The 45031-nt window shown below is 66.5% G+C and carries 58 protein-coding genes and 2 pseudogenes (1 of these 60 cut by a window edge); 39 read left to right on the top strand and 21 right to left on the bottom strand.

From position 1 onward, the window contains the following. A pseudogene (locus tag IEZ07_RS28640) lies at nt 1-719 on the bottom strand (hypothetical protein); the annotation flags it as partial. A gap of 215 nt (nt 720-934) precedes the next feature. Here IEZ07_RS28640 and IEZ07_RS28635 point away from each other — a divergent pair. From IEZ07_RS28635 to IEZ07_RS28620, 4 genes are all read left to right on the top strand, one after another. Continuing rightward, on the top strand, nt 935-3778 hold the full coding sequence (locus tag IEZ07_RS28635) for a fibronectin type III domain-containing protein (RefSeq protein WP_191897625.1): 2844 nt from the start codon (nt 935-937) through the stop codon (nt 3776-3778). A gap of 59 nt (nt 3779-3837) precedes the next feature. Further along, nucleotides 3838-4329: a hypothetical protein gene (locus tag IEZ07_RS28630; protein WP_191897624.1), complete on the top strand. Its 492-nt coding sequence runs from the start codon at nt 3838-3840 to the stop codon at nt 4327-4329. Next, entirely contained in the window at nt 4329-4670 is a 342-nt protein-coding gene (locus IEZ07_RS28625) for a hypothetical protein (RefSeq protein ID WP_191897623.1), read from the top strand. Before IEZ07_RS28630 ends, IEZ07_RS28625 begins: the two co-directional genes overlap by 1 nt. A gap of 90 nt (nt 4671-4760) precedes the next feature. Continuing rightward, nucleotides 4761-5480, top strand: a complete 720-nt coding sequence (locus tag IEZ07_RS28620; RefSeq protein WP_191897622.1) for a peptidoglycan recognition protein family protein — start codon at nt 4761-4763, stop codon at nt 5478-5480. 98 nt (nt 5481-5578) lie between these two features. Here the strand turns inward: IEZ07_RS28620 and IEZ07_RS28615 are convergent, their stop codons facing one another. Further along, nucleotides 5579-5845 carry a hypothetical protein gene (locus IEZ07_RS28615; protein WP_191897621.1) on the bottom strand — a complete coding sequence of 89 codons (267 nt, stop codon included), beginning with the start codon at nt 5843-5845 and terminating at the stop codon, nt 5579-5581. A gap of 94 nt (nt 5846-5939) precedes the next feature. Between IEZ07_RS28615 and IEZ07_RS28610 the strand changes: the two genes are divergently transcribed. Continuing rightward, nucleotides 5940-6326 carry a hypothetical protein gene (locus IEZ07_RS28610; protein ID WP_191897620.1) on the top strand — a complete coding sequence of 129 codons (387 nt, stop codon included), beginning with the start codon at nt 5940-5942 and terminating at the stop codon, nt 6324-6326. Here the strand turns inward: IEZ07_RS28610 and IEZ07_RS28605 are convergent. Then, a complete protein-coding gene (locus IEZ07_RS28605) occupies nt 6317-6520 on the bottom strand; it encodes a hypothetical protein (RefSeq protein WP_191897619.1) in 204 nt (67 codons plus the stop codon). The genes IEZ07_RS28610 and IEZ07_RS28605 overlap by 10 nt on opposite strands. Before the next feature lie 112 nt (nt 6521-6632). Beyond that, nucleotides 6633-9926: a type ISP restriction/modification enzyme gene (locus IEZ07_RS28600; RefSeq protein WP_239320867.1), complete on the bottom strand. Its 3294-nt coding sequence runs from the start codon at nt 9924-9926 to the stop codon at nt 6633-6635. A gap of 258 nt (nt 9927-10184) precedes the next feature. Between IEZ07_RS28600 and IEZ07_RS28595 the strand changes: the two genes are divergently transcribed. After that, nucleotides 10185-10529 (top strand): hypothetical protein, encoded by a 345-nt coding sequence (locus IEZ07_RS28595; protein WP_191897617.1) that lies wholly within the window; start codon nt 10185-10187, stop codon nt 10527-10529. Nucleotides 10530-10688: 159 nt separating this feature from the next. Here the strand turns inward: IEZ07_RS28595 and IEZ07_RS28590 are convergent, their stop codons facing one another. The 7 genes from IEZ07_RS28590 to IEZ07_RS28560 form a co-directional block, all read right to left on the bottom strand. Further along, nucleotides 10689-11141 carry a lamin tail domain-containing protein gene (locus IEZ07_RS28590; protein ID WP_191897616.1) on the bottom strand — a complete coding sequence of 151 codons (453 nt, stop codon included), beginning with the start codon at nt 11139-11141 and terminating at the stop codon, nt 10689-10691. A gap of 179 nt (nt 11142-11320) precedes the next feature. After that, on the bottom strand, nt 11321-11518 hold the full coding sequence (locus IEZ07_RS28585) for a hypothetical protein (RefSeq protein WP_191897615.1): 198 nt from the start codon (nt 11516-11518) through the stop codon (nt 11321-11323). 238 nt (nt 11519-11756) lie between these two features. After that, on the bottom strand, nt 11757-12890 hold the full coding sequence (locus IEZ07_RS28580) for a methyltransferase domain-containing protein (protein ID WP_191897614.1): 1134 nt from the start codon (nt 12888-12890) through the stop codon (nt 11757-11759). Then, a complete protein-coding gene (locus IEZ07_RS28575) occupies nt 12890-13879 on the bottom strand; it encodes a radical SAM/SPASM domain-containing protein (RefSeq protein ID WP_191897613.1) in 990 nt (329 codons plus the stop codon). The genes IEZ07_RS28580 and IEZ07_RS28575 overlap by 1 nt, the downstream gene beginning before the upstream one ends. Before the next feature lie 269 nt (nt 13880-14148). Further along, entirely contained in the window at nt 14149-14370 is a 222-nt protein-coding gene (locus IEZ07_RS28570; protein ID WP_191897612.1) for a hypothetical protein, read from the bottom strand. Further along, the gene (locus tag IEZ07_RS28565) at nt 14367-14525 is read right to left on the bottom strand and encodes a hypothetical protein (protein ID WP_191897611.1); all 159 of its coding nucleotides are present in this window, start codon (nt 14523-14525) and stop codon (nt 14367-14369) included. Before IEZ07_RS28565 ends, IEZ07_RS28570 begins: the two co-directional genes overlap by 4 nt. 82 nt (nt 14526-14607) lie before the next feature. Then, nucleotides 14608-15540, bottom strand: coding sequence for an SAM-dependent methyltransferase (locus tag IEZ07_RS28560; RefSeq protein WP_191897610.1), 933 nt, complete (start codon nt 15538-15540; stop codon nt 14608-14610). A gap of 177 nt (nt 15541-15717) precedes the next feature. Here IEZ07_RS28560 and IEZ07_RS28555 point away from each other — a divergent pair, with 177 nt between their 5' ends. Genes IEZ07_RS28555 through IEZ07_RS28545 form a run of 3 tightly spaced genes read left to right on the top strand, consistent with a single transcriptional unit; the run spans nt 15718 to nt 17323 of the window. Continuing rightward, nucleotides 15718-15930 (top strand): hypothetical protein, encoded by a 213-nt coding sequence (locus IEZ07_RS28555; protein ID WP_191897609.1) that lies wholly within the window; start codon nt 15718-15720, stop codon nt 15928-15930. Then, nucleotides 15927-16460 (top strand): DUF6879 family protein, encoded by a 534-nt coding sequence (locus IEZ07_RS28550; RefSeq protein ID WP_239320860.1) that lies wholly within the window; start codon nt 15927-15929, stop codon nt 16458-16460. The genes IEZ07_RS28555 and IEZ07_RS28550 overlap by 4 nt, the downstream gene beginning before the upstream one ends. Nucleotides 16461-16471: 11 nt before the next feature. Next, nucleotides 16472-17323, top strand: a complete 852-nt coding sequence (locus tag IEZ07_RS28545; protein WP_191897608.1) for a helix-turn-helix domain-containing protein — start codon at nt 16472-16474, stop codon at nt 17321-17323. A gap of 107 nt (nt 17324-17430) precedes the next feature. Here IEZ07_RS28545 and IEZ07_RS28540 read toward each other — a convergent pair whose 3' ends face one another. Beyond that, nucleotides 17431-17793, bottom strand: a complete 363-nt coding sequence (locus IEZ07_RS28540) for a UTRA domain-containing protein (RefSeq protein WP_191897607.1) — start codon at nt 17791-17793, stop codon at nt 17431-17433. Between the two features lie 136 nt (nt 17794-17929). On the opposite strand from IEZ07_RS28540, the gene IEZ07_RS28535 reads away from it, so the two are divergent. The 6 genes and pseudogenes from IEZ07_RS28535 (at nt 17930) to IEZ07_RS28515 (ending at nt 27081) form a co-directional block, all read left to right on the top strand. Beyond that, nucleotides 17930-22807 carry a DNRLRE domain-containing protein gene (locus IEZ07_RS28535; RefSeq protein WP_191897606.1) on the top strand — a complete coding sequence of 1626 codons (4878 nt, stop codon included), beginning with the start codon at nt 17930-17932 and terminating at the stop codon, nt 22805-22807. Nucleotides 22808-22879: 72 nt separating this feature from the next. Further along, entirely contained in the window at nt 22880-23968 is a 1089-nt protein-coding gene (locus IEZ07_RS28530; protein ID WP_191897605.1) for a DUF6461 domain-containing protein, read from the top strand. Nucleotides 23969-24189: 221 nt separating this feature from the next. Beyond that, nucleotides 24190-24838: pseudogene (locus IEZ07_RS28525) on the top strand (transposase family protein); the annotation flags it as partial. A gap of 68 nt (nt 24839-24906) precedes the next feature. Further along, nucleotides 24907-25038 carry a hypothetical protein gene (locus IEZ07_RS36010; RefSeq protein ID WP_275413871.1) on the top strand — a complete coding sequence of 44 codons (132 nt, stop codon included), beginning with the start codon at nt 24907-24909 and terminating at the stop codon, nt 25036-25038. Between the two features lie 324 nt (nt 25039-25362). After that, entirely contained in the window at nt 25363-25593 is a 231-nt protein-coding gene (locus IEZ07_RS28520) for a hypothetical protein (RefSeq protein WP_191897604.1), read from the top strand. Nucleotides 25594-25929: 336 nt separating this feature from the next. After that, entirely contained in the window at nt 25930-27081 is a 1152-nt protein-coding gene (locus IEZ07_RS28515; protein WP_191897603.1) for a hypothetical protein, read from the top strand. 50 nt (nt 27082-27131) lie between these two features. Here IEZ07_RS28515 and IEZ07_RS28510 read toward each other — a convergent pair whose 3' ends face one another. The 4 genes from IEZ07_RS28510 to IEZ07_RS28495 all read right to left on the bottom strand — a co-directional run bounded on the left by IEZ07_RS28510 (nt 27132) and on the right by IEZ07_RS28495 (nt 30070). After that, nucleotides 27132-27653: a hypothetical protein gene (locus tag IEZ07_RS28510; protein ID WP_191897602.1), complete on the bottom strand. Its 522-nt coding sequence runs from the start codon at nt 27651-27653 to the stop codon at nt 27132-27134. A 436-nt stretch (nt 27654-28089) separates the two neighbouring features. Then, nucleotides 28090-28749 (bottom strand): hypothetical protein, encoded by a 660-nt coding sequence (locus tag IEZ07_RS28505; protein WP_191897601.1) that lies wholly within the window; start codon nt 28747-28749, stop codon nt 28090-28092. A 77-nt stretch (nt 28750-28826) separates the two neighbouring features. Continuing rightward, nucleotides 28827-29255 (bottom strand): hypothetical protein, encoded by a 429-nt coding sequence (locus IEZ07_RS28500; RefSeq protein WP_191897600.1) that lies wholly within the window; start codon nt 29253-29255, stop codon nt 28827-28829. Further along, the gene (locus IEZ07_RS28495; RefSeq protein ID WP_191897599.1) at nt 29252-30070 is read right to left on the bottom strand and encodes a hypothetical protein; all 819 of its coding nucleotides are present in this window, start codon (nt 30068-30070) and stop codon (nt 29252-29254) included. The genes IEZ07_RS28500 and IEZ07_RS28495 overlap by 4 nt, the downstream gene beginning before the upstream one ends. Nucleotides 30071-30423: 353 nt before the next feature. Between IEZ07_RS28495 and IEZ07_RS28490 the strand changes: the two genes are divergently transcribed. The 15 genes from IEZ07_RS28490 (at nt 30424) to IEZ07_RS28420 (ending at nt 37591) form a co-directional block, all read left to right on the top strand. Next, nucleotides 30424-31017: a hypothetical protein gene (locus tag IEZ07_RS28490; protein ID WP_191897598.1), complete on the top strand. Its 594-nt coding sequence runs from the start codon at nt 30424-30426 to the stop codon at nt 31015-31017. A gap of 132 nt (nt 31018-31149) precedes the next feature. Next, a complete protein-coding gene (locus tag IEZ07_RS28485; RefSeq protein WP_191897597.1) occupies nt 31150-31431 on the top strand; it encodes a hypothetical protein in 282 nt (93 codons plus the stop codon). Between the two features lie 69 nt (nt 31432-31500). Beyond that, nucleotides 31501-32172 carry a hypothetical protein gene (locus IEZ07_RS28480; RefSeq protein ID WP_191897596.1) on the top strand — a complete coding sequence of 224 codons (672 nt, stop codon included), beginning with the start codon at nt 31501-31503 and terminating at the stop codon, nt 32170-32172. Further along, a complete protein-coding gene (locus IEZ07_RS28475) occupies nt 32169-32459 on the top strand; it encodes a hypothetical protein (RefSeq protein ID WP_191897595.1) in 291 nt (96 codons plus the stop codon). The genes IEZ07_RS28480 and IEZ07_RS28475 overlap by 4 nt, the downstream gene beginning before the upstream one ends. Before the next feature lie 35 nt (nt 32460-32494). Then, nucleotides 32495-32776 (top strand): hypothetical protein, encoded by a 282-nt coding sequence (locus IEZ07_RS28470; protein ID WP_191897594.1) that lies wholly within the window; start codon nt 32495-32497, stop codon nt 32774-32776. 56 nt (nt 32777-32832) lie between these two features. Continuing rightward, nucleotides 32833-34125, top strand: coding sequence for a hypothetical protein (locus IEZ07_RS28465; protein WP_191897593.1), 1293 nt, complete (start codon nt 32833-32835; stop codon nt 34123-34125). Continuing rightward, a complete protein-coding gene (locus tag IEZ07_RS28460; RefSeq protein WP_191897592.1) occupies nt 34122-34733 on the top strand; it encodes a hypothetical protein in 612 nt (203 codons plus the stop codon). The genes IEZ07_RS28465 and IEZ07_RS28460 overlap by 4 nt, the downstream gene beginning before the upstream one ends. 152 nt (nt 34734-34885) lie before the next feature. Next, the gene (locus tag IEZ07_RS28455; protein WP_191897591.1) at nt 34886-35182 is read left to right on the top strand and encodes a hypothetical protein; all 297 of its coding nucleotides are present in this window, start codon (nt 34886-34888) and stop codon (nt 35180-35182) included. Beyond that, entirely contained in the window at nt 35179-35502 is a 324-nt protein-coding gene (locus IEZ07_RS28450) for a hypothetical protein (RefSeq protein ID WP_191897590.1), read from the top strand. The genes IEZ07_RS28455 and IEZ07_RS28450 overlap by 4 nt, the downstream gene beginning before the upstream one ends. Continuing rightward, nucleotides 35486-35671: a hypothetical protein gene (locus IEZ07_RS28445; RefSeq protein WP_191897589.1), complete on the top strand. Its 186-nt coding sequence runs from the start codon at nt 35486-35488 to the stop codon at nt 35669-35671. Before IEZ07_RS28450 ends, IEZ07_RS28445 begins: the two co-directional genes overlap by 17 nt. An 11-nt stretch (nt 35672-35682) precedes the next feature. After that, complete coding sequence (locus IEZ07_RS28440; RefSeq protein ID WP_191897588.1) at nt 35683-35970, top strand: hypothetical protein; 288 nt, start codon at nt 35683-35685, stop codon at nt 35968-35970. Next, the gene (locus IEZ07_RS28435) at nt 35967-36548 is read left to right on the top strand and encodes a DUF6349 family protein (protein ID WP_191897587.1); all 582 of its coding nucleotides are present in this window, start codon (nt 35967-35969) and stop codon (nt 36546-36548) included. Before IEZ07_RS28440 ends, IEZ07_RS28435 begins: the two co-directional genes overlap by 4 nt. Before the next feature lie 57 nt (nt 36549-36605). Then, nucleotides 36606-36899, top strand: coding sequence for an HU family DNA-binding protein (locus IEZ07_RS28430; RefSeq protein WP_191897586.1), 294 nt, complete (start codon nt 36606-36608; stop codon nt 36897-36899). Between the two features lie 109 nt (nt 36900-37008). Then, entirely contained in the window at nt 37009-37272 is a 264-nt protein-coding gene (locus IEZ07_RS28425) for a hypothetical protein (protein ID WP_191897585.1), read from the top strand. After that, a complete protein-coding gene (locus IEZ07_RS28420; protein ID WP_191897584.1) occupies nt 37262-37591 on the top strand; it encodes a hypothetical protein in 330 nt (109 codons plus the stop codon). Before IEZ07_RS28425 ends, IEZ07_RS28420 begins: the two co-directional genes overlap by 11 nt. 185 nt (nt 37592-37776) lie before the next feature. Here IEZ07_RS28420 and IEZ07_RS28415 read toward each other — a convergent pair whose 3' ends face one another. The 4 genes from IEZ07_RS28415 to IEZ07_RS28400 form a co-directional block, all read right to left on the bottom strand. Next, nucleotides 37777-38421 (bottom strand): hypothetical protein, encoded by a 645-nt coding sequence (locus IEZ07_RS28415; protein WP_191897583.1) that lies wholly within the window; start codon nt 38419-38421, stop codon nt 37777-37779. A 134-nt stretch (nt 38422-38555) separates the two neighbouring features. Next, the gene (locus IEZ07_RS28410; RefSeq protein WP_191897582.1) at nt 38556-39560 is read right to left on the bottom strand and encodes a ParB/RepB/Spo0J family partition protein; all 1005 of its coding nucleotides are present in this window, start codon (nt 39558-39560) and stop codon (nt 38556-38558) included. Beyond that, nucleotides 39557-40249, bottom strand: coding sequence for a ParA family protein (locus IEZ07_RS28405; protein ID WP_191897581.1), 693 nt, complete (start codon nt 40247-40249; stop codon nt 39557-39559). The genes IEZ07_RS28410 and IEZ07_RS28405 overlap by 4 nt, the downstream gene beginning before the upstream one ends. A gap of 210 nt (nt 40250-40459) precedes the next feature. Then, the gene (locus IEZ07_RS28400; protein ID WP_191897580.1) at nt 40460-40981 is read right to left on the bottom strand and encodes a hypothetical protein; all 522 of its coding nucleotides are present in this window, start codon (nt 40979-40981) and stop codon (nt 40460-40462) included. A gap of 248 nt (nt 40982-41229) precedes the next feature. Here IEZ07_RS28400 and IEZ07_RS28395 point away from each other — a divergent pair, with 248 nt between their 5' ends. The 9 genes from IEZ07_RS28395 (at nt 41230) to IEZ07_RS28355 (ending at nt 44970) form a co-directional block, all read left to right on the top strand. Further along, nucleotides 41230-41556 (top strand): hypothetical protein, encoded by a 327-nt coding sequence (locus IEZ07_RS28395; protein ID WP_191897579.1) that lies wholly within the window; start codon nt 41230-41232, stop codon nt 41554-41556. After that, nucleotides 41553-41825 carry a hypothetical protein gene (locus IEZ07_RS28390; RefSeq protein WP_191897578.1) on the top strand — a complete coding sequence of 91 codons (273 nt, stop codon included), beginning with the start codon at nt 41553-41555 and terminating at the stop codon, nt 41823-41825. Before IEZ07_RS28395 ends, IEZ07_RS28390 begins: the two co-directional genes overlap by 4 nt. 58 nt (nt 41826-41883) lie before the next feature. Next, a complete protein-coding gene (locus tag IEZ07_RS28385; protein WP_191897577.1) occupies nt 41884-42159 on the top strand; it encodes a hypothetical protein in 276 nt (91 codons plus the stop codon). Then, nucleotides 42156-42404, top strand: coding sequence for a hypothetical protein (locus tag IEZ07_RS28380; protein ID WP_191897576.1), 249 nt, complete (start codon nt 42156-42158; stop codon nt 42402-42404). The genes IEZ07_RS28385 and IEZ07_RS28380 overlap by 4 nt, the downstream gene beginning before the upstream one ends. After that, nucleotides 42404-42541, top strand: a complete 138-nt coding sequence (locus tag IEZ07_RS28375) for a hypothetical protein (RefSeq protein ID WP_191897575.1) — start codon at nt 42404-42406, stop codon at nt 42539-42541. The genes IEZ07_RS28380 and IEZ07_RS28375 overlap by 1 nt, the downstream gene beginning before the upstream one ends. An 82-nt stretch (nt 42542-42623) precedes the next feature. Continuing rightward, nucleotides 42624-43292, top strand: coding sequence for a hypothetical protein (locus IEZ07_RS28370; RefSeq protein ID WP_191897574.1), 669 nt, complete (start codon nt 42624-42626; stop codon nt 43290-43292). A 27-nt stretch (nt 43293-43319) separates the two neighbouring features. Then, nucleotides 43320-43718 carry a hypothetical protein gene (locus IEZ07_RS28365; protein WP_191897573.1) on the top strand — a complete coding sequence of 133 codons (399 nt, stop codon included), beginning with the start codon at nt 43320-43322 and terminating at the stop codon, nt 43716-43718. Nucleotides 43719-43916: 198 nt separating this feature from the next. Next, nucleotides 43917-44783, top strand: a complete 867-nt coding sequence (locus tag IEZ07_RS28360) for a helix-turn-helix domain-containing protein (protein ID WP_191897572.1) — start codon at nt 43917-43919, stop codon at nt 44781-44783. Further along, complete coding sequence (locus tag IEZ07_RS28355) at nt 44752-44970, top strand: DUF397 domain-containing protein (RefSeq protein ID WP_191897571.1); 219 nt, start codon at nt 44752-44754, stop codon at nt 44968-44970. Before IEZ07_RS28360 ends, IEZ07_RS28355 begins: the two co-directional genes overlap by 32 nt. A gap of 35 nt (nt 44971-45005) precedes the next feature. Here the strand turns inward: IEZ07_RS28355 and IEZ07_RS28350 are convergent, their stop codons facing one another. After that, a protein-coding gene (locus IEZ07_RS28350; protein ID WP_191897570.1) for a hypothetical protein crosses the window boundary here: on the bottom strand, nt 45006-45031 show its 3' portion. It continues 226 nt past the right edge of the window; 26 of the gene's 252 nt are visible here — the last part of the coding sequence; its start codon lies off the right edge, out of view; the stop codon is at nt 45006-45008.

Below are 45031 nucleotides of genomic sequence, written 5' to 3'. Positions count from 1 at the left end.
TCATCATCGGTTATGGATAGTAGATCTAGATACTTGCCGTTCCCGTCGAGGACTTTTTTTGCTAGGAGCGCCGAATCCGCTTCTTGAACGCGGAGTGCATACGCTTCCAGGTCAGCAACGCGTTGAACCGTCGCCGCGACCGACCGGCCTAGAGCCTCTTCCTGTGGGGCAAGGGCCTCTTCCAATTCAGGCGTGGCAACGCTTTGACGGAATTCAGCATGTTCGGAAATAAGGTCCGATTGGATTTTTAGGAGCCGTGCAATCTCCCAGAGTCGCTGAGGGAGAATTATGGAATTCGCCGCACCATCCAGCACGCCAATTTTATTCACCTCCGACTCTTCAATGGCGCTGATGGCTCTCCTTGCTCGGCGCACCAGTAGGACCGCCCTCTCATCTAGAGATGAGACAAACACCACCCCTTTGACATCGCCTCCCTTTGGATCGGCCTTATAGCGGATGAGCAATCGATGTAGCGCCCCTTCCCTCGACTCCTTCGAAAGGGCGGGATCAAAAATGGGATCAGCCTTCTCTATTGCAAAATTATCCATCATCTTTTTCTTTGCCGCCACTGCGGCCACCCTCTGTCGCTCCACATTTTTCTCGCGCATCTCTCTCTCTGTCGAATTGATCAGTGCCACAATTATACAAAAAATAGCCACGACGATTAACACGCCAAAGCCGACGAAAAAATTGGGTGGCAAATCGGGGAAATCCTGCATTTTACACCTCTCTTGATCTGCGACTTCTGGGGTTGTGTACCGAGAGGATACCTGAAGGAAAATGCGATCTTCGCAGCCCTTTGCAAGCAGTGGGAAGGGGTAATGTGATCGTCATACCGGGTGTTCCAATCCGTTATGGCCTACGCCTGGTTGCCTATAGCCCGAACGGACCTCGACTCGGGATACTTGCACAGCTCCTCGGGTTCGAGGCCGGGATGCCGCTCAATGACGTTCCGAGCCTGCGGATCTCGTATTCAGCGCACGCGGCCGGCGCGCAGTACCTCACCGAGCCGTGCGAGGTCGCGCTGGAATACAGCGTGGACGGCGGGCCCTGGGCCGAGGCGCCGGACGGGCGGTTCCTGCGGATCAAGCGGACGAGTGACCAAACTGACATCACCGGCGTGCGGACCTACACCTGCCCGGGGTGGGCGTGGCAGCTCCACAAGCTCGTGCTGTACCCGGGCGGGGTCATGGCGGACGGCAAGCGGATCTTCTCCGCCGCGACGCCGGGCGCGATCCTGCGGACCTTCATCACCGAAGGCAAGGCCCGCGGGACGCTGCCGGGCCTGGCCACCGACTTCACCACGACCCACGACAGCGCGGGCACCCCGTGGGGGACGAAGCTGACGCTGTCGGTGGAGCCCGGTATGCCGCTGCTGACCCTGCTGATCAACCTCGCTGAGCAGGGCATCGTGGACTGGCAGATGCAGGGCCGGACGCTGCGGGTGTTCCGGGAGGGCACCGCGCTGGCGCGGAACCTCGCGGCCGGGCCGGACCCGGTGGACCTGCGGCTCGGCCGCGACATCATCGAAGCGCCGGACGACGCCACCTTGGAGGATGCCGCTTCGGCGATCCTGGTGACGGGCGAGCCGGGTCTACGGGTCGAGGTGACCAACCCCGCCGCGACCGTGCCGTGGGGCCGCTGGGAGACCTACCAGCAGCAGGGCGGCGTCACCGACCACGGGACCGCGACGCTGCTCGGTCAAGCGGCGCTGGCGCGAGCCTCCGGCGAGCGGGTACAGATCACCCGCGGCATCATCCCGCACCTTGCCCGGTGGCTGCCCTGGGCCGATTACCGGCCGGGTGATCGGGTGCTCGCGCCGGGCGACGGCGCGGTGATGCAGCCGTTGCGGGTCCGGCAGATCACGCTGACCGTCGATGTCGACGGGCAGGTGTCGGGCAACCTCGTGCTCAACGACCGGTTCGTGGAAGGCGACATCAAGCGGGCCCGCCAGGCGGCGGGCATCCTCGCCGGGGGAGTGTCGACGGGCGGGTCCGGTCGGCCACCCGCTCCGGAGGCCGGCGGCCGGGCCCCGGCCGCGCCTGCTGATCTGCTGATCGAACCGGTGGCCTACATCGGGCCGGGCGGGATCGCGGCCGGGCAGATCACCGCGACGTGGACGCCGACCCTCACGGACACGGCCGGGGTCGCGCTCGACATCGACGGCTATGAGCTGTTCGCCCGCCGCAACGAGGTCGGCGAGCTGTGGCACCTGATCGCGATGACCGGCGGCGGCGACACCACGGCGACCTACTCGCCGCTGGAAGTCGGCTGGGAGTACGCGTTCAAGGTCCGGGCCACGTCCCGGGGCGTGAAGGGCGTGTTCTCCGAACCGGTCGCGGTGGAGATCCCGGACGATGCGGAACCGCCTCCGGTGCCGTCCGCGCCGCTCCTGTCGACGCGGCTCGGGGTCATCACCGTCGCGTGGGACGGCCTGACGGCGGACGGGCAGGTGATGCCCGCCGACTTCGCCAGGGTTCGCATCTGGATGCGGGACCCCCTGGCCGAGGACCCGGCGGCCGCGGTCGACTACCTGGACGCGGCCGGGGCCGTGGTGGTCACCGGCCAGCCGTACGAGGCCGACCGCGAGTTCTTCCTCACGGCGGTCGACCGCTCCGGCAACGAGTCCGCGGCCTCGGCGACGGCGGTCATCGCGACGGCGCCGCTCGTGGACACCGACATGATCGGCGCGGTCATCGACGGCGCGGACATCCTCGACGGCACGATCGTCGCCTCCGACAAGGTCGTCGCCAACTCCATCACGGGCTCCCTGATCCAGGCGCGCGCGGTCCAGACGGGCCACCTGGCGGCGAACGCCGTCAGCGCGGACAAGATAGAAGCCGGAGCGATCACGGCGGGCAAGCTCGCCGCGGTGCTCACCGTCTCCACGCGGATCGTCGCGGGCGACCCGGGCAGCGCGCGGGTGGAGCTCAACTCGACCGGCGTGCGCGGCTACGACTCGGGCGGCAGCGAGCTGGTGTCGCTGCCGAACACCGGAGCGTTCACGCTGCGGTCGGCCGCGTCGGGCCCTCGGGTGCAGCTGGACACCACGGGGTTGCGGGCGTTCAACAGCTCCGGCGTGACGACCGTCAACATCTCCTCGGCGGGCGCGTTCACACTGCGGTCGAGTGCGTCGGGCGCACGGATCGAGGTGGACACCTCGGGAGTGCGGGCGTTCAACGCCAGCGGCACGCGGACGTTCACCGTGGACGCGGCCAACGGCGAGGTGGACATCCTGGGGCGGCTCTCATCAGGTCCGTCCGGCAAACGCCTGGTGATCAATCCGCTGCTCGGCGCGGACCCGGAGATCCGCTTCTACGAGGACAACACGAACTACCACTACATCACCAGCTTCGTGGAGTCAGCGAACACTCTGCAGATCGGCACGGCCATCCACGGTGACCGCAAGGGCCTCATCCAGCTCACCCCGAACTCGGCTCATATCGGCGTGGTCGACGGAGCGGGTAACGCGTTCCAGTACGGCATGCAGGTCACCAACGACGGCTTCTTGGAGTTCTCCGGCCGGTTGGGTACGGCCGGCAGTCGCAGCACCTTCGCGCGAGGCAACGCGTCGTTCCCGGCGAACAGCTGGGGGACGGTCGGGTTCGGGTTCACCTTCACCGGCGGCACCGCGTTCGTGGTCGCCACGATGTTCAACATCCACGGCCCGCACGGAGTCTGCCTCAACAACCGCAACGAAAGCGGGTTCGGCTTCTCGACCACCGAAGGTGTGCCCGGCGCAGGTTACGACATCCAATACTTCGCGTGGAAGCAGTGATCACTATGGCACCGATCGAACGACACATCGTGGACGCGTACGCTTCGGACCATTCCGGCGTGGAGATGTGGACGATCCGCACCCGCGACCCGGCCAACCCGGACGCCCCGGACTTCTGCTATCTGCTGCCGAGCATCACCTTCGAGAACCTCGCCGTCGAATACGGGATCGACCCGGACGACATCGACGAGCTGCTGCGGGTGGCGATCCTGCAACTGCACATCCCCGGCGGCACCTGGCCGGACGACCCGACGGCGGCAGCGCTCCGCAAGGGCCGGCCGGTCCGGCTCGACAACGCCGATACCACCGATCAGGCCCGCGAGGCGCATTTGGAGCGGTGCTCGTGGGTCGAGGAGAACGTGGTGCGGATCGTGGAGCCCGCCCCGGGCGGGACCGCGCGGGTTCAGGTCGCGGCCCTGGCCGGAGCCCGCGGGGCGGTGGTGGACGCGGGGCAGCGTCTGCAGGCGCTGAAAGCGACCTACCGGCCGGACCCTGACCGGATGGAGCAGCGCCGCCTGGAGCTGCAGCAGGCGCTGGGCCGGGAGGTGTGATGAACGAGCAGCCCCCTGCGGATGTCGCGCTCGCGCTGGCCGAGCTACGCCGCCTGGTCGAGGTCGGATTCGAGAAGACGTCCGGGCAGACCGCGTTGATCCTGCAACGCCTGGACCACGTTGATGGCCGTCACGCCGAGCTGGCCGAGCAGGTGAAGAAGGACCGGGACGCGGCCGAGGCCCGCCACATGGTGCTGGAGAACCGGCTGGACGCGGTGGAGCGGGAAGCGGTGACGAGCGCGCAGCTCGCGGACCGGACCCGGCAGATCATCGCGATCGTCGGCCTGATGGTGACCATCGCCGGGGCGGTCATTGCGTTGATCAGCTTGACCAAGGGGTGAGGAGGAACATCAGTGAAGATAATCTCTCGGAAGGGCTGGGGGGCGAAGGCTCCATCCGGCCGCTACACGCGCATCACCCGCACGCGCGGTGTGAAGGTCCACTACACGGGCGGGTACGTCCCGCCGGGCATCGTGGACGATCACCGGATCTGCATCGAGCTGGTGCTCGCCTTCCAGCGGATGCACATGTCCGGCGGCCGGGGCGAGACGTACATCGACCTAGGCTACAGCCTGGTGGCGTGTCCGCATCAGCGGGTGTTCATGGGCCGCGGGCCCGGCGTCGTTCCGGCGGCGAACGGGGCGGGCCTCAACAGCGGCCATTACGCGGTGCTCGCCCTGGTCGGATCGAGCGGGTTCACCGAGCCGAACGACGGCATGCTGCACGCCGTGGTCGACGCGATCGAGTACCTCCGCCGAGAGGGCGGCGCCGGCCGGGAGGTGAAGGGTCACCGGGACGGCTACGCCACCTCCTGCCCCGGCGGGCCGCTGTACGCATGGGTGCGCGCAGGCGCTCGACGGCCGAAGACCGCCCCAGCCAAGCCGGTGCCCGCCCCGAAACCGGAGATCACATGGACGGAGACCCTGATCGTGAAGAACCTGCCCGGCCTGAAGCCGGGCGACGAGCACCGGCACGTCAAGACCATGCGGGCCGTGCTGTTCGCCCGCGGTGTCGAGCCGAAGAACCTCCACTCGATGGTCTACGAGCCCGGCGGCGACCTTCAGGAGAAGGTCCTCGCGTTCAAGGCCGCGAAGAAGCTGGGCGACGGCCCGGCCTGGACGCGCGCGTGCTGGATCGCCGCGCTGTCGTAGACGACGAGCGGCCCGGCCGGAGCTCGGGCTTGATCGACTCCAGCAACTAAGCACTTTTCATCCGAAACCTCAGAGGCATCGCCCCCTGTGTCACAGAATCAAGACCGCCCAAGAGCGGAGAGCTGCCTGAGGGCCACGTACAGGCCTGGTCCGAAGACGACGACAACCAGCAGGGTCCACAGTTCATTGGACCCCACAGCGATCAGGTATCCGGCGAAGACGAACACCGCTAGCACGTAGATCGACAGGTAGCCGCGGGCTACCGATCGGTTCCAGGTCCAAGGAACCCGAGCTAGCCCTACGAACAAACGAATCCCGATCATCACGCCCGCGATAGCGGCGAGAGTCCACATGATCATGATCATAGCTAGCAGAGAAACGATCTCTCTGCGCAATCCGCGTCGAACCAGCCCATCCCGGCTGGTTTTTCGCATTTCTGGACCCCTTTTGGAGGTGGCCATGAGCAAGTCCCGCAGTCTCATCTTCGGCACCGAGCCCGCCGTCATCCTGTACGTCATCAACGCCGTGGTCGCGTTCTTCGTGACCATCCCGGCTGTCGGCCTGACCGAGGAGTCCGCCGGGTGGGTGATGACGATCGCCAACGGCGCCATCGCGCTCCTGGTGGCGATCAACACCCGCCCGTGGGTGGTCTCGGCGCTGACCGGCGCGCTGTCCACGATCCTGACCGGTCTCGCCTCGTTCAGCCTGCCGTTCACCGAGGCCCAGTCGGGTGCGTTCGTCGTGCTCGTGTCCGCCGTCCTCGGTCTGGTCCTGCGCGGCCAGGTCACACCCGCGGCCGGCCCGGTCACGGCGTCGAAGGTCGTGACCGAGAACCGCTACTCCTGATCGTCTGTGGCTGCGGCCCCGCTCGTCTCTTCGGAGGCGGGCGGGGCCGCTTCGGCGTGTCCGAAGGTTGGTGGGTCGCCGCCCCACATGCGTTTCAGTTCGGCGATCTCATGTCGCCGCTTGGCCAGCGCGGGCCGCAGAGCAGCCATCACGTACTCGTGGAGCCACGGTGGCGGCTCCTCGGGAAGGCTCATACCGTTCATCGTGACGGGTCGAGTCAGCCATCCGCCCCGGAATGTGCGAATGTCCTGCTCCTCCCTCGGGAGAAGCAGGACTGTTTCGTTCTTGCCATACCGGCTGATCCGGTCAGAGTAGCGTCGGCGCATCCGGCGATTCGGCAGCGGGTGCTTTCCGCATCGCGGGCGCGACCGGGAAGACCTTCGCCTCTTCCAGATCTGCCACGGTGATCAACGGTCCGGAGCAGATCCGGTCGAGCAGGTCGGCCTGCTCGGGCTCCAACTCCACGCAGAGCGTGAGCACGTGGAGGAGCTGGAGGAGTTCCGTGGTGAACTCCGCGGGCCACTCCTCAGCATGGATCTCATCCAGCGGCGAGGACTTACGGCCGGCGGGGTTCTTCTTGCGGTAGTCGCACCAGCGTTTGACGACACGCCACCCCGCTACCTCGTACGCCCATACGTCGGGCCGAACGGGAGTGATGCACCCTGCACCGACGTGCAGGGTGGCTGTCTCCGGATCGTAGGAGACTTCGTCCGGCATGTCCTCGATGGCGACCTCAAGCTTGGCCCGCTGGTCGGCCGGAGGCTTGGGTGGGCCAGCGGGGCGGCCCTGGGCAAGATCAGTGAAACGCTCGCCATAGGTGTGCAGCCACAGCACCCGCTCGCCGAGCCGGACGGCTTCCCGCCACAGCTCTGCATCGGCGGTGAGCGGTACCCGGACACCGGGGGTGCGTAGCTCTTCACGGAAATGCGCCGTGTAGCCACTGTGCGCAGTCACTGCGGCAATGTAGGCGAGTACGTTGGCGGCGGTAACTGCGGAGCCGAACCTGTCGGAGAGCAGCCTGGTTAGGCTAGGAGCAAGGTTTGCGGCTCCGGCCGCTCGGTCCCGATACAGCGGCAGTACCCGCCCACCCCGACCATTGAAGTGATCTACGTTTGGGATATGGGCGGTGAAGGTGAGCGCGGGTCCGTTTTCGATGGGGTGAGCGTGCTGCTCGGTCGTGAAGACCTGATCGTCATGGAGGACACGCCATAGATCAGGGCTGGGACGGTGGTGGACTCGGCTATCCGGAATCGTCCATTGACGGTCGAAAGACCGGTATGCCACCCGTTCGAGGGCGGGGCAGGGACCAGTCTCCTCCTGGATCGTCCCCTTCTGGGGACCGTATCCGGGAATGGGCCGGACGATGGAGGAGATCTTTCTGGAGTCGCTCTCCTTGAAGAACCTCGCCTTGTCCGCAATGGGCGTCTTGATCAGGCGGTCCCACCGGGTAAGAAGCGAACGGGCATCGGGCGCGTAGACCCAGGTGCGGTTCGAGTTGATCCCCGTCTGCGCCCAAGGCAGAAGGTCGATGAGCGGGATGTAGCTGAGCCAGGCGTCTCCGGCGGCGGGCTGGAGGCGGTCTTGCCAACCTGTCGCGCAGTCGGTCCACGCCGTCTTCTCAAGGGTGACAGCGGTGAGCGCAGCGAACTTGTCGGAGCGATGCCCGGACAGGCTCAGGTAGTGAATTCGGGCAGGGGTCTCCCGGTCGCCCTTGCCGTACCGGGCGAAGATTCCGATGCACAGCGGCTGCTGCACGCCGGGGAAGACTCGGGTGGACACGGTGGGCTGGTGGCCTTCAGGGGACAGGTCGATGATCCAGCCTTCGTCGGCGGTGCGGCGCAGATACTCTCGCATCCCGGCGAATCCGGGGCCGGTGGTGTAGCCGGAGGTGGTGATGAACGCGACGATGCCCGCAGGCTGGTCGGGGTGGGCGTCGAACACTTTCCACGTGGCCCAGCGCCAGAAGTACACGTAGAGGTTGGCGAGGTTGAACTCGTACTTGCCCATCCCCTCTGCCTTGAAGCCCTTCAACGGGATGTCGTATCCGGAGTTCTTCGCGCCCTGCTCGATCCAGCCGCCCATGCCCTTGGCGCGTTCACGGTAGGGCGGGTTGCCGATCACGACCTGGACCGGTGTCTCCCGCTTGACCTTGTTGGCCTCCCGCCGGGAGCGCACGATCGGTTCATACATCGAGCCCAAGTCGAGCTGTGTTTTGTCGAACGGGTTGTCGAGGGTATCGGCGACGAAAAGTTTCTGGTCTTTCTCGGCGATCTCCGCGCCGTGCTCGGCCTTGAGCGCCTGGTTGATCCGGAGCTCGGCCACGGCGAACGGCCCAGCCTGCTTCTCCAGGCCGATCAGGCGGCCGAACAGTTTCTTGAGCTGCTGGCGGACGGCGCCCTTGCCTTCCTCTTTCTCGATGGTCTTCGCGACGCGGTTGACGATGTTGAGCAGGTAGGTGCCGGTGCCCATCGCCGGGTCCACCACGACCACCTCGTCGGAGGCGAAACCACCCTCCTTGCCGAACCGGGCACGCAGGATGTCCTCGGTGAAGTGAACCATGAACGAGACGACCTCGTTCGGCGTGTAATACGAGCCGCTCTGCTTGCGCAGGTCGGAGTCGTAGACCTCCAGGAAGTGCTCGTACAGGTGCAGGTAGGAGTCGGCGGACCCATCACTGATCTTGCCCCAGTCGACGGCGCCGATGACCCGCTTGAGCGTCTCGACGACGACGCTTCGGCCATCGACCGTCTCGTGGGTCAGCACGGCCAGCGCCTTGCCCATGAGGGAGTGGTTCTTGCCGAGATGAGCGGCGATCTGACCGAGGCTGCGGCCGTCGAAGGCGATGCCGTCCACACGGGCCAGGAGCAGGGCGAAGGTGACCGTCTGGGCGTATGCGTCGGCGAACTCCTCGTGGGTGAGCCCCGGGAATAGGAGCTTGCGCCAGTCGGTGGCCAGCTCGGTGAAGACCTTCGTCTTCTCCTCGCCACGCTGCTCGCGGCCGATGGCCTCGATGACCTCGGTCCGCAGAAGCTTGCACAATCCGGCCACCGCGCGTACGAGCTGGCGGATGTTGCGCGGCGGGGTTGGTTTCCACAGGAGGAACTCGGAGACGACCCGGGCGAACTCCCCATCGGCGGGAGCGAGTTTCGCGCCGACCTTGCGGATGTCACCGTCCAGGCGAGCGACCTGGCCAACGAGCTCACCGTCGCGGTACAGCGCCCACTGGGCGCCGTCGGTGTAGAGCACGTTCGGTAGCAGCCGCAGTTTCTCCCACTGCGTTTTCTCGTGCTTGTTCGGTGTCCACGTGCTTGGCACGCCGCGGCCCGGGGCTTTGAGCTCGATGTAGCCGACACGGGCGCCAGCCACCTCCACGCCGTAGTCCGGACGGACGCCGAGCGTGGCCAGCGACGTCTCGCCGATCATGGTGACGGAGACCCCAAGGGCTTTAGCGAAGTCCTCGAACAATCGTTCCAGCGGGGCGCGGAGCTGGTCTTCGGGCTGGCCGTCGCCGCGGAGTTTAGGCGTGGCGGATTTACCGAAGCGAGAGACGGCCTCGGCGGCTTTGTCCAACAACGACGGAGGGGGATTCGTCGCAGGCATCGGCACCTATCGCATGTTGAGTTGTCCGTTGGTACGGCTAGTTGTGTATCGCGTTTTCCGGCCTGTCAGTTTCACACGTTCCATACGCCCATGGCAGGGCTTTTGGGGCATTCCGCTCTTCATGAGAAACATATGGTCATCCAAGTGCCCGTTTGCGAATATTTTATTTTTCCGGTCATGCTGCCCCAGGAGCCGTATGCTCTCCCTCGGCCGTCCTGTCGGAGGACGGCGTCACCCTGTTCCTGTCGGAGGAACCCCATGGCTCTCAGCCGTCTCGCTCAAGAGTTCGCCGCCGAAATCAACCTGCACGACTGGTCGGACGCCCCCTATCGGCGCGACCGCGCAGGCCATCGACGCGAGAACGACAGCCCGTCCAAACTCACCGATACCCTCAGCGAAACGGAGACCGACAGCGTCCGCATGAACGCCATGTGGGTGGTCGCCCAGGTCCTCGCGCACCGCGACCCGAACTTCGACGTCTACGAATTCGCCGAGGCATGCGGGGTCGACACCCGAACCAACACTGGCCGGCGGGACGGCGGGATCGAGGCCGGACTTCGTAAGAGGGGAGACCACTACCAGCAGCCGGGGATGCTGGAGTAAATGGTGGACGGTGGGGCCTTACAGGGGTGTAGCGTGCGGTCGTGATCGTCCCGTGTCCGCCCTCGGGTGGGCAGACCCCACGGGACCTCAGTAAGGAAGAACGCCCCCGTGCCCATGGAAGACGCGGGGGCGTTCTTTGTAGGTCCAGTCTTCGCCGGACTACTGGCAGTTCTTGTAGTCGTACCGGGTGCTGTTGTAGGAGCAGGAGTCGATCAGGCGGCCGGAAGCGTTACGCACGTGGGCGGTGTCCCTGTCGTTGTTCCACACGTACCAACGCCTCTGCCAGTAGACGGTGCTGGCGCCGTCGCTGCCCTGGCCGGAGCGGATGGTCAGCGTCTTGCCCGCGCGCAGGGTGACGTCGCCGAAGGTGTAGCGGAAGTTCGGGTCCCGCAGGGTCCAGTCGGCCAGGTCGATCGTCCGGCGCGTGGTGTTCTTGATGACGACGTACTCGCCGTTGATGCTGGTGTTGCCGCCGCGGTCAGAGCCGGGGCTGTCGTAGTAGATCTTGATGATCTGGATGCTCGGCGTGGCCGCGGCCGCGGGCTGGGCAGCGGAGGGAAGGGCCACCGCAGAGGCGGCGAGGGCGGCGGAGACGAGGAGCCGTTTGCGCACGAAGGCACTCCAGATTCAGGGGGAACGGACGGTGTAAGACGCCGCCTGAACTGGATGGGTTGCCTGGTGAGTGCCGTTCTGTTGGGGCTCCAGGATGTGAACGAACCTTGTGACCTGCCAACCCAGGTCCCGGCGAGCGGTGGCGGTGCTCGGTCTGGGAAAGTTCTGGTCGAGAGCCGCTACTCCTGATCATCTGCGGTTCGGCTCGCTTCTTCGGAGGCGGGCGGGGCCGCTTCGGCGTGGCCGAAGGTCGGCGGGTCGTCGCCCCACATGCGTTTCAGGTCGGCGATCTCCCGTCGCCGCTTGGCCAGCACAGGCCGCAGCGCCTCCATCACGCGCTCGTGCAGCCACGGCGGCGGCTCCTCGGGCAGCTCCATGCGGTTCATCGTGGCGGATGCGGGCGGTCGGCCGCCCGGGAAATCCGCACGAGCGCACCATTAAGATCATGACTGTCTCGTGCCCTTCAACGTGGGGCAGACCCCACGAGACCCCAGCACGTAGCTGCTGGTCTCACAGGTGGCCGGACCGGGACTCCCTGCCACCTGCGAACATAGAGCGCCCCGCACCTCCTCAAGGGAGGCGCGGGGCGCTTTTCCGCGTTGTGCCGACCGTTCTTCAGCCGATGGTTGCTTCCCACGCACCGCGCTTGAGGCGGATCACCCCGTCCGGACTGATGGTGGCCTTCGCCCCGTAGACGGGCAGGCCCCCGGCCATGCTCTGGCGGTGGCGGATCTGCTCCAGCACGTCCCACAGGCGGCGGGGACCGCCCTGGTGGACGGTCGGCGGGTCACCGCGCAGCGCGGTGGCCCGCGCCCATGAGCCGTCCGCGTGCAGCATCCACGCGGTGCGGCGGCCGTCGTCGCGGCGCTCGAAGTGGTGCTCGATCCCCGGGCAGAGCACCTCCAGCATCGAGTTCACCTCCCATGACTCCTGAACATCGATCACGCCGTACCGGCCTCGGGAGACCTCCTCGCCCTCCCGGTCGCGGACCTGCTCCAGCAGCTCACCGAGCCCCGGAGGGTAGTCGGCGCCGGTACGGGTGCTCATGAACATCGCCCAGTCGCGTTCGACCTGCCCGACCGCGCTGCCGTCCTCGGTCTTCCACGCCGTCACGATCATCGAGGTGTTCGCGACGACCGTGACCAGACGGCCGCCCGGACGCAGCGCGGCCAGCCAGGACGCTGGGATCGGCCGGACCGCGACCATCGACACGATCCGGTCGTACTCGCCCGGGACGGGACCGGTCGCGTCCACGGTGAGGACCTTCGGGTGCAGCCCGATCTCATCCAGGCGGCCGGCTGCTGCCCCGGTGAGGTACGGGTCCACGTCGATGCTCGTGACGCGTTCCTCGCCCAGGAGCCGCGACAGCAGCGCGGCGCTGTAGCCCGAACCGGTCGCCACGTCCAGCACCTCGGAGTCGTCGTGGACGCGCAGATGCCGCAGCATCTGCACGACCAGGCTCGGCAGCGTGGACGAGGACGTGGGGCGCCCGGCCGGTGCGGCATCGGGGACGGCGTGGTCGGCGTGGAGCTCGCCCACCTTGGTCACCAGCGTCCGGTCGCTGTAGGCCGCCGTCGCCCATGCGGTCTCGTCCTCGTGGCCGTCGCGCAGTTCCCATCCTCCGTTGACGCCGGCCCACCAGCGGGGTACGAACACGTGCCGGGGCGTGGTGGCGACCGGTGCCCGCCAGCGGGAGTCGGGGTGGGTGACCGTCTCGGCCAGGTCCTGAGCGTGGGGGATCCAGTGCATCAGTAATCCGCATCCGTTTCTGCGGGGGAGCAGTCGTTGCCGTCGTTGTCGGGGTTGCAACCCCGACCGCGGGCGTAGGCGAACGCCCTCTCCTCGTTGGGCGCGTGGCCGTCGTAGCGGGCAAGGGAGACCGTGTCGAGCGCGGTCTCCGCCGGGGAGCAGTCGTTGCCGTCGCTGTCGGGGTTGCAACCCCGACCGCGGCGCGGCGCGGGGATCGTCGCCAGCGCGGCCTTCCAGGCGTCGCTGTTAACGATCTCCGGCAGCGGCTGCTCCTTCACGTTGCCCATCATCATCCACCGCGACAGGACGCACGGCCAGACCTCCCCGGTCGGGCCGATGGCGGCCTTGCCCCGGCCGCAGTGGCCGCACAGCTGGGAGACGTCCGGCTGGAGGCGGGAGGCGCGGCCGACGCCGCGCACGTGGTCGACCTTGATCTGGGTGCGGGGCACGCCCAAGTCGATGAGTTCGGCGCGGGCCTCCTCGGTCCGCTGGGTGTCGGTCAGGCCGATGATGCCGACGCGGATGGGGATTCGCCAGGTGAGCGCGCGGACGATGTTCGCCCGGGTCAGATGGTGGCTGTTGGTGCTGCGGGTGACGGCCGCGTGCTCGGCAGCCTGGTCGGAGTAGTAGCTGGTGGCTAGGGAGACGTTGGGGAGCTGGAACAGCGGCCACCACTCGTCGCGGATGTTGACGAGGTTGGAGAACACCTCTATGCCGCAGCCGGTGCCGGCGGCGTGGCCGAGCAGTTCGGAGAAGGCGGGGTGCAGGGTGGGCTCGCCGCCGATGAACTGGATGCGGGAGACACCGAGGCTGCGCGCGTCGGAGATGAGCCGGTGCCAGTCGGCGGCGGTCATGGTGCCGTGACCGGTGGTGGGCCCGGAGTCGGCGTAGCAGTGGGTGCACTGGAGCTGGCACTTGCCGGTGATCTCCAGTTCCAGACGCCAGCCGAGCATGGCCGGTGCCTCGATTGCCTGAGTGATGATCGTCATGTGGTGCCTTTTCCTTTCTCCGCTGTCGCGGAATGCGGGTGCAGGCTGGTGATGGGTGCCCTCGGCCGAAGGACGAGAACCAGCCGAGGGCACCGCGGCGACCGGTGGTCCGACGTCCCTGCGCCCACAGGGTCGTCCGGTCGGGTCTTGCTCCTCATGGGCGATTCCCGGGCCGCCTGCGAGGAGATGGAGAGCGCGGCAACGCGGGCGGTGGGAAGGGTGGGCTCCGCGTCGCCGCGCCAGTTCGTGGGGGAGTCGGAAACCGGTTCCTAGTCGGGGCGGGCCAGCTGTTCGACGCCGATTGCGGTGGCGGCCTGTGCCATGTCGTCGGGGCTCAGTTGCCACCGCTGCGCGAGCGCGAGAGCTCTGTTCTTCTGCCAGGCGGCGAGGAATTCCCGGCGGGTGAACTCCGGGAGAGGGGCCGGGTAGTGCTTGGCGAGGCACGCGCTCAGGGCCTCATCAGCGATGCGTCCGATGTGCTGGGGGATCACCGCATGCCGCCTATGGGGGTTGAGTTGTCGCACGCGCCGTAGGAGACGGCCATGAAGCCGGGGATGCCGCCAAGGATGAAGTACGGAGGGCCGGCGGGGTCAGCGGGCTTGTCGTCTTCGACGTCCTCGGTGGGGGTGGCGTCGTGCTCAGTCATGCGTCCTCCATGACGGGGTTCGCGGCCGGGTTGAGGCGGTGGCGGCCATGGGGGAGGGCCGTGCGGAACGCGGTGGCGGCGGTCATCGCAGGTCCCCGGCGCGGAACGGTGTGTCCTGTCGTGGGGCAGGCAGGATGGGGCGCAGACCGGTGGGAGCCACCCCCGGCCGGTCTGCGCCGGCCCGTGCGGACCGGCAACCCAATGCCGGTTCACGCGAAGTGTGGGCCGCTGCGGGGAGGGTGGCGACGCCTCCGAGGATCGGGCAAGGGCCGAAGAACAGGTCGTGGGAGGGACGCCAGCGGTGGACCTTGGCCACGCCAGGGTCGAGCAGGTCGAGCCCGTCGAACAGGGCGACGATCGCATCGCTGGAGCACGGGTGGATGGGGGTCGCGGTCTCGGCGAACACCTTCTGCGTCGCGGTGAGCTCGTCGTCCGTCATGAGGTCGCTGCAGGCGGAGGAGATGACGATCCGGCTGCCCGGCGCGAGGTGACCGCGCAGGTTCACGAGGATCGCGGCGGGGTCCTCAACGAAGGGCACGACGCCGGTCAAGAGCACCGTGACCGGCTGGGACAGGTCGAGCAGGGCCCGCAGGGCGGGCTGCTCCAGGATGGACTGCGGATCACGTATGTCGCCGGGCACGACAGCAGTGACGCCGGGGATCTCCAACATCGCGCGGCCGTGGACCAGGACCAGCTCGTCATGATCGACGTAGACGGTGCGGGCGCCGGGGGTGACGGCTCCGGCGACATCGTGGACGTTACGCGGGTGCGGCAGGCCGCAGCCCAGGTCCAGGAACTGGGTGATGCCGTCCTCGGCGGCGTCCCGGATGGCCCGCTCGGTGAACTCCCGGTCGGCGCGAGCTACTGCGCTGATCGTCGGGAGGGCGTCACGGAGGCGTTCGGCGGCTTCCCGGTCGGGAGCGAAGTGCGTTTTCCCGCCGAGCAGGTAGGTGGCAATGCGTGGTCCGTTTGCCAGACCGGTCTGGAAAGCGACCATGGGGCGAGGGGGTGGCATGTCCTGGACGGTAGGAACCCGCTGGCTAGGGGCTCAACGAGGTTGCCCGTCTTTGCGCGGGGAGTTCGTGAGAGCCGCCAGCAGAGATCACCGTGGCAAACATCGGCAATCGTCTTGATGTACGAGGCGACGGGGCGCAAACTCGGGCACAGACCCCTCTCCCTTCGGAGGATCATCATGGCACTCGAGTTCCTTGGTAAGGACCCCAACAGCCCCAACGGCGGCTCGCCCACGTTCTGGCGGGACACCGAAACGGGCGACATCATCGCCCAGGGATACACCGCCATCGCCCCCGGCACCCTCGCGGAGATCGGGGAGGTGCCCGAGGGCGAGGCCCTCATCCGCTTCCCTCAGCGTATGATCCCGTTCCTTTCGGTGGTGCCGGAGTGACCTCAGCCGCCACCCCGGCGTCGCAGATCGACAGCGCCCTGCGCCGGTGCCGCGTCTCGGCGCTGCACCTGGAGATGCGCGACGGCTACATGCTGGACGATCCCGACTACTACGCCTGGCAAACCGGGCACAGACTCGATCCCGACGATCGCACGTCGTGGTGGCGGCCCTGGCTGCAGAACATCGTGGACGCCGTGGAGCGCGGCGCGGTCATGCGGCGGGCACGGATCGTCTCCGAGCCGATCAGCCCGTACATCCACTACGAGTACGACATCACCTTCCCCAACGTCCGGGCCGGAGAGCAGGTGCGGTGGCTGCCTCGCCAGCGCGCGACCGATCTGCTGGTGCCGGGCAACGACTTCTGGCTGTTCGACGGCGAGACGCTGCTGGTCAATCACTTCAACGGCGTCGGCGACTGGATCGACGTGGAGCACGTCACCGACCCGGACGTGATCGGAAAATACACCGCGGCGTTTGAGGCCATCTGGGAACGCGCCGTCCCGCACGACGACTACCAGCCCACCGTCTGACCGATCAGCGCGTGTCTCTCTCCTCGTCCAACGCCCAGCAGGCCCTTGATGTTCTCGGTGCCCGCCTGCGTCAGATCCGGCTCGACGCCCGGCTGACGGGCCGTGATCTGGCGCGGCTGGCAGGCTGGCACTCGTCCAAGGTCAGCCGCATCGAGCATGGCCGGCGCTCGCCCTCGGCTGAGGACGTCACCGTCTGGTGCCAGCAGTGCGACGCTCATGATCAAGCCGTTGACCTGATCGCCTCGCTTCAGGCGATCCAGGGCATGTTCGTGGAGTGGCGCGACATGGAACGCAGCGGCTTGAAGGTCGCCCAAGAGTCGGTGGTGCCGCTGTGGGAGCGGACCCGCCACTTCCGCATCTACTCCTCACAGCTCATCCCGGGGCCGCTGCAGACCGGCGCCTACATTGCCGCCCTGCTGACTTCACTCATGCAACGCCGCGGCCTACCCGACGACGTCGACGACGCCGTACGCGTCCGGGTGGAAAAGCAGCGGATCATCGAAAAAAGCGGCCGCCAGTTCGCGGTGATCCTGGAGGAGAGCGTGCTGCGTCACCCGATCGGCGGGACAGAGGTCATGATCGGCCAGCTCGGTCATCTGCTGACGGTGAGCACGCTGCCGTCGATCTCTCTGGGCATCATTCCGCTCGGCGTCGACCGCTCCAGCATGTGGCCGCCCGAGGGGTTCTTCATGTTCGATACCGCCGAGGTGACGGTCGAGCTGGTGTCCGGGCATCTGACGATCACTCAACCGCATGAGATCGCGATGTACGCGGCGACGTTCGCTGAGCTGGCCGAACTCGCGGTGCACGGTAAAGAAGCCCGGACGCTGATCACGAAGGCCATCGCCGCATTGGATGGGTAGTGCTGACATAACAGTGGCCCCGGCATCGAGGACGCCGGGGCCACCGCACTTGTCCACCCGAAACGTAGCCAAGTCGGGTCAGTATCGCACCGGTCGTGGAGTGCTCGCTACGCAGGCGTGGTCAGGGGCAGGCCGTCGTGGATGGCTCGGACGCGGGAGGCCTCGACCCGGCGTAGCAGCTCGACGGGGATCCCGACTCCGGCGCGGGTGATGCGCTCGATGACGAGGACCGGACTGCCCGTAGGGACGCGTAGAGCTGCGGCTTCTTCGGAGATGACGGAGCGGGCGTGGAGGGTGGGTGCGGTCACATCCAGGATCCCGGCGGCGAGCAGCGCGCCGTAGATTCCGTCGGTGACCTTGCCGGATGCGGCGACGGGAGTGCCGTCGAGGAGGTCGGCCGGGTAGTAGGCGCGGCCCCAGGCGAGGATGCTGCTGCGCGCTGCACAGGGGAAGCATGAGGCGGCCGTCAATACTGTATTGACGAATCCAAGCCACCCTCTTGATCTATCCGGAAACCCATCTTTCCGATTTATGTTGATCTTTACTTTTATGCGGACCTTATGCAATGATCGTCCGGTTTGACTGAAACGATCATGAAAGGTCAGAGTGAACATCCATCCCCCGAGGCTTGGCGCGCTCGCACGCAGCCGCCGCACCTCCCTGATAGCCGTCCTCGGGCTATCGACATCACTGCTGGCGGCCTTACCAGCTGCCGCCGAACCCGCTCCCACCCCCTCTGCCTCCACGGCGCCCGCCCCTGCGGCCGATCCGCTGGCTTCCCTCAAAGCCGAGGCCAAGAAGCAGAACAAGCCCGTCGAGATCGAGTCCTACCGGACAGAGACCTCGACCACCTACGCCAACCCCGACGGCAAGACCCTCAACGCCGAGGTGCACTCCACCCCGATCCGGGTGCAGAAAGACGGCGCCTGGCAGCCGATCGACATGACCTTGGTCGAAGAGGGAGGCGTTATCCGGCCCAAGGCCATCAAGGGTGACCTGACCCTGTCGGCGGGGGGTGATAAGGCGTTGGTCAAGCTCAAGAACGAGAAGGGCGCGGTGGCACTGGCGGCGCCCAGCAAGCTCCCCAAGCCGCGCCTGTCCGGCAACACGGCCACCTATCCGTCGGCGTACGGCAAAGGCGTGGACCTGGTCGTCACCGCGAACCCGACCGGGTTCCACCAGGAGATCGTGATCCGCGAGCGGCCCACCGGCAAGCTGAAGGTCCGCGTTCCCGTGGACCTGCCCAAGGGTATGCGCTACGGCAAGGACGACTCCGGGCAGCTCGCCCTGCTGGCCGACAAGACCGGCAAGGAGATCGCCGACATCACCGCGGCGCCGATGACGGACGCGGCTGCGGCCAAGGACCTCGAGGCCGGCCGTACCGGCACCGCAGCCATGACCGTCCAGGACGGCGCTCTCGACCAAGAGCTGGTGATCACCCCGGACGCCAAGTTCCTCGCCGACCCGGCCGTCACCTATCCGGTCACCGTAGCCGCGGCTTCCGAGAACTGGACCGGCACGGGCATCGACGGCGACACCTACATCAACAGTGAGGGCCAGACCAGCGGTTGGAGCAACAGCGGGAAACCGGACCTCATTGCCGGCAAGTCCAACAGCGGCACGAAGACGTGGCGCACCTACATTCGCTTCAACATCAAGGGCACGCCGTTGGAAGGCGGCACGGTCGAGAACGCCGACCTGCGGCTGTGGAACCACCAGTCCAACACCTGCGACTCCGAGATCAACTCCGGCATCGTCGCCCTGCCGATCACCACCCCCTGGGACATCAGCACGCTGTCCTGGAGCAACCAGCCGTCGACCACCTGGACCGCCCGTGAAGCCAACAAGGGCGCCTATGACATCGACTGCTCCCGCGGCGAGGGCGAGCTGTGGTACTCCATCGAGCAGATGACCCAAATGTGGATGGACGGCTACCCTGACCATGGTGTGCAGCTCACCCCGGTCAACGAGAGCGACCTCACTAACTGGCGCTGGTACCGCTCTTACGAGTACGGCGGCTACGACACCTACCCCTTCACCGCGCGCGGTCCCGTTCTCATCATCAAATACATACCAGGTGCCGTCCCATCACCCGAGATGATCATCACGGAGTCTGATGGGCAGCCTTCAGACGAGCCGTTGAGCTATGAGGAAGCGGTAGCCAACAGGCTGACCGTCGAATCGACAACCCCTACGGCTCCTTCCGTCACGCTGGATGACGTACAGAGGATTGCCGAGGGGACTGAGAATGCCTTTGAGGTCGATCCGGATAACCTGGCTTCCTCTCCGGAGGAAGAACCTGGGGTGCCAGATCTTACGCCACCAGCTGTCGTGGGGACGCTTCCGCAAACCGGCGCTGAGAACGCCACCACGACCGATCCGATCCAAGCAGTCTTCGATGAGCCCGTTTCTGGCGTGGTATTCACAGTCAAGAACCCCGACGGAACAGCAGTAGCGGGTACCTTGACCATGCTCGGAGGGGATCTGGCTGCAAGCTTCAAACCGAGCGAGAATCTACAACCAGGTACGGCCTACACTGCTGAAGTGGCGAGTGCTCAAGATGCCGCTGGCAACGCCATGACGGCACCTCACACATGGTCGTTTACAACTGGACAAGAAGCACCCAGCCCAACGCCTACCGTTACTCCGACGAACACCCCGACTCCCAAAACGATCTCGTTGCCGGTGCAGACCGACACTTGGATCGATGACCAAGGATCGTCTAGTCCTGACGGGATCTACCTGTGGACTGGGGCGTACGGCAGTAGTAACCCAAGAACCATCGAACGAGCCTACCTGGCGTTCGACACCTCGGCACTGGCCGACAAAAAAGTCGTCGATGCCAAGCTGGAGTTGTGGAACGCTACCTCCTTCGGCTGCGGGGACAGCGCCTCGGGCATCAAGGCGCAGCAAGTCACTACGGCGTGGAGCATTGAGACCCTGCGCTGGGACAACCAACCGTCGGTCACCGCGACCGGTGAGGCGGTCGCCAAGGACCCCGGCGGCTGCACCGATGACTCCAGTCCGCCGAGTGACGTGGCCTGGAGCTGGCCGGTGACTGGCATTGTGCAGTCCTGGGCGGCAGGCCAGGCTAATCACGGCCTGTTGCTGCGCGGGGTGGACGAGTCCGATTCCGCTCCGCTGTACGACCGTGGTTTCGACTCTACGGAGTCCCAGCAGGACAATCCGGATGCTCATCCGCCAGTGCTGAAGGTGACCTACACCGACACCCCTAACCCGACGCCGACCGCAACACCCACGGCTGCACCGGACACGGCGCCGCCGACGATTCTCAAGGTGGAGCCAGCTGACGGAAGTGAGGACGCTCCGGCCAACGCCCAGGTGAAGGTGACCTTCAGCGAGCCGGTGACTGACGCGCACCTCTCGCTGACTGATCTTTTCGAGGAGGAAGAGGTCCCGGGCAGCACCACGATGGACGCTAGCAATACGGTGCTGACGTTCACGCCGGACCATCTACTGGACTTCTACTACTGGGCAGAGATCAGTGGTGCTAAGGACGCCGCCGGCAACGTCATGGACGACTCCTACGGATGGTCGTTCTCCATCGAGCAGCAGATCCCGACTCCGACGGAGCCGTCCGCGTGCCGTACCGCTCCGGCCTGGACGAGCGGCGGTAGCTATCCGGTCGGTACCCAGGTGAAGCATCGCGGTCATGCCTGGGAGTCCATCGCACTCGGTCCTTGGCAGTTCCGGGTGGAACCGGGCACTGATGAGAATTGGGGCTGGCGGGACTTGGGCGCCTGCACCAGCGCGTTCAGCAGCTCCACAGCAGAGAAGCAGGCCGGACCGGAATCCCCGGTGGAGACGCTCCGCGACGCGAAGCCGTCCGTCGACAAGGCATGGACCCGCTCGCTGGAAACCAGAGACGGCACAGATCTCGTGCCGACCACGACACCGGAACTCCTGGTCAAGGTGTCCGACCCGCTGAAGCGGCGTTCCACTGTGGAAGTCGAGGTTGCCCACGACCCGAAGTCGCTGGCGCAAGGTAAAGGGCTGATTTGGTCAGGCTCCGTAAGGAATACCACTCCTGGGGCTTCAGTAATTATCCAGGTACCGCAAGGAAAGCTCGTCTCTGGGTGGAAAACACGTTGGCGGGTGCGCGTTACGAGTGAAGATGGCTCCATCGGATCTTGGTCTGCCTGGCAGATGATGATTGTTCAAAAAACCGACCCTGTACAGGGGACTGAGCGAACTGAACAGTCAAAACGTACTGCCGCTGAGGCACTTGTCCCTAAGAGTTTTCCCTACAATCGACTTACATGGGAAGGATGCTGGTCTAAACCGGAGACTGGCTCGTGGACAAGAAGGTTCGATGGATCAAAATCAATCGGACATGCCTCCAACTCCTTTAATTGGTGCGCGAGGAGAGAAGCTCGAGGGGAGGCCTTCGAAAATATGAGGAATCCCGAAACAGGAAAGATAATAACTCGCAGATACGTGGGTCACGCCACTTACAGAATAACTGTTCGAGCCTACACCCATGCAGGCGGATCACCTAAAAGCAGAAATCCGGAAATCGATACAGCTTCAGGGTTACATGGACGCGATATCCGCTACACAGTTCGCATAGACAACGTCAAATGGCATGACGCAGGAGGAAAGAGATATTTCGATGCAATGAAGCTTCGCTTGGGTGTAGCAGTCAGTCATGACAAATGTGAGGTGACGAGTGGCCCTAGGGACGATTCATTCTCAAAGGAAGACCTTCTCACTAATTGGGAAAACAAAGAAGCTGAATGGATAATCCACTCAGCTAAGGATAAGGGAGAAAGATTTAGCAGGACAAGCGCATGTATGATCCTCCCGACAATAGTTTGGACATCTCCTCTATCCTATAGTGACCCAGGAGGGGACATCACGAATAGAATCGGCTTTCAGCGACCTCTCGTACGCTGCGATACCGCTCCGGCTATCTATAACTACACGGGGGGGTGTATCTTCCCTGACGCCACCCCGACACTCGTTTATGACGCAACAAAGAAGGCCAAGATAGCGTCAGTTGCCAAGCATGTATGGGATTCCTACTACAATACTAAGTGGACAGTGCCAACGGACGACAGGAAGCAGATCCCCGGGCGCCATCCCCATGGGAAGCTTCATCGCCTTCTCGAACGACCGGATATTCCCTGGCTGGGAGACCCTGATGATGCACCATGGGGGCAAGTCCAAAGAAATCGGACGCATTCCACTGCAGAATGTAGGCGAAAGTGGCCTAACATAAGCCCTGACGCGCAAGGCCTAGACTGCGATGAGTTTCCATTCGCCAGCACCCACGAAAGCCCGCTCATTGCAGGAGGAACAAACTACTCAGCAAGATACATCGATGATAAGGAAAACAGTTCTGCCGGGAGTGACCTAAAGAACTTCTATATGATATATCGGCGGCTGAGTATGGATCCCTTCTGGGTATACGCCAAGACGCTTCCTGGTGAGGAGAACCAGCCTCCCGCGATCTGGAATTAATTATTTATAGGCGTGGTCCGTCTGCAATAGGCGGACCACGCCGCCCTCTAATCTACTCATAGGAGTATGAACTTGGAATCTATCGATGCAAGGTATACGCGTCTAATTCAAGAAGGCCTGCCGGATAACCTCTGTCTTACCTGGTGTCAGAGTGACGACCTGGAAGACATCGCCCGTAAGTTCGGTGCAGACGTGGAGACAGGGCTATGGGCCACGATTGATGAGATAGAAGAGATGGAGCAAGAGGACGACGAGGCAGTTCTGCTTGAGCTCGATTCTATGGGCGACTGGGCCATCGCTTTTGAACCTAACGGGATCGAAGGATCGAGGAAAGCTGTCATGGAATCGGTCTCTATTGGCGGATGCGCCTTCAGTATATTCTGGAATGTAGAACTGGACAGCTCCGTCATATATGCGGTCGACGGCCGCATTGTAACATCATTCACCTTACTTGAGATCGAGCGGCGATCAGGAAGTGATCCGGCAGCACTAGATGAAATGTTGACGGAAATAGAACTGAACGATGGATTGTCGATGCCGGCACGCAAAGCGCGACTCTTAGCACTAGGAGAAATGATCAGTGGGCAACGCCTTACCTCAGAGTGGCTACGTTCTCCTAAATTTATCTTCCAGATAAATGATCCGATTCCTGATCCGATCATCCCTCGTGAGTATTTAAACCCAAGGGCGCCATTTCTAGACGACCCCGAATTCATGCTTATTCTAGAACGCCTGTCAGTGGAAGTGGCTCCACATATCGCCAGAATGGTCGCTTCTATCGTTGCCGCTGCGGTCCTCCCGGATAGTCCTCTGGCGAAAGACGTCCTAAGATTCTTACATCAAGGCGAGCGATTTAAGGGAGAGAGGGAAGCACTACAAGCACAACTCGAGCGGACATCGCAAGAGATTAGTAGGACAGACTCGCTACAAGGAGAACTTTCTTCAGAGGCGAGAAAAGAAATGCATAATAGGCAAATTGCTAGCCATGCCCTAAGCGTCCTCGCTAGATCACTTAATCCTTACTCAGTAAATGCGGCTTATGGTGCTGCCGCGGAAGCCGTTAATCTGCCATTACTTCCAAGGGTCGACTTTATGCGCTTGGAAGTACTTTGGAATGTCGCCAAGCATATAGAGCGCAGCCGATATTCTGTTGAGAGATAGAGATTGCTTCCTCCTTTTCAGTCCTTCAGCGGCGCAGCGGCGCATTCTCCGACCGTCCAGATGCGGGCGGGGGAGCGTGTGAACGGACACGAGGAACTGCTGAGGCTTTTTCATCCTGATGGCCCAGGTCACGGCGGGCTTGCAGAGGCGGTAGCGGATGAGACCAGGCTCCCGGTAAGACAGCAGTCGACCAAGATCCGATGCCCCAACCGGGAGCCTCGTTGCTGGCATACCGTGCCGCGATTTCGCTGTCCAACCGCACTCTCGCCCGCCTGGCCGATCTGATCCGCGCCCACCGCGCCGAACGGCGCTCCCGCTGGCGCCGCCTCGGCCCTGGACAACAAGCCCTTCTAGTCCTGGCGCATCTGCGCAACGGCGATACCTACGCCCGCCTGGCCGGCGGGTTCGCCATCGGCACCACCACCGCCTGGCGCTACGTGCGCGAGGCGATCGACCTGGTCGCCGCCCTGGCCAACGACGTGCACACCGCCGCACGCAAGGCCTCCCGCCTGGCCTACGCCGCTGGTGACGGCACGCTCTTTCCGATCGACCGGCTGGCCGACGATGCGCCGTACTCCTCCGGAAAACACCACCGGCACGGGGTCAACGTTCCGTTCCTCGCCAACCCGGCCGACCGCCTGGTGCAGGCCGGCCTGACCGGCGCCGGTGTCCGGGGCTTCGCCGACTGGGGGATACCAGGGTGCGGGCGGCACGATCCGCACGCCGTTCAAGCGCCACTGGCCGCGCCTGTCCATACCAGCGGTCCGTCAACCGTTCTCATGCTCGTATCTGGGCGCTCGGGGAACGCCCCGTTGCGACCCTGAAGGCATGGAAGCTGCCCCGGTCCAGCCGCGCTGCTGTCTACACCGCCTACACCGCGCCCCGCGATCGCACAGGTCTGGTACCTCGAAGACGACGACGCGCACGTCGTCGGGCCGGTGTGGGAGCGGGCGCGGTGCAGCCCGGGGAACATCGTGGGGGCGCTGCGGGCCCTGGAGCGTGAAGAGCTGCTGTGGCGGCGCGGCGACGCGTGGGAGGTCGTGCCCGTGCAGTCCGGGAGCACGACCTGATCAGGGAGCGGGGGTGTGGGGTCGCAGGGGGGTGTTCCTGCGCCCCTCAGATTGTCGGTGAGGGGGTAAATGATCGCGAGGGACAAGGAGACAGGTGAGGGCTGTGGGGGTCTCCTGGACCCGTACAGCGGTGGGCGATGCGGGCACAGTCGAGGGGATACGCACCTTGCGCGTGGTGCGCGTAACCGTAGTAACGTGACCACAACACGGGATAGGGTGCGTCATGATCAACCCATTGGACGCCCACACGGAGGGGGATTTCAGTGCTGCGACACGCCGCGTTCGACTGGATCTCCGACTCCGAGTCCGCCAAGATGAGCGACCATGAGTGGCAGCACACCCGGACCCGACCCTGTGGTGGTCGCGCGGCACACGGTTTCGTTCACCGATCCCGAGTTGCTCAAGCTCGGCAAGACGCTCGCCAAGAAGCGCGGGGTCCCGTTCGGCCGGTTCGTCGAGGAGATGCTCGCCAAGGCGCTCGGTCACGAGCTCGGCGCGGCCAAGCCCGCCCGGCAGGAGCCGCTGCTGCTCGCCGGAGACCACCCCACCGCGTAGCCGTACGGCTGACGCGGTCAGAAGGAGACACCTAGGCAAAAAGAAAACGCCTCCCAGTGGGAGGCGCTGGTGCGGACGAAGCGCCAACTTCGTCCGCGCCGGTAGATGGACAACTTAACAATCCCCTGCACGCGAATCACATCTCTGCTCTGGCCGCCAAACCGATGAGCTGAGCGCCTTTCGCATGTCTAGCAACTTGCACTTACACGCTTGGAGGAGACGATAGCACCTCGCCAAGCGGATAGCCCAGCACGCCCTAAAACAGACACCGCGGCGTGTCGGCCGTCCGCCCCCCAATCCATGCATCGAGCTGGTGATTCACCATGCCCGGATGCCTTGAAATCCCCGGTCCCCGAGCACCTGACCATCCCGCCGTCCATCACGTTGTGGCAGCAGGCGGTGGAGTACCGCGCCGAGCAGGCCGGCCGCCGCGCCGACTGGCGGCGGGGCTTGATGGCGCTGGTGTGGCAGCTCATGCTGCGCTCGGACTACTACGTCACCACGCCCCGCCGGGGCGCGACCTGGGACATCCTCGCGGCCGAACTCGGCTGCTCGCGGCGGGCCCTGGCCTACAAGCTGGCGTGGCTGCGCGAGCAGGAGCTGCTGGTGACGATCACGCCCGGCTCGACGGTGCGGTTCCGCCCGGGGACCCGCTACGGGCGCATTGACGACGGCCTGGGCAACCTCGCGGCCGAGTACGCGCTGACGATCCCGGTGGACATGCTGGACGACGCGGCGCTGGCAGCGATCGAAGCGGACTACGCGGCGGTCCCTGCGGAGCAGGACGAGGAGGAGGTTCCGTGGCCGGTCGAGACGGTCCGGGAACGTCCCGCATTCATGCAGGTCAACGCCTCTGTGGAAGAAACGTGCACCCCCGCCCCTGGGGTTGACCTTCAGGGGGAAGCTATCCCTACGCACGCGCGGGAAATGTCCGATTCCACGCCACCGTCTCCGTCGTGGTCGGCCACCGTCACGCCAGGCACCAAGAAGGAGATCCTCGCTGCGTGTGAGCGGCTGCGCGCGGACAACCCTCCGCTGCGGGTCGTCTCGGCCAAGGACCTGCGGTCCCTGCTGAGGGCCCTGTTCGCCGCCGGGGCCACGGTCCGCGACGTCTACCACGTGCTGAACGTCCGTCCGGACGGGCAGCGGTGGGGGGACCTGATGCCGCCGCTGCGCAGGCCCCACTACGAGCGGTGCCGGATCCTGCGGGCGATGATCCGGCACCGCCTGTCGTGGTGGATGACCGACGACGGCGAGCTCAAGCATCCGCTGCCGTCGCAGGAGCACGCCGCGGCCGAGGCCCGGCGCCACGCGGAGCAGGAGCGTTTCCGTCTCCAGGTGCTCGAGCCCGTCCGGACGGTGAAGCCCGGAGACGCTGCGCAGGGCTTGGCGGCCGCGCGGGCGGCGCTGGCGTCAACGGAGGCCGGGGCCGCGGCGCTGGAGAAGGCCGCGGCCCGTCAGGTGCGCCGGCCTCGGTGGGCGGCGTGAGCCCGATGACCGCGGATGGGCTCAACCGGGGAGGGATCTGTGCGGTGCTGTCAGTGAAGTTGGGGCAGCTGGTACCGCCAGTACGTTCCTTGCTGGCCCAAGACGGTGTACGGCGTGGCGACGGAGTCGGGGTACCCATACGTGGTGGGGATCTGGTTGCCCCGGGTCCTGTTCCGGGAGGCTTCGGGAGTGTTGTAGATGCTCTCGACGGTGATGAGGACCTTGCTCCCGACCTCACCGGCCGCCGCCAGGAGGTCACCGTAGAAAATCTGGAGGCGGGCCTTGCAGCCCGTGCATGGACCGATGTTGCTGATGAGGATGACTTCGATGCTTTCGGTCGCGACCTGGAGTCCTTGATCGGTGATCCACTCGTAGGCTTCGAGGAGCACAGCGACTTCGCTGTCGCTCTGCGAGAGCTTGGCTTCGTCCGGGCTGATCTCCGGGGGGCGTTGGGCGCCGTCCTTCGCCGTGAGGGTGTAGTAGCCCTGGCCGGACCGGGGTGCCGCGACCGGGGTCAGGTAGCAGTGTTCCGCGTCGCCCTCGGAAGGGACGTTGCCGTCGACGATCACCATGACGCGGGAGTACAGGCCGGGCTCCCCTACGTGGTGGTCCTGCTCAGCACGGGCACGGACCGTGGCCAGTTCCCGCACGATCGCCTGAGTTCGCGCGTCGGGGCCTTGAGCGCCGGTATGGGACATCGTTGTCCTCTTTTCGTCGGGGGAGGACTTCACCTTCTCACCGGGGCAGAGGCAGTCAAGGGACACCGGTGTCCGGCTCCGGCCAGACACTCGGCACAAGGATTGCGATCTACGGCGTAAAGCACGGAAGGCTGCACAACCTCACAGTCCCGAGCCTTCATGCTGCACCGCTCATGGCGGGGCTTTTCGGCACCGATGAGATGACCTGTACTTGTGTGTCTGGTATGGGGAGGGTAGGGAGCGGCCCCGGCGGGGCCGCCCTGGGAGGAGTTCTGCGATCGACGGGGCTTTACACCGTAGATCGCAATCTTTATGCCGGGTGCGTCTCCTCCGGGACAGCACCCCGCGCCGCCCCATCCCGCTCCTTCCGCCGCTGCTCCCGCAGATCCGCCACCAGCTCCGGATGCGCAGCGTCGAACGCCTTCAGCTCCTCCTCGGCCACCGCCACCTTCTCCTCCGCGGCCGCCACGCGCGACCACGGCGCCTCCTCGCTCGCGACGGCCGCCCGCGTCTCCTCCGCTTCCGCCAGCGCGCACTCCAGCGTGAACAGCAGCGCGGCCCGCCGCCCCTTCGGGCTCAGGTCGTCCTGCCCGCCAGCGGCCAGACGGACCCGGTAGGCCAGCTCCGCCGCCTCCCAGATCACCGCGTCATCGAAGCCGGCCGCCGCCCACACCCGTGCGATGTCCATCACGGGCAGGCCCGACCCGCTGTAGAAGCACCGACCGCCCGGCAGCAGTGGGCAGTCCATCTCGGTTTCGTCCTCGCCGCCAAGCGGGGTCGGCGCGTGGTAGCCGAGGTAGGTGCCGCTCCACCCGGCGGGGAAGACGTCCTGGTCGAACTGCCAGTCGGGACCCTCCATCTTCGACAGCACGATCTGGACGGCCCCGTGCTCGCCGGACACGATCCAGGCCCGCGCTCCGGGCCGGGTGCCGTCTTCGGTCTCGTCCTGGATGATGCGGGTCAACTCCATCGCGGGTGCCTTTCGTCGCTGGTGGGGCCTGTCCATCATGACGGGCAGGCTGCGCAGGTGATCACCAGACGCGGGCCCTACGCCCCGGGCCGGGCCCGGTGGAACGACTGGGCGAAGTCCAGCGCGGGCCACCAGCGGATCGTGTCGCCGCCCGGCCCCCGGTGCGGGTAGTGCCCGGTCGGGTTCGTCAGCAGTTCCTGCTTGCGGTTCGGCACCACGTACGCCAGCGCCGCCACGGTGCGCAGGTCCACCGTGCGCCGGGCCGCGTGCGGCAGGGAGTTCAGGACCCGGGAGAACATGTCCTGGTGATGGCTGCTGATCTGATGCAGCAGGATGTCGACGGCCGGGCCCGCCAGCCGCTCGGCGGGCACCGACCCGAGCACCGTGCCGCCGGCCTGGTGCGGCTGCGGGTTGCGCAAGCTGAGGCGGGCGTGGACCAGGAGCACCGCGGACAGCGCGTTGTCCTGGGCGGTCTGCTGCGCCCACTCGCCGCACCTCAGGGTCATAGAGGGTCGGTAGGGATGTGAGCGTAGCCCAGCATGGTGACACCGCACCTAGTGAGATCGTCGGTGTCCTGGCCGTGCTCTTTGCCGGCCTTCGTTGAGACGAGCCTGTCCATGCAAGACAGTTGGGCGCGTGGAACGAGCCCAACGTAGTAGTAGAACGTCAGACCGCGAGCACCGGAGTAGCCGCCGAAGTTAGACCGTTGTTGGTACCAGCACCCATTCTGATCGAGTGTGATCTCTGCGTCTCTACCCCAGAAGAAGCGTCCGCTGCCGGGATTGCCTTTATGGTCGCGGGTTCCCGGCTCGGCCCGTTTGAATGGGTACAGCAGTTGACCATCCGGCACTTGGGTGGTGATCTGCCCGGATATTTCCAGGGTCATGGAGTCTGCACGGTTGTACTTGATGCTGTAGAGCGCGGACTTGAGCTCCAGACCGGGGTGCGCTGCTGGAGGGGTGGAGGTCACCTTCGCGCGGGTGATGGGGTCGGACGGCTCCGCACAGGGCGTTGCGGCCTCCGAACTGACCGGATTCACGATGATCCTGAGAGCCACGGCCGCACCGAAGATGAGCACTCCGCCGACAATCAGAGCTTTCTGCACCCATCCTGCAGAGAGGCGAGATCCGCTGCCGACGGGACCTTCTTCAGCGCTCGTTTCTCTCTTGAACAAGGCGACCACTCCGAGCACTGCCCCGAAGCCTGCAGCGACCCAGCTCATCACCTCCAGGTTGAAGAGCACGGCGACGGCCGCAAGCACGAAACTGGTCAGTACAGCCAACGGCAGTGCCCACCCGCGCGCGTTCCCGCTGCTTCCCATGGGCATGACGATCCCCAGACAGGAGCAATAAAGGCAAGAGCGACGTTCGAGACGGGAATAGCGTTGACAATGCTCGCAGGCCAAAGTCGCGTCTGTAGTGATCGTTAAGGACCGAAAGTGAGAGGGGTTGGGATCGCTAGGGGGATGCGCTCCCAACCTCCGACAGACGCTCTCAGCGCTTCGCTGGGGGTCGTTTGCGCTGATCAGAAAGCTTTGTATTTACAAGACGCTTATGCAATAATTGGTACACCACAACTGAAGATCAAAACCCCTGGTGACCAGGAAAAACATACTGGCACACCACAGTTAACGAATGCAGAAACGCATTCAAAACCCACCCGAAAAGGACCGCCATGATTGAACGCCTCTACACCCACGCCACCCCCGGCAACCCCGACGGCATCGACGTCGTCCACCTCGCCATCACCCTGCCCGGCCACATCAACAGCTTCGGCGAGATGACCGTCGAGGGCGCGGTCTTCACCACCGAGTTCTCCGGCACCCGCGCCGACCACGACTTCTTCAAAGGCGGCTGCGCCTGCGACGTTCGCCCCGGTAGCACCTGCCCGTGCGGCACCCCCTCGATCTACGACGGCGAGACCCTCTACGCCAGCGACATCTACATGCCCCACCACGACGGCTCCCTCGCCGAATTCGTCCGCGCCCACGAGACCAGCCTCTACAACGACGGCTACGTCCGCCTGGCCACGCCCCTCGACCTCGCCGAGTCCTCCTGGACCTACACCCGCCGCACCGGCCTCGTCACCGAGGAGATCGAGATCACCGCCTGCGACGGCGAGATCCACGAGAACGGCGCCCGCATCTGGGCGTGGGAGGACCTGCCCACCGACGCCCCGGACGGCGAGCAGGCCGACCGCGCCGCCTCGATGACCCGGTTCCTGCACGACTGCGACGTCGAGCTGATCCGCGAAGGCTACATGCGCTGACCCGCCCGAGCTGTGGCTGCGCCTACGCGAGCACGTGCCTTCCTGGCTCCTCTGGACCTGACCACCCCACCCCGCCGAGGGGGCCGCCACCACACGGTGCGGCCCCCTCCGGCACGAAAGGAGACACCCGCCATGTACGACGACGACCCCGCCGCCGACCTCGAAGCGCTCTACTCCGCGCGGCTGGACGCCGACCTGGAGATGGCCGAGATGGCAGCCACCGCCAACCACATCCACCGCCTCCGCAAGCAGGGCATCTGCACCCACCAGTCGTCCATGGGCTACGTCCACCCGCCCGTGTACGAGCAGCAGAAGCAGCTCAAGCCCGGCGAGCAGATCTGCACCGACCTGTGCGGCCGGGTGTTCCCCTCCATCGAGGCGATGGAGGCCGACGCCGAAGAGCACCTGCTGTAACCCCGGTGGCGGGCCGCCGGCCGTACGGCACGCCGCCCCGCCCTCTCTCCACCAACCCGGAAGGACATCATGGAACAGCCGATCTTGCGGGCCGTACGCGGCCTGCTCCTCACCCCCGACGTCAACGGCGGCCAGCTCACCGACATCGGCATCACCGCCTACGCCACCTGGCCCGAGGCGCAGTTCGCCCCCGACATCCTGGCCGACCGGCTCTCCCACGGGCACAAGCCGATCACCCCGGACGAGGTGCGTGTCCACATCCTGACCCACCCGTACAAGGCGGCCAAGACCACGCCCGCCCGGAACGGCGTCGTCTTGGCCTGGGCGCCGTCGCTGGCCCCGGCCAACCGGGTCGCCTCCCAGCTCGCGGCCTGGTACCTCTTCGAGAGCCGCACCAGCGAGGAACTGCCCATCCGAGGAAACGCCGTGTTCCTGGGGATGGGCCACGACTACCAGGCCGTCAACGCCCCGCACGATCTCCTCGACAAGGCCGAGGAGATCGCCGCCCTCGACAAGCATGGCGGTCTCCTCCGCTACCCCGACTACGAGACGCGGCTGCGGCCCCGCCTCACCGACCGGGTCCTGGTCGACGGCGTGCTCTGTCCGATCGTCCAGATCGGCAGCGCCGGACAGATGCTCCGGTACCGCCACCCGGACACCCACGACGAGCACTGGACCCGCCGCCCGGGCGGCGGCTGGACCGTCCTGCCCGACACGCCGAAGGAGCGACGCAAGGCATGAGCACCCCGATCCCCCATGCGGAGCGGCCCGGCTGGACCTGGGACGCCCTGCGTCCTTACGAGAAAGGCGGCTGGCCGTGCGGCAGGCCCGGCTGCAACGCGGACGAGTCCGTGGTCGCGCTCGTCAGCCAGGACCCCTACTGGCGATACGGCTTGTGTGTCGCCTGCGCGAACGACGCTGGATGCCCCGCCGAGCTGCTGCCCATCGCGGACGGGGGTGGTCTACCCGTGACCGAGCCCCCGCCGCTGCCCAACGCGTCGATCCGGCCGGGCCCCGTACTCCATTAACGAATGCATAAACGCATTCAGAAAGGCATTCTGACATGTCTACCACGACCACGCGCCGCTACGTCAACGCGGGCGAAACGGTCCGCATCCGCGTCTTCCCCGGCAGCGAAGCCGCCGACCACGCCCGCATCACCGGGCACGTCGTCAACGTCCGCCTGCACGCCGACGACCGCGGCGGCCTGCACGGTGCCGTCCAGCAGGAACGCGGAGAGCTGACCTGGCTCACCCTCGGCGAGATCGGCCTCAACCAGGACGAGCACGGCCGCTGGTACGTGCCCGCCCACTGCGAGCCCCCGCACGACGAGCCCGCCTGCTGACCTCGGCCGCCGGGACCCGGCGGCCTCCTTCCCCTACCAAACGCACAACGAAAGGCATGCTCACGATGGCAACCCGACCCAAGCCCACCACCGGCCGCGCCGCCGACATGACCGACGCCGAGTGGGAGGCGTTCTGCGCCCGCAAGGACGCCGGCCGCGCCGCCGCGCACGCCGGGCAGATGAAGGCCGCGACCGCCCTGCAGGAGCACCCCGAGCTGGTCGACGGCTTCCGCGTGTTCGCCGCCCGCATGCACCCTTACAGCATCGGCAACGCCCTGCGGATCTTCGGTCAGGACCCCTCGGCGACCCGGGTCGACGCCCGGTTCTTCTGGGGCGGCAACGACCGGCGGATCCGTGAGGACGCCGCCCCGGTGTGGATCTACGCGCCGAAGGTCGAGCGCACCCGGACCGAGGAAGTGGTCGACCCGAAGACCGGCCAGACCGAGACCGTCGAGGAGCACTACTCCACGTGGCCCGTGGAGGACGTCTACCCGGTGTCCGCCACGGTGCCGAAGAACGGGCCGTGCATCTTCTGCGACACCCCCGAGGGCGGCACCTGCCCGCAGGAGTGCGCGGCGATGCAGCCCGCCGCCGGGCCGATCCCGTCGCGCGACGACGTCGTGGAGGTCCTGGACAAGACCCTCAAGGCCGTGGGCGGGTTCGACACCTCCGGCCTGGACGAGCTCCCCGACCCGTTCCCGGACGGCGCGACCACGCCGGGCCTCACCTGGAACACGCTGTCGGTGATCCGGCCGGCCGCCAAGGGCAAGGGCAAGGACAAGACGCGCCGTTACCGGTTCCTGTACGAGGCGGACCTCGAGACGGGCCGCATCCGGTACGCGGTGGCCGGGTTCGGGGTGATCTGGCTCGGCCCCGACACCTACGCCTACGGCGGCAGCGACCCGGACAAGCTCCGCGTCGAGTACGGCGACATGCGCCCGACGTCGGACTACCGGATCACGAACGGGTCGATGCCCGCGCCGCACGCGCCGGTCGTCTACGGCATCACCCTCGGCGGCTACACCGTGGTCTCCCCGGACCGGCGTACCGAGGACAGCCGGTTCTGGCTGAACGTATGGCGGGTCGGCTCGTACCACCGGAGCGTGCCGGACGCCACCCGCGACCACGTCGCCCAGGTGGTGCGGCAGCTCATCGACCACTACGAGAGCTGCCCGGAGCGGGCCGACGTCGAGGCCGCGCACGCTCGCCTCCACGCCCCTCAGCGGGCCGCCGAGCATGCCGACAAGGCCGCGAAGCTCCGCGCGAAGATGGCCGACCTGCAAGCGAAGCTCACCGCCGAGGAGAGCGCCGCCGCCGCGCAGGCCGCGCTGATCGGAGGCTCGGAGTGACGCCGCCGCCGGTCCCGGCGCTGCTCGCGAACCTGCCGACCTGGCGCGGGATCGTCGTGCCGTACGTGACGCTGCGGCACGACGACGGGACCCCGCTGCTGGGCGAGGTCAACCGACCTCGCCTCGCCGAGTGCCTGCACGACGCACGCTGCCAGCTGTGCCACGCCCCGCTGAAGACGGCGGACGCCGCGGTGCTGATGGCCCGGCCGATGGACTTCGGGCAGGGCTACGTCAACGAGCCCGCGCAGCACCCATGGTGCGCGGCCTACGCCGTGAAGGCGTGCCCGATGCTGTCGGGGCGGCTGGACCGCAACCGGGTCCGGCTCCGTTCGTCGCACTGCTGCGGTGACCCCGGGTGCGTGTGCGCCGAATGGGCGAAGCAGGAGCCCAGCATCGACGCGCAGATCCGCGCGGGGCAGCCCGCCAGCCCGTGGTTCTCCGTCCGGTTCCCCGTCACCGCGTACACGCTGCGGCGCTCCGCGCGGGGACCCGCCAAGGGCGTCGCGCTGCCCGACCGGTCGATCACGAAAATCCGCCTGGTGTCCGCTGGCCGGCCCGACCGGGTGGACCTCACGCGGATCCTGCTGTTCGACCTGCCCTGGACGTAGCGGAGGCGAGCCCGTTCGCGTCGGGCTCGCCCCTCACTCCCTGAGCGTACGGTCCGCCCCCGGCCGGGGGCGGACCGTAACGCCCTCCTGCTTACCCGGTAAGCACCCGCGCGCCGTACGGCCCGCGGCCCCGAACGAAAGGAACTCTTCTCGTGCCTGCCCCCACCCATCGGCGGCTCGCCGACGAGCTACGCCGCCTCCTGGACGGCAACAGCCTCTACACCGCCATCGACGCACGCAACCGCGCGTGGACCGCCGTGCTCGTCCGCACCGAGCACACCCTGCCCGACGACGGCGACGTCACGGTCCACGTCATCGACAACGGCATCGGCGTCCGCTATGAGGTGTACGAGCCGCAGGAGAACGACAGCAGCCGCCTGCACACGCCTCCCGACCTGCCCGGCGTGGTCCGCCTCGTCCTCGACCTCACCCGCCGGGACCCCCGATGAGCCGCCGACCGGACGCCCCGTACCGGGTGGGACAGCTCGTATGGGCCTGCTACGCCCCGCACGGCGTCAACCCGATCATCCGCGCGCTGGTGCCCGTCACCCGGGTCATGACCTACGGCAGCGTCCACCACCCCCGGACCGCCTGGAAGGCCACCATCACCGACCCGCCGCACCGGTTCGGCGACGTCGACTACCCCGTCGACCACGACGGTGCCGGGGCCGACGAGTACGGGGTGCTGTCCCGCTCGGCTGCCCCTGGATCATCGCCGCCCCCACCCCGCTTCTGGAAAGGACCCTTACCTGATGAGCTTCACCCCTGACGCCGAGGACCTGATCACCTACTCCGTCTGCGACGGCCCGGACGGCTGCGGAGCGGAAGCCGGTCAGCCGTGCCACGGCTACTGCATCGCCACGTTCAGCGGCGAACCGGTCTCCGGCGCGGTCGACGGGTTCGGCCTGGTCCACTCCGACGCCGACCCCGGCCTGTGAGGAGCGCCACCGTGCTCGCTTACCCGGTAAGCACCCCGCAGGGCCCGCCCCGCATCTGGGCGGTCATCCTCAACGAACTCGTCCTCGCCGGGCGGCCCTGCGCCGACTGGTGGCAGCTGTACCGGCCCCGGTTCGAGACCAGCGGACAGGTCACCGTCCTGGGCAGCGGCGTGCCCGGCGACCTCATCCAGCTCGGCCCCTACGACCGCGAGACCGCGGACTTCATCCGTGGCCACCTGATCGAGCACGACGTGCCGCAGGGCGCGGTGAAGATCCGCCGCTGGAAGGCCAAGCCGTGACCGGCCCGGCCGAACCGCGCGGCGCGGTCGCCCGCCATGACCAGTGGCGCACCACCCACCTGGCCGAGCGCAATGGCCTGTGGTGCATCCGCATCGGTCATCCCGGCTACGCCCGCTCGGGAGGCCTGTTCGCGGCGGCGGTCTCGGCCGCGCCGCTGTGCCGCCCCACGATGATCGTGCGGTGGGGTCCCGCCGACGACGGCGGGGCCGTCGACAAGAGGGGCGCCTGCCTGGGCTGCACCTGGGAGGGCCCTACCCGGCGTTCCGTTAACGACGCCGTGGAGGACGCCCACGATCACGCGTGGCCGTCCTGGCGGTCCCTGCTGGCGGTTCGGGAGCTGCGGACCAGCAGCCACGACCCAGAAGCGGTGCGCCGCTGGCGGCTGCAGGTCACCTCCTCCTACCCGCCCGGGTGGCTGGAGAGCGGCGGCCCGATAGTGGTGCGGCGCCGCAACCCTGACGACCGCATGCACCGGGCCGGGAAAGCGCCCAGCGGCGGTTACGAGATCGTCGCCGTGCCCGATCTCCGGGAAGAAAGCAGCGGTGAGGCGGTGCAGGGAACCCTGCCGGGCCTCTAGATTACGAATGCACAAGCGCATTCGATAGCACGGAATCCCCTGAAGCAAGGAGCCCGCATGAACAAGCGTGAACTGATCGAGAAGGCCGCCGAGAACACCGGCCAGTCGATGAAGGTCGTGGCCGCTGTCCTGGATGCGGTCCTGGACACCATCCAGAGCACCGTGGCCGACGACGGCAAGGTCTCCATTGCCGGCTGGGGCAAGTTCGAGCTGGCCAAGCGCGCCGCCCGCATGGCCCGTAATCCCTCTACCGGCGAGCCGATCACCCTCGCGCCGACCGTCAGGCCGGTGTTCCGGGCCGGCACGGGCTTCATCGGCCTGACCCGGCAGAAGCACGCCGCCGGTAAGTAGCGCCGCACGATCCCGAGGGGCGGGCCGTACGGTCCGCCCCCTCCCATGACTTCACCCAGAATCCGCGTGCATCCAAGACGTGCATGAATTCATGCACTACGGTGGGAGCATGGCAACAACACGAGTGAACCTGACCATTGACGAGGGCGCTCTCGCCGACGCCCGCGACATCGCCAACCACCTCGGCATCTCCCTCTCCGACTACGTCACCCAGGCCCTCGCCGAGGCGAATCTCGCCTCCGCCGCAGCCGCCGCACCCACGTGGCACCAGCAGATCGCCAGCCAGCGCGCCCGCTTCGAAGGCTTCGCCGCCGCCGCGCAGAAGGAACTGGCCGAGACCCGCACCACCGGACAGGCAGGTCATGCTGCCTGACTCCCCTACGTTCGGCACCATCTGGTACGCCAAGGGCGGCGTCTACGGGCCCGAGCCGGTCATGGTGATCAGCTCCCCCGCGATGCCGCGCCTGGCTCCCGGCCGCGTCGCCGTCGTCCAGGTCGTCCGCCTCGACGACCCGTGGCCCAAGCCGCACCCGATGATCGCCGAAACCATCCCCGGCGTCGGCATCGCTGCCCTCACCGACTTCACCACCATCCCCCAAGGCTGGTTCATCGACCCCCAGCCATTCGCCCGGCTCGACCCCTCCCGGCACGCCGACGTTGCCCGCCGGATCCGCAACCTCATCGGCCCCTGATCCACGATGAGAGGGCTTGTGACTTGTGAGAGGCGTCAATGCAAGGCATGCGATGACTGTCGGCAGCATGTGACGGCGAGCTAGGGTGCTTACCGGGTAAGCACCCGCCAGGCTCAATGGCGAGGGAGAGAGGTGGTGCCTCTCCCTCGCCGTACTGTGATAACCGTCCAGCTTCACGAGTGCCTTCAGCTTGCTTCGACCTCCACGATCTTTACAGAGCTCCTGGCAGGCAGACTGCACCAGCTATCCGAGAGACCATAAAGTTCAACGGTAACGGTCCGTCCTGGTCGTACGTCCCACACGAAGTCGTAGGAGCGCGTCATCTGGGCTCCCACAGTAACGATCCCCTCGATGGAATAGCTCTTCGTGGTCGTGGTGTTGTTGCGGATGGTGCCCTTGGCGTTGACACTGCCATAGCAGTCTCCCGACCCGTTTGAATAGCCCAACTCGAACACGGGTTTCATCGTGATCGTGTAGGGGGGCTTGAGCGCAGTGAAGTAGACCGTGGGGTTGCCCACGGCTCTCCAGCCTTTCGAGCCCAGTTTGACGAGCCACGCGGTGCGGCCCATTGGCGCGAGGTTGACGCTCTTGCTCACCGTGATGCAGCTGATCTTGCAGACTTTCTGTTTGATGCCGATCTTCGTGTTGTACTTGGTCTTGTTCGCCACCCGGGCGGAGAGGTAGAGCGAGCTGCTCTTGGTGACGACGCCGGTCGTCACGCTGTACGAGTTCGTGACTCTTGATCCGGCATGCGCTGGGATCGCCGAGATCATGATGGATCCGGCGGCGATGATCGCCCCTAGGGGAAGTGCCCGGATGATCCGCTTCATGGTTCCCTCGTTTGCTTAAAACGGTCATAAATCCATAAACACCCTATAAGTTGACATTAATGCTTTGAACGCTCGCCAGCTCCGACATGACACAGGGGGAGGCGTGAACGCCTCCCCCTGTGAGTAAAGATCCGTCACCGTGCTGTAGTGGCCGTCAGCAGCTCCACCAGCGCCTCTAGGTGCTCCGGCCGCATCTGCGCCCGCAGTGTGGCCGCGACCTCGGTCGGCGACCCGAGCGGCAGCGTCACGTACGGTCCGCCCGCCCCTGCGGGCTTGGGCGTCTTCCCGCGTGGCTCCGCCGGAGTGCTTACCGGGTAAGCACCCTCCTGCGCTCCCCCGTCGCTCTCCCCCGCCGACGCGGGCGAAGACGCGGGGGTCGGGCCAGGCGGCTCGACTTCCGGAGCGAGCTCGGGAAGGTACTGCTCCTCCGGCGGCAGCTTCCCGATCACCCGGGCGTCCCGCACCGACAGCCGGCCGTCCTCCAGCGCCTCCTGGAGATCTGGCCGCAGGTTCAGCAGGGTGAGCCGCTGGGAGGCCCACCCGCTCGACTTGCCCAGGCGGCGCGCGGCCTCCCGTCCGGAGAAGCTGCGCAGCTCCATGAGCTTGGCCAGGCCCCGGGCCTCCTCCAGCGGCGACAGGCCGTCCTGGTGGAGGTTCTCGATCAGGGCGCGTTCCTCGGCGGACTCCGCCGACTCGCGGACCTTCACCGGGACCTCGTCCAGGCCCGCGAGTTCGGCCGCGTGGCGGCGCCGGTGCCCGTGGTGGATGACGAACGGCCGCTCCCCGACGTGCTCGGCGTGGTGCGGGTAGACGGCCAGCCAGATGTCGCGGGGCACGACGACGATGTCCTGCAAGACACCGTCCTCGCGGATCGTCTCAGCCAGGCCCTCCAGCTCGCGCAGCGTCTCGCGCGGGTTGTCGGGGTTGTCGGCGAGATCGGCCAGCTTCACCATGCCCGGCCAGGCCGGGGCGGGCTCGCTGGGGACCGTCTCGACCGCTGGGGTGATCGGCCAGGAAGCTCCCGCCAGAGGTGACACGGGTTCGGTGTGCTCGGCACCCTCAGCCAGCGCGCTGACGCCACCGATGCGTGCCTTGGTCTTGGGCGGGCGCCGCCGCCCTGCAGCGTTGCCAGCGGTCATGCGGCGACCTCAGCGAGGTACTCGGCGGTGAGTTCATCGCCGATCTCCTGGTACTCGCCCAGGTCGTCCAGCGGGTTGGTGGAACGGACCGCCGTGCGGTACCACTTCCAGTTCGACGCCTGCGCCTCGAACACCTCGTATTCGGCGGCGTCGAACTTGTCGCGGGCCTCCGCGCCTTCCTTCGACGGGTGTGTGGGCACTTTGGTCAGCAGCACCCGCACCCGGATCTCCTGGGGCGCTCCCTGCGCGGCGGCGGCCGCCGCCGCGAACGTAGGCGGGACGCGCTCCATCTCGGCCTCGGTCGGCGCGGTCGCGATGATCAGCTCATGCGACTTGCGGACGGCGGCCTTGAAGATCTCGTCGCTTTCCCCGCCGGTGTCCACGATGATCACGTCGAACTCCCCGGCTCGGTCGTCAATGAAGTCACCGACGTGCTTAGACGGGAAGGTGTCCAGCTTGAACGGCCAGGTCACCCCGGCCTTGGCGAGCGTGCGGTACCACGAGTACCCGGTCTGGCTCAGCGGGTCGGCATCGATGACCAGCACGCGCAGCCCGTGGACGAGCGCGAAGTACGCGGCGAGGAAGAACGCGCTGGTGGTCTTACCAACGCCGCCCTTCAAGCAGCCGATGGTAATGACCAGGGGTTTCGGCAGATGCAGAGCCGGCGGCTGCCGGGTGGGTTCGGACATGGGGGCCTCCTGTAGCGAGTCGCGTCCCGGCTGGGAGCCGGAGCGCATTGCACATCCTAGGGATTCACGCACGGCAGGGTCGGGGCGTCACCGGGTGCGAACAGGCGAAAGGGCCGCCTCCCGGTGTGGGTGACGGCCCGCCGCTGGTCCTCGCTACAGGTCCGCTCGTCAGCATACCCGTCGCCCGCCGAGGTGATCAGCCACTGCAGGTCACTCGGGCATCGGCTCTGAGGGGAGCCGGTTCTCCGGGTTAACCGGGATACCGATCAGGTCGAAGTACGGGTCGAGTGCGTCGTCGTAGATGCCCTGCGGGCTCAGGCCGGTCATCTCGCAGGCCTTGGTGAGGCGAGCGTCGATGATCGGGTCGGCGCGGACGGTGATGGTCTCCCGCTCGTCCTTCACCACGCCCTTGCGGGGCCGGCGGGTGGCCGGGTCGCGGCGGGGCCGGTCGGGGCCGATGTCGAGGTCGGTGGGCACGCCGATCCGGTCGAAGTAGTGGGTCAGGGCGTCCTGGATAACGCCCTTGCGGCCAAGGCCGGTCTGCTCGCAGGCGACGGTGAGCCGGTCGACGGCGATGGGCCACATGCGGATCGTCAGGGGTCGTTGGCCGGTCCAGGTCGGGGCCTTGATCCGTTTGGGGCTGCGGGTGCTGCGGCTCGGCGGGGATGGGTTCTCGCCGGGGGCGATGAACAGGGGCTGGCGCAGGGAGTCGTCGGAGGGTGGCCGTTCCATGTGGTGGTCTCCGCTGTGGTGGGCCTCGCGCCGTGGGTGATGTCGTTACGCATGTTAGCGCTTTTTGCGTTGTTGAACGCGGGGGTGCATTCGCTCGCGGCGGTAGTGCAGGCGGTAGTCACCCCATTATGATCATTAATCGTCGCATATGCGCGACGGATGGGGTAGCATGGTCGCAGATCATCAAGCTGATGATCATGGAATTCGGTCGCCATTCCGACCGCGCCCGCCCGAACGAAAGGCACCACATGACCAGCCAGACCAGCACTTACGAATGCGGAAACGCATTCTTTAAGCCGCTCGCCCAGGTCATCCTCGCCACCGTCAACCACGGCGGAAAGGTCCATCTCGCCTGGGACCGACCCATCAACGGCTGCCAGCTCCTGTGCGGCAACCCCGCCCCCGTCGGCCAGACCCTCGCGGTCCTCGCCGACGACGGCGACCGCGAAGAGGTGTTCGACAAACTCCTGGCCGCCGCGGTGTCCGCCGACCGCCTGTGCCGGGCCTGCTTCGCCATCCGCACCCGCACCGCCTACACCGCTCTCGTCCACGACCTCACCCGGGCCCGCCGATGAGCTGGATCGCCGCCGCCGAGGTCGTCCCCGGCTACCTCGTCCGCAATCCCTATGGGTCGCGCAAGGTGTTCCTGGAGATCGAGGAAGTCGTCCGCTACCCCAGCCACATCGAGCTGGGCGGATGGAAGACCGACACCCGCACCCACGCCGATACCCGCTTCACCGGCGCCAAGTGGTCCTCCACCGGGCTGCTGTGGTTCATCGCCGACCAGCGCAGCGTCAAGGAGTACCCGCCCGTCCGCATCACCACCGAGCCGCTTACCCGGTAAGCACCCGGCCCGCCCGTCCGGCGGGCCACCCCTCAACCCCTTCTACGAGAGGCACCAGATGCCGTTCATCGACCGTGAGGACCACCGCGTCATGGAGCGCGCCCGCGACCTCCTCACCGAGCACCACACCATCATCACCACCGCCCTGCGGGTCTACGCCGAGCGCATGGACGCCGCCGCCACCGAAGCCAAGGCCGCCCACGAGACCGGCGCTGACACCCCACTCATCAGCAACGACGGCTTCCGCATGGCCGCCGAGCAGTTCACCTACTGCAGCGGCAAGGCCCGCGCCGCCGCCGAGGCCATCGACTCCTGGCAGGAGGACAGCGAGTGAACGCCACCCCGACATTCCAGGCCGTCCTGTGCGGCAGTGGCTTCAGCGTCCGCCGCACCGGCTGCCGCGACATCGCCCGCGACATCGCGCGCAGCGTCTCGGCGGTCGACGCGATCCCCGTCATCGCCACCGCGGCCGAAGCCATTGCGGCCGAGCTCAACCAGGACTTCATCGCCGAGGGCTCCATGACGGCGGACGAGGCCCTCGACTACGTCACCTTCGTCGGCTGCACGGGACTCGCGTGATGACCGCGCCCCTGCCGATCAGCCCGGACCGGCTCGGTGACGGCACCGGCATGGACACGCTGCTCGCCGCGCTGCGTGCCCTGTACGACACCGACGAGGTGCCGGTGGTGCGGCGTACTGCGGTACGGCGGACATGATCGAAAAATGTATGTAGTCTGCACGTAGTGAATGCGGTGGTGCATTCATAAGCGACTGCTATCCATCCCTCAGGAGGAAGCGATGACCGAGACGACCTTGTGCATTGCGCCGCGCTGCGGAGCGGGGAGCGGCCCTCGCCAGGCCGTCTCCGGTCATCTCACCTGCACGAGCTGCCTGACCCGCTGCCGCCGAGACCTGGCCGGGATGCCCGCGATCGTCCACTGGCTGGGCCTGCACACCATCCCCGGCGGGGCCGGAGGCGAGAAGGTCTCCGGCTCCCGGGAGAAGCCCGTCCCCGTGCGCCTGGACGTGCTCGCGGCCATCTCCCCGGCCGCCGAACACGTCACCGACCTCTACGGCGACCAGACCGGCCCGCCGTCCATCCCCACCACGCTGAAGTCCTGGGTATGGCTGATCTGCGAGCACCGCGGCCTGACCTACCCCGAGCGGGCCGACGCCGGCGAGCTGGCCGGCTTCCTGCTTCGGCACCTGGACTGGGCCGCCGCGCGGCCGTGGATCGGTGAGCTGATCGGCGAGGTCGCGCACCTGCGGAAGGTCGCGCACACGCTCGCGCCGTGGGAGGTCCACGTGCAGGCGCTCGTCGCGCCGTGCCCCTCGTGCGACATCCGCGCCCTGATGCGGATCGCGGGCGAGCCGTACATCGAGTGCGACCAGCGGATCGGGGGGTGCGGTAACTGCTGGACCGAAGCCGAGTACGAGCGCCATGTGGCTGAGCTCACCAGCGCGTAAACACGACGGAAATGTATCATGATGACTATGACGACGCTCCCGCCTCCGCCCCCGTATGAGCAGGTAGCCGCCGCCGAGAAGCGGCTGACCGCAGCGGCGAAGGCTTTCCACGCGGCTCTGCTGGTGCCGCTCACCGATCCCGACACCGGCAAGGAGATGCTGCCGCGCACGCCGCTCGCGGATGTGCTGCGGCTGAACGAGATCGCGATCCGCCGCGCCCACCCCAAGAGCGCGAAGCGGCACCTGGAGCAGTTCGCCGCCGCCGAGCGCGAGCTGTACGACGCGATCCTGGAAGCCACCCGGCCGGCGGACGGTGAAGGAGTCTCCAGCTACCCGCGGGTGCCGTTGCGCAAGCGGGCCAAGCTGGCGGGCCTGACGGTGTACGCGATCGAGCGGATTGTCGCGGCGGGGGGCAGGCCGTCGTAGGATCGCGGGTGGGTGAAACTGTCATAGATCCCGTGGAAAGGCCCCGACTGCTTCGGTAGCCGGGGCCTTTCTGCGTCTTCCGGCCCACGTGCGGGTGAAATCTGTTGGACGTTCGTTGGAACGGTTCGGTTGTCACATCCCGATCAAGAATCTGATATTTCCACTGGCGATACCCCCATATGGTGAACAATCGGGTGCATGGCTCGCATCAGTCCACCTCTCCGGCTTGAGAAGCTTGGGGAACATCTCCGGGACCTCCGTGACGGGCGCGGGCTGAAGCTCTCCGACGCCGCCGCCGCCACGGGCATGTCGGTTGCGAAGATCAGCCGCATGGAGAACGGAACCAACCAGGTGACCAGCGGCGATGTCGACAACCTTCTCGATGTCTACGAGGCCGACGAGGGAACCCGGATCGTCTGCATGCAGCTTGTCGAGCAGTCGCAGTTGCCTCCGTGGTGGAAATCTCACCAGAAGGCCCTCTACACGCCGTACATCGCGTTGGAGACCGAGGCCCGGGAGAAGCGGTCGTGGCAGCCGCTCCTGATCCCGGGCCTGCTGCAGACGCCGGAGTACGCGCGGGCGGTCATCGCGGCGGACCGGCCGTGGGAGACCACGGATCTGCTCACGATGCTCGTGCGCGCCCGAATGGCGAGGAAGTGGGTTCTGACCTGCGATGATCCGCTGATGATGCACGTCGTCATCGGGGAGGAAGCGCTCCGCCGGCCGACCGGCGGGCAGGAGGTGATGGCCCGCCAGCTCGACCATCTCCTGCAGGTGGTCGAGCGGCCGAACATCACGGTGCGGATCATGCCGTCGTCGGTCGGTGCTCACGCGGGCATGGCCGGGCCGTTCCTGCTGCTGACCTTCCCCGATATGCCGACAGCGTTGTTCCGGGAGTCCGGGGCTGATGGAATGATCGACCAGGGTCCGCAGGTGGAGGAGTTCGAGAAGCGGTGGCATCACATCGTGGCGGCCGCGTTGCCGCCCGAGGCGTCCATGGATCTCATCGCCAGCATCAGAGGGGAGGCGGCGCATGCTGACCTCGCAGTGGATCACCGCGTCTGAAAGCGGCGGGTGCGTGGAGGTGCGGCTGGCCGCCGACGGCCTGGGCGTCGAGGTGAGGGACACCAAGGACGCCGGGAAGGGCCCGGTGCTGACGTTCACCGAAGGCGAGTGGCGGGACTTCACCCGAGGTGTCCGGCGGGACGTCTTCGATCATCCGCGGTGGGTGGGCGCTGGAGCCGCCGGATAGGGGAAGGTCTCCGGCGACTCCCTCGGCCTCAGCGATCAGCCCGCGGGATAACTCTGTCCAT

Source organism: Planomonospora parontospora, from assembly GCA_014647935.1.
Taxonomy (GTDB): domain Bacteria; phylum Actinomycetota; class Actinomycetes; order Streptosporangiales; family Streptosporangiaceae; genus Planomonospora; species Planomonospora parontospora.
Note: the sequence above shows the minus strand (reverse complement) of the source record. Positions and strands in the feature narration are given on the sequence as shown.

What these genes read in the sequence shown, in the direction of transcription:
- IEZ07_RS28385 (WP_191897577.1), top strand. Translation starts at nt 41,884, where the DNA reads ATGCCGTTCATCGACCGTGAGGACCACCGCGTCATGGAGCGCGCCCGC.
- IEZ07_RS28625 (WP_191897623.1), top strand. Translation starts at nt 4,329, where the DNA reads ATGAACGAGCAGCCCCCTGCGGATGTCGCGCTCGCGCTGGCCGAGCTA.
- IEZ07_RS28475 (WP_191897595.1), top strand. Translation starts at nt 32,169, where the DNA reads ATGAGCACCCCGATCCCCCATGCGGAGCGGCCCGGCTGGACCTGGGAC.
- IEZ07_RS28560 (WP_191897610.1), bottom strand. Translation starts at nt 15,540, where the DNA reads ATGCCACCCCCTCGCCCCATGGTCGCTTTCCAGACCGGTCTGGCAAAC.
- IEZ07_RS28420 (WP_191897584.1), top strand. Translation starts at nt 37,262, where the DNA reads ATGCTGCCTGACTCCCCTACGTTCGGCACCATCTGGTACGCCAAGGGC.
- IEZ07_RS28485 (WP_191897597.1), top strand. Translation starts at nt 31,150, where the DNA reads ATGTACGACGACGACCCCGCCGCCGACCTCGAAGCGCTCTACTCCGCG.
- IEZ07_RS28520 (WP_191897604.1), top strand. Translation starts at nt 25,363, where the DNA reads ATGAGTGGCAGCACACCCGGACCCGACCCTGTGGTGGTCGCGCGGCAC.
- IEZ07_RS28400 (WP_191897580.1), bottom strand. Translation starts at nt 40,981, where the DNA reads ATGGAACGGCCACCCTCCGACGACTCCCTGCGCCAGCCCCTGTTCATC.
- IEZ07_RS28425 (WP_191897585.1), top strand. Translation starts at nt 37,009, where the DNA reads ATGGCAACAACACGAGTGAACCTGACCATTGACGAGGGCGCTCTCGCC.
- IEZ07_RS28600 (WP_239320867.1), bottom strand. Translation starts at nt 9,926, where the DNA reads ATGCCTGCGACGAATCCCCCTCCGTCGTTGTTGGACAAAGCCGCCGAG.
- IEZ07_RS28585 (WP_191897615.1), bottom strand. Translation starts at nt 11,518, where the DNA reads ATGGAGCTGCCCGAGGAGCCGCCGCCGTGGCTGCACGAGCGCGTGATG.
- IEZ07_RS28635 (WP_191897625.1), top strand. Translation starts at nt 935, where the DNA reads ATGCCGCTCAATGACGTTCCGAGCCTGCGGATCTCGTATTCAGCGCAC.
- IEZ07_RS28480 (WP_191897596.1), top strand. Translation starts at nt 31,501, where the DNA reads ATGGAACAGCCGATCTTGCGGGCCGTACGCGGCCTGCTCCTCACCCCC.
- IEZ07_RS28505 (WP_191897601.1), bottom strand. Translation starts at nt 28,749, where the DNA reads ATGGAGTTGACCCGCATCATCCAGGACGAGACCGAAGACGGCACCCGG.
- IEZ07_RS28495 (WP_191897599.1), bottom strand. Translation starts at nt 30,070, where the DNA reads ATGGGAAGCAGCGGGAACGCGCGCGGGTGGGCACTGCCGTTGGCTGTA.
- IEZ07_RS28360 (WP_191897572.1), top strand. Translation starts at nt 43,917, where the DNA reads ATGGCTCGCATCAGTCCACCTCTCCGGCTTGAGAAGCTTGGGGAACAT.
- IEZ07_RS28605 (WP_191897619.1), bottom strand. Translation starts at nt 6,520, where the DNA reads ATGAGCCTTCCCGAGGAGCCGCCACCGTGGCTCCACGAGTACGTGATG.
- IEZ07_RS28430 (WP_191897586.1), top strand. Translation starts at nt 36,606, where the DNA reads ATGAACAAGCGTGAACTGATCGAGAAGGCCGCCGAGAACACCGGCCAG.
- IEZ07_RS28595 (WP_191897617.1), top strand. Translation starts at nt 10,185, where the DNA reads ATGGCTCTCAGCCGTCTCGCTCAAGAGTTCGCCGCCGAAATCAACCTG.
- IEZ07_RS28375 (WP_191897575.1), top strand. Translation starts at nt 42,404, where the DNA reads ATGACCGCGCCCCTGCCGATCAGCCCGGACCGGCTCGGTGACGGCACC.
- IEZ07_RS28510 (WP_191897602.1), bottom strand. Translation starts at nt 27,653, where the DNA reads ATGGTGATCGTCGACGGCAACGTCCCTTCCGAGGGCGACGCGGAACAC.
- IEZ07_RS28415 (WP_191897583.1), bottom strand. Translation starts at nt 38,421, where the DNA reads ATGAAGCGGATCATCCGGGCACTTCCCCTAGGGGCGATCATCGCCGCC.
- IEZ07_RS28395 (WP_191897579.1), top strand. Translation starts at nt 41,230, where the DNA reads ATGACCAGCCAGACCAGCACTTACGAATGCGGAAACGCATTCTTTAAG.
- IEZ07_RS28500 (WP_191897600.1), bottom strand. Translation starts at nt 29,255, where the DNA reads ATGACCCTGAGGTGCGGCGAGTGGGCGCAGCAGACCGCCCAGGACAAC.
- IEZ07_RS28490 (WP_191897598.1), top strand. Translation starts at nt 30,424, where the DNA reads ATGATTGAACGCCTCTACACCCACGCCACCCCCGGCAACCCCGACGGC.
- IEZ07_RS28565 (WP_191897611.1), bottom strand. Translation starts at nt 14,525, where the DNA reads ATGACTGAGCACGACGCCACCCCCACCGAGGACGTCGAAGACGACAAG.
- IEZ07_RS28365 (WP_191897573.1), top strand. Translation starts at nt 43,320, where the DNA reads ATGACGACGCTCCCGCCTCCGCCCCCGTATGAGCAGGTAGCCGCCGCC.
- IEZ07_RS28610 (WP_191897620.1), top strand. Translation starts at nt 5,940, where the DNA reads ATGAGCAAGTCCCGCAGTCTCATCTTCGGCACCGAGCCCGCCGTCATC.
- IEZ07_RS28410 (WP_191897582.1), bottom strand. Translation starts at nt 39,560, where the DNA reads ATGACCGCTGGCAACGCTGCAGGGCGGCGGCGCCCGCCCAAGACCAAG.
- IEZ07_RS28355 (WP_191897571.1), top strand. Translation starts at nt 44,752, where the DNA reads ATGCTGACCTCGCAGTGGATCACCGCGTCTGAAAGCGGCGGGTGCGTG.
- IEZ07_RS28615 (WP_191897621.1), bottom strand. Translation starts at nt 5,845, where the DNA reads ATGATCATGATCATGTGGACTCTCGCCGCTATCGCGGGCGTGATGATC.
- IEZ07_RS28575 (WP_191897613.1), bottom strand. Translation starts at nt 13,879, where the DNA reads ATGACGATCATCACTCAGGCAATCGAGGCACCGGCCATGCTCGGCTGG.
- IEZ07_RS28580 (WP_191897614.1), bottom strand. Translation starts at nt 12,890, where the DNA reads ATGCACTGGATCCCCCACGCTCAGGACCTGGCCGAGACGGTCACCCAC.
- IEZ07_RS28405 (WP_191897581.1), bottom strand. Translation starts at nt 40,249, where the DNA reads ATGTCCGAACCCACCCGGCAGCCGCCGGCTCTGCATCTGCCGAAACCC.
- IEZ07_RS28450 (WP_191897590.1), top strand. Translation starts at nt 35,179, where the DNA reads ATGAGCCGCCGACCGGACGCCCCGTACCGGGTGGGACAGCTCGTATGG.
- IEZ07_RS28470 (WP_191897594.1), top strand. Translation starts at nt 32,495, where the DNA reads ATGTCTACCACGACCACGCGCCGCTACGTCAACGCGGGCGAAACGGTC.
- IEZ07_RS28555 (WP_191897609.1), top strand. Translation starts at nt 15,718, where the DNA reads ATGGCACTCGAGTTCCTTGGTAAGGACCCCAACAGCCCCAACGGCGGC.
- IEZ07_RS28390 (WP_191897578.1), top strand. Translation starts at nt 41,553, where the DNA reads ATGAGCTGGATCGCCGCCGCCGAGGTCGTCCCCGGCTACCTCGTCCGC.
- IEZ07_RS28445 (WP_191897589.1), top strand. Translation starts at nt 35,486, where the DNA reads ATGAGCTTCACCCCTGACGCCGAGGACCTGATCACCTACTCCGTCTGC.
- IEZ07_RS28465 (WP_191897593.1), top strand. Translation starts at nt 32,833, where the DNA reads ATGCTCACGATGGCAACCCGACCCAAGCCCACCACCGGCCGCGCCGCC.
- IEZ07_RS28370 (WP_191897574.1), top strand. Translation starts at nt 42,624, where the DNA reads ATGACCGAGACGACCTTGTGCATTGCGCCGCGCTGCGGAGCGGGGAGC.